Source organism: Arthrobacter sp. NQ7 (assembly GCF_029581595.2).
Classification (GTDB): Bacteria; Actinomycetota; Actinomycetes; order Actinomycetales; family Micrococcaceae; genus Arthrobacter; species Arthrobacter phenanthrenivorans_B.
In genome coordinates this window covers 1-56013 of record NZ_JARFXU020000017.1, presented here as the reverse complement: position 1 = coordinate 56013, position 56013 = coordinate 1, and the positions used below count along the sequence as shown (strand labels likewise).

53 protein-coding genes, 1 tRNA gene, 1 pseudogene and 2 riboswitches (1 of these 57 only partly in view) are annotated in these 56013 nt (G+C 67.5%); of the genes and pseudogenes, 27 read left to right on the top strand and 28 right to left on the bottom strand.

Translation table 11 applies throughout. The features are described from left to right. On the top strand, positions 1-954 hold the 3' end of the coding sequence (locus tag PUN71_RS16535; RefSeq protein ID WP_277799297.1) for a bifunctional proline dehydrogenase/L-glutamate gamma-semialdehyde dehydrogenase. 2553 nt of this gene lie to the left of the window's left edge; 954 of the gene's 3507 nt are visible here — the last part of the coding sequence; the start codon falls outside the window, past its left edge; the stop codon is at positions 952-954. A 90-nt stretch (positions 955-1044) separates the two neighbouring features. On the opposite strand, the gene PUN71_RS16530 is transcribed toward PUN71_RS16535, so the two are convergent. Both PUN71_RS16530 and PUN71_RS16525 read right to left on the bottom strand, forming a co-directional pair. Continuing rightward, positions 1045-1359, bottom strand: a complete 315-nt coding sequence (locus tag PUN71_RS16530) for a hypothetical protein (RefSeq protein WP_043453738.1) — start codon at positions 1357-1359, stop codon at positions 1045-1047. 166 nt (positions 1360-1525) lie between these two features. Next, on the bottom strand, positions 1526-2380 hold the full coding sequence (locus tag PUN71_RS16525; protein ID WP_110545360.1) for a LysR substrate-binding domain-containing protein: 855 nt from the start codon (positions 2378-2380) through the stop codon (positions 1526-1528). A gap of 155 nt (positions 2381-2535) precedes the next feature. Between PUN71_RS16525 and PUN71_RS16520 the strand changes: the two genes are divergently transcribed. Then, entirely contained in the window at positions 2536-3915 is a 1380-nt protein-coding gene (locus PUN71_RS16520; RefSeq protein ID WP_277799296.1) for an MFS transporter, read from the top strand. 12 nt (positions 3916-3927) lie between these two features. On the opposite strand, the gene PUN71_RS16515 is transcribed toward PUN71_RS16520, so the two are convergent. The 3 genes from PUN71_RS16515 to PUN71_RS16505 form a co-directional block, all read right to left on the bottom strand. Next, a complete protein-coding gene (locus tag PUN71_RS16515) occupies positions 3928-5097 on the bottom strand; it encodes a N(5)-(carboxyethyl)ornithine synthase (RefSeq protein ID WP_277799295.1) in 1170 nt (389 codons plus the stop codon). Continuing rightward, positions 5094-5234, bottom strand: coding sequence for a hypothetical protein (locus tag PUN71_RS16510; RefSeq protein WP_167562169.1), 141 nt, complete (start codon positions 5232-5234; stop codon positions 5094-5096). Before PUN71_RS16510 ends, PUN71_RS16515 begins: the two co-directional genes overlap by 4 nt. A 103-nt stretch (positions 5235-5337) precedes the next feature. Then, positions 5338-5411: transfer RNA gene (locus PUN71_RS16505), tRNA-Gly, on the bottom strand. Between the two features lie 237 nt (positions 5412-5648). On the opposite strand from PUN71_RS16505, the gene PUN71_RS16500 reads away from it, so the two are divergent. Then, positions 5649-6110 carry an SRPBCC family protein gene (locus PUN71_RS16500; RefSeq protein ID WP_277799294.1) on the top strand — a complete coding sequence of 154 codons (462 nt, stop codon included), beginning with the start codon at positions 5649-5651 and terminating at the stop codon, positions 6108-6110. Here the strand turns inward: PUN71_RS16500 and PUN71_RS16495 are convergent, their stop codons facing one another. Then, on the bottom strand, positions 6111-7919 hold the full coding sequence (locus tag PUN71_RS16495) for a CAP domain-containing protein (protein WP_277799329.1): 1809 nt from the start codon (positions 7917-7919) through the stop codon (positions 6111-6113). 78 nt (positions 7920-7997) lie between these two features. Here PUN71_RS16495 and dcd point away from each other — a divergent pair, with 78 nt between their 5' ends. Then, the gene (gene dcd / locus PUN71_RS16490) at positions 7998-8573 is read left to right on the top strand and encodes a dCTP deaminase (protein ID WP_043453726.1); all 576 of its coding nucleotides are present in this window, start codon (positions 7998-8000) and stop codon (positions 8571-8573) included. A gap of 79 nt (positions 8574-8652) precedes the next feature. On the opposite strand, the gene PUN71_RS16485 is transcribed toward dcd, so the two are convergent. From PUN71_RS16485 to PUN71_RS16475, 3 genes are all read right to left on the bottom strand, one after another. Continuing rightward, the gene (locus tag PUN71_RS16485) at positions 8653-9834 is read right to left on the bottom strand and encodes a cation:proton antiporter (protein ID WP_043453724.1); all 1182 of its coding nucleotides are present in this window, start codon (positions 9832-9834) and stop codon (positions 8653-8655) included. A 5-nt stretch (positions 9835-9839) separates the two neighbouring features. Then, positions 9840-10322 carry a cation:proton antiporter regulatory subunit gene (locus PUN71_RS16480; protein ID WP_277799293.1) on the bottom strand — a complete coding sequence of 161 codons (483 nt, stop codon included), beginning with the start codon at positions 10320-10322 and terminating at the stop codon, positions 9840-9842. Between the two features lie 65 nt (positions 10323-10387). Next, positions 10388-11791 carry an MFS transporter gene (locus PUN71_RS16475; protein WP_277799292.1) on the bottom strand — a complete coding sequence of 468 codons (1404 nt, stop codon included), beginning with the start codon at positions 11789-11791 and terminating at the stop codon, positions 10388-10390. 195 nt (positions 11792-11986) lie between these two features. Here PUN71_RS16475 and PUN71_RS16470 point away from each other — a divergent pair, with 195 nt between their 5' ends. Genes PUN71_RS16470 through mnhG form a run of 6 tightly spaced genes read left to right on the top strand, consistent with a single transcriptional unit; the run spans position 11987 to position 18478 of the window. Beyond that, the gene (locus PUN71_RS16470) at positions 11987-15064 is read left to right on the top strand and encodes a Na+/H+ antiporter subunit A (protein ID WP_277799291.1); all 3078 of its coding nucleotides are present in this window, start codon (positions 11987-11989) and stop codon (positions 15062-15064) included. Next, positions 15061-15666: a Na(+)/H(+) antiporter subunit C gene (locus tag PUN71_RS16465; RefSeq protein WP_277799290.1), complete on the top strand. Its 606-nt coding sequence runs from the start codon at positions 15061-15063 to the stop codon at positions 15664-15666. The genes PUN71_RS16470 and PUN71_RS16465 overlap by 4 nt, the downstream gene beginning before the upstream one ends. Beyond that, positions 15663-17267: a Na+/H+ antiporter subunit D gene (locus PUN71_RS16460; RefSeq protein WP_277799289.1), complete on the top strand. Its 1605-nt coding sequence runs from the start codon at positions 15663-15665 to the stop codon at positions 17265-17267. Before PUN71_RS16465 ends, PUN71_RS16460 begins: the two co-directional genes overlap by 4 nt. Continuing rightward, positions 17264-17809, top strand: coding sequence for a Na+/H+ antiporter subunit E (locus tag PUN71_RS16455; RefSeq protein WP_277799288.1), 546 nt, complete (start codon positions 17264-17266; stop codon positions 17807-17809). The genes PUN71_RS16460 and PUN71_RS16455 overlap by 4 nt, the downstream gene beginning before the upstream one ends. Next, positions 17809-18084, top strand: coding sequence for an MrpF/PhaF family protein (locus tag PUN71_RS16450; protein ID WP_430929413.1), 276 nt, complete (start codon positions 17809-17811; stop codon positions 18082-18084). Before PUN71_RS16455 ends, PUN71_RS16450 begins: the two co-directional genes overlap by 1 nt. Further along, positions 18074-18478 carry a monovalent cation/H(+) antiporter subunit G gene (gene mnhG / locus PUN71_RS16445; RefSeq protein WP_277799287.1) on the top strand — a complete coding sequence of 135 codons (405 nt, stop codon included), beginning with the start codon at positions 18074-18076 and terminating at the stop codon, positions 18476-18478. Before PUN71_RS16450 ends, mnhG begins: the two co-directional genes overlap by 11 nt. Before the next feature lie 24 nt (positions 18479-18502). Here mnhG and PUN71_RS16440 read toward each other — a convergent pair whose 3' ends face one another. From PUN71_RS16440 to PUN71_RS16430, 3 genes are all read right to left on the bottom strand, one after another. Next, positions 18503-18766: a DUF4235 domain-containing protein gene (locus PUN71_RS16440; RefSeq protein WP_043453702.1), complete on the bottom strand. Its 264-nt coding sequence runs from the start codon at positions 18764-18766 to the stop codon at positions 18503-18505. Between the two features lie 103 nt (positions 18767-18869). Then, on the bottom strand, positions 18870-19115 hold the full coding sequence (locus PUN71_RS16435; RefSeq protein WP_277799286.1) for a CDGSH iron-sulfur domain-containing protein: 246 nt from the start codon (positions 19113-19115) through the stop codon (positions 18870-18872). 13 nt (positions 19116-19128) lie between these two features. Beyond that, complete coding sequence (locus tag PUN71_RS16430) at positions 19129-20181, bottom strand: iron-containing redox enzyme family protein (RefSeq protein WP_277799285.1); 1053 nt, start codon at positions 20179-20181, stop codon at positions 19129-19131. A 249-nt stretch (positions 20182-20430) separates the two neighbouring features. After that, positions 20431-20569: riboswitch (TPP riboswitch) on the top strand. 67 nt (positions 20570-20636) lie between these two features. On the opposite strand from PUN71_RS16430, the gene PUN71_RS16425 reads away from it, so the two are divergent. From PUN71_RS16425 to PUN71_RS16405, 5 genes are all read left to right on the top strand, one after another. Continuing rightward, positions 20637-21260: an ECF transporter S component gene (locus tag PUN71_RS16425; protein ID WP_043453695.1), complete on the top strand. Its 624-nt coding sequence runs from the start codon at positions 20637-20639 to the stop codon at positions 21258-21260. Continuing rightward, a complete protein-coding gene (locus PUN71_RS16420; protein ID WP_277799284.1) occupies positions 21260-22804 on the top strand; it encodes an ABC transporter ATP-binding protein in 1545 nt (514 codons plus the stop codon). Before PUN71_RS16425 ends, PUN71_RS16420 begins: the two co-directional genes overlap by 1 nt. After that, the gene (locus PUN71_RS16415) at positions 22801-23601 is read left to right on the top strand and encodes an energy-coupling factor transporter transmembrane component T family protein (RefSeq protein WP_043453691.1); all 801 of its coding nucleotides are present in this window, start codon (positions 22801-22803) and stop codon (positions 23599-23601) included. Before PUN71_RS16420 ends, PUN71_RS16415 begins: the two co-directional genes overlap by 4 nt. A 109-nt stretch (positions 23602-23710) precedes the next feature. Next, complete coding sequence (locus PUN71_RS16410; protein ID WP_277799283.1) at positions 23711-25234, top strand: UDP-N-acetylglucosamine 1-carboxyvinyltransferase; 1524 nt, start codon at positions 23711-23713, stop codon at positions 25232-25234. Positions 25235-25302: 68 nt separating this feature from the next. Continuing rightward, positions 25303-26529: a glutamate--cysteine ligase 2 gene (locus tag PUN71_RS16405; protein WP_277799282.1), complete on the top strand. Its 1227-nt coding sequence runs from the start codon at positions 25303-25305 to the stop codon at positions 26527-26529. Between the two features lie 159 nt (positions 26530-26688). Here PUN71_RS16405 and PUN71_RS16400 read toward each other — a convergent pair whose 3' ends face one another. The 3 genes from PUN71_RS16400 to PUN71_RS16390 are packed head-to-tail and all read right to left on the bottom strand — an operon-like array spanning position 26689 to position 28580. Next, positions 26689-27897 (bottom strand): O-succinylhomoserine sulfhydrylase, encoded by a 1209-nt coding sequence (locus tag PUN71_RS16400; protein ID WP_277799281.1) that lies wholly within the window; start codon positions 27895-27897, stop codon positions 26689-26691. Then, positions 27898-28308, bottom strand: a complete 411-nt coding sequence (locus tag PUN71_RS16395) for a rhodanese-like domain-containing protein (protein ID WP_043453684.1) — start codon at positions 28306-28308, stop codon at positions 27898-27900. Next, the gene (locus PUN71_RS16390) at positions 28305-28580 is read right to left on the bottom strand and encodes a DUF1737 domain-containing protein (RefSeq protein WP_043453681.1); all 276 of its coding nucleotides are present in this window, start codon (positions 28578-28580) and stop codon (positions 28305-28307) included. The genes PUN71_RS16395 and PUN71_RS16390 overlap by 4 nt, the downstream gene beginning before the upstream one ends. A gap of 13 nt (positions 28581-28593) precedes the next feature. Beyond that, a riboswitch (SAM riboswitch) is annotated at positions 28594-28709 on the bottom strand. A gap of 147 nt (positions 28710-28856) precedes the next feature. On the opposite strand from PUN71_RS16390, the gene opgC reads away from it, so the two are divergent. After that, a complete protein-coding gene (gene opgC / locus PUN71_RS16385) occupies positions 28857-31352 on the top strand; it encodes an OpgC domain-containing protein (RefSeq protein WP_277799280.1) in 2496 nt (831 codons plus the stop codon). Positions 31353-31473: 121 nt separating this feature from the next. Here the strand turns inward: opgC and PUN71_RS16380 are convergent, their stop codons facing one another. Next, positions 31474-31728, bottom strand: coding sequence for a hypothetical protein (locus PUN71_RS16380; RefSeq protein WP_043453676.1), 255 nt, complete (start codon positions 31726-31728; stop codon positions 31474-31476). 226 nt (positions 31729-31954) lie between these two features. Between PUN71_RS16380 and PUN71_RS16375 the strand changes: the two genes are divergently transcribed. Then, the gene (locus PUN71_RS16375) at positions 31955-32653 is read left to right on the top strand and encodes a TetR/AcrR family transcriptional regulator C-terminal domain-containing protein (protein ID WP_277799279.1); all 699 of its coding nucleotides are present in this window, start codon (positions 31955-31957) and stop codon (positions 32651-32653) included. Between the two features lie 38 nt (positions 32654-32691). Here PUN71_RS16375 and PUN71_RS16370 read toward each other — a convergent pair whose 3' ends face one another. Both PUN71_RS16370 and PUN71_RS16365 read right to left on the bottom strand, forming a co-directional pair. Further along, complete coding sequence (locus tag PUN71_RS16370) at positions 32692-33156, bottom strand: pyridoxamine 5'-phosphate oxidase family protein (protein WP_277799278.1); 465 nt, start codon at positions 33154-33156, stop codon at positions 32692-32694. Between the two features lie 60 nt (positions 33157-33216). Further along, positions 33217-34146, bottom strand: a complete 930-nt coding sequence (locus PUN71_RS16365; RefSeq protein WP_277799277.1) for an aminodeoxychorismate lyase — start codon at positions 34144-34146, stop codon at positions 33217-33219. Positions 34147-34240: 94 nt separating this feature from the next. Between PUN71_RS16365 and cls the strand changes: the two genes are divergently transcribed. Then, complete coding sequence (cls, locus tag PUN71_RS16360; protein ID WP_430929412.1) at positions 34241-35716, top strand: cardiolipin synthase; 1476 nt, start codon at positions 34241-34243, stop codon at positions 35714-35716. Between the two features lie 82 nt (positions 35717-35798). On the opposite strand, the gene PUN71_RS16355 is transcribed toward cls, so the two are convergent. From PUN71_RS16355 to PUN71_RS16325, 7 genes are all read right to left on the bottom strand, one after another. After that, complete coding sequence (locus PUN71_RS16355) at positions 35799-37073, bottom strand: multidrug effflux MFS transporter (protein WP_277799276.1); 1275 nt, start codon at positions 37071-37073, stop codon at positions 35799-35801. A 102-nt stretch (positions 37074-37175) separates the two neighbouring features. Next, complete coding sequence (pabB, locus tag PUN71_RS16350) at positions 37176-39263, bottom strand: aminodeoxychorismate synthase component I (protein WP_277799275.1); 2088 nt, start codon at positions 39261-39263, stop codon at positions 37176-37178. Positions 39264-39296: 33 nt separating this feature from the next. Beyond that, on the bottom strand, positions 39297-39848 hold the full coding sequence (locus tag PUN71_RS16345) for a DUF2231 domain-containing protein (protein ID WP_277799274.1): 552 nt from the start codon (positions 39846-39848) through the stop codon (positions 39297-39299). 57 nt (positions 39849-39905) lie between these two features. Continuing rightward, on the bottom strand, positions 39906-40439 hold the full coding sequence (locus PUN71_RS16340; RefSeq protein ID WP_043453762.1) for a low molecular weight protein-tyrosine-phosphatase: 534 nt from the start codon (positions 40437-40439) through the stop codon (positions 39906-39908). A gap of 117 nt (positions 40440-40556) precedes the next feature. Then, positions 40557-41180, bottom strand: a complete 624-nt coding sequence (locus PUN71_RS16335; RefSeq protein WP_277799273.1) for a LysE family transporter — start codon at positions 41178-41180, stop codon at positions 40557-40559. Positions 41181-41298: 118 nt separating this feature from the next. Next, positions 41299-42117: a methyltransferase domain-containing protein gene (locus PUN71_RS16330; RefSeq protein ID WP_277799272.1), complete on the bottom strand. Its 819-nt coding sequence runs from the start codon at positions 42115-42117 to the stop codon at positions 41299-41301. A 29-nt stretch (positions 42118-42146) separates the two neighbouring features. Continuing rightward, entirely contained in the window at positions 42147-42647 is a 501-nt protein-coding gene (locus tag PUN71_RS16325) for a MarR family winged helix-turn-helix transcriptional regulator (RefSeq protein WP_277799271.1), read from the bottom strand. A 202-nt stretch (positions 42648-42849) separates the two neighbouring features. Here PUN71_RS16325 and PUN71_RS16320 point away from each other — a divergent pair, with 202 nt between their 5' ends. Continuing rightward, on the top strand, positions 42850-45051 hold the full coding sequence (locus PUN71_RS16320; RefSeq protein ID WP_277799270.1) for an MMPL family transporter: 2202 nt from the start codon (positions 42850-42852) through the stop codon (positions 45049-45051). A 13-nt stretch (positions 45052-45064) separates the two neighbouring features. On the opposite strand, the gene PUN71_RS16315 is transcribed toward PUN71_RS16320, so the two are convergent. Continuing rightward, positions 45065-45985 carry an NAD-dependent epimerase/dehydratase family protein gene (locus PUN71_RS16315; protein ID WP_502860905.1) on the bottom strand — a complete coding sequence of 307 codons (921 nt, stop codon included), beginning with the start codon at positions 45983-45985 and terminating at the stop codon, positions 45065-45067. Between the two features lie 133 nt (positions 45986-46118). Between PUN71_RS16315 and PUN71_RS16310 the strand changes: the two genes are divergently transcribed. Further along, positions 46119-46865, top strand: a complete 747-nt coding sequence (locus PUN71_RS16310; protein WP_277799268.1) for a TetR/AcrR family transcriptional regulator — start codon at positions 46119-46121, stop codon at positions 46863-46865. 93 nt (positions 46866-46958) lie between these two features. Further along, complete coding sequence (locus tag PUN71_RS23115) at positions 46959-47255, top strand: hypothetical protein (protein ID WP_349361819.1); 297 nt, start codon at positions 46959-46961, stop codon at positions 47253-47255. Between the two features lie 464 nt (positions 47256-47719). On the opposite strand, the pseudogene PUN71_RS23110 reads toward PUN71_RS23115, so the two are convergent. Continuing rightward, a pseudogene (locus tag PUN71_RS23110) lies at positions 47720-48520 on the bottom strand (MFS transporter); the annotation flags it as partial. Between the two features lie 97 nt (positions 48521-48617). On the opposite strand from PUN71_RS23110, the gene PUN71_RS16300 reads away from it, so the two are divergent. The 6 genes from PUN71_RS16300 (at position 48618) to PUN71_RS16275 (ending at position 54051) form a co-directional block, all read left to right on the top strand. Continuing rightward, the gene (locus PUN71_RS16300; protein WP_043453649.1) at positions 48618-48941 is read left to right on the top strand and encodes an ArsR/SmtB family transcription factor; all 324 of its coding nucleotides are present in this window, start codon (positions 48618-48620) and stop codon (positions 48939-48941) included. Positions 48942-49115: 174 nt separating this feature from the next. Continuing rightward, a complete protein-coding gene (gene dnaK / locus PUN71_RS16295; RefSeq protein WP_277799266.1) occupies positions 49116-50984 on the top strand; it encodes a molecular chaperone DnaK in 1869 nt (622 codons plus the stop codon). A 3-nt stretch (positions 50985-50987) separates the two neighbouring features. Next, positions 50988-51683: a nucleotide exchange factor GrpE gene (locus PUN71_RS16290; protein ID WP_277799265.1), complete on the top strand. Its 696-nt coding sequence runs from the start codon at positions 50988-50990 to the stop codon at positions 51681-51683. A gap of 367 nt (positions 51684-52050) precedes the next feature. Beyond that, on the top strand, positions 52051-53022 hold the full coding sequence (locus PUN71_RS16285) for a DnaJ C-terminal domain-containing protein (protein WP_277799264.1): 972 nt from the start codon (positions 52051-52053) through the stop codon (positions 53020-53022). A 14-nt stretch (positions 53023-53036) separates the two neighbouring features. Continuing rightward, on the top strand, positions 53037-53462 hold the full coding sequence (locus tag PUN71_RS16280) for a heat shock protein transcriptional repressor HspR (protein WP_043453643.1): 426 nt from the start codon (positions 53037-53039) through the stop codon (positions 53460-53462). A 202-nt stretch (positions 53463-53664) separates the two neighbouring features. Further along, a complete protein-coding gene (locus PUN71_RS16275) occupies positions 53665-54051 on the top strand; it encodes a hypothetical protein (RefSeq protein WP_277799328.1) in 387 nt (128 codons plus the stop codon). A 60-nt stretch (positions 54052-54111) separates the two neighbouring features. Here PUN71_RS16275 and PUN71_RS16270 read toward each other — a convergent pair whose 3' ends face one another. Next, positions 54112-55521: an aldehyde dehydrogenase family protein gene (locus tag PUN71_RS16270; protein WP_277799263.1), complete on the bottom strand. Its 1410-nt coding sequence runs from the start codon at positions 55519-55521 to the stop codon at positions 54112-54114. Positions 55522-56013 lie beyond the last annotated feature (492 nt).

Below are 56013 nucleotides of genomic sequence, written 5' to 3'. Positions count from 1 at the left end.
GGCGTCAGGCGCGGCTCCTACTTCCACCTGACCGAGTTCTTCGGCCCCGTCCTGGGCGTCATGACCGCGGAAACCCTGGAAGAGGCCATCGCCATCCAGAACCAGATCGAGTACGGCCTCACCGCCGGACTGCACTCGCTCAACTCCGAGGAGCTCGGCATCTGGCTGGAGGGCATCCAGGCCGGAAACCTGTACGTGAACCGCGGCATCACCGGGGCCATCGTGCAGCGCCAGCCGTTCGGCGGCTGGAAGAAGTCCGCTGTTGGTGCCGGCACCAAGGCCGGCGGACCCAACTACCTCGCCGGCCTGGGGGACTGGACCCCTGCCCGCAGCACCGCCACCGCCGCCGTCAGCCACCCGGCTGTCCGGCGCATCCTCAACGCGGCCGGCTCCGCACTGCAGCCCGTCGAACTCGAGTCCGTCCAGCGGGCCCTGGCATCCGACGCCGAGGCATGGGCTGAGGAGTTCGGCACCGCCAAGGACGTCTCCGGGCTGAGCGCCGAGCGCAACATCTTCCGCTACCGCAATCTGCCCGTCACCATCCGCCTCTCCGAAGGGGCGCCGCTGGCGGACCTGATCCGGACCGTGGCGGCAGGCGTGCTGGCGGGTTCGGCACTCACCGTGTCCACCGCCGTCGAACTCCCCGCCCAGCTGCGCTCCGTGCTCACCGCGCAGGACATCGACGTGACGGTGGAGTCCGACGCCGGCTGGCTGGCTGCCGCGGGACGCCTCGCCGACGCAGGCAAGCTGTCGGGAGGCAGGATCCGGCTCATCGGCGGTGACGCTGCCGCCCTTGCCGATGCCACAGGAGGCCGGCCCGACCTGGCCATCTACGCCCACCCGGTCACCGAGGCCGGGCGCGTGGAACTGCTGCCGTTCCTGCACGAGCAGGCCGTCAGTATCACCGCGCACCGGTTCGGCACCCCGAACCACCTGTCCGATGCGCTGATCTGATCCAACGGCACGGCATAAAAGAGACCGGTGGCTGGGCTTGCAGCAAGCCCAGCCACCGGTCTCTTTGTCGTTCTTTGGACAGCCCGGCTGCTAGCCCAGGTACCAACCCGGCGGCGTCCAGGTGACCGGGACGCTGTGGGCCGAGAAATCTTCGCAGCGGGTGCAGGTGTAGGCCACTTCGCCCAGTGTGGCCACCGTTCCGTCACGCCGGTAGGTGGGCGGAATGTACGACTCGAGGTAGACGAACTCGTCCGTACGGCACTTGTCGCAGGTGGGTTTCCCCACGTAGCCGGAGTCTACTGAGGCGTGTCCGGTTCCGAGGGTGTTCTGACGGGTGGACGGCCGTGCTGTGGAGTACGGGCGTGCGTGCGCAGAACCGGGGTGGATGTTCCTGGCTGTCGTCATTGGCTGCCTGTCCCAAGCGGTTTTCCGGCAGGCGGATATGCGCTTGTTTGGGTGAACTGGCCTGCTGCTTGACCTTGGAAACCCAGCATAGGGGATGCCGATTCCCCTATCAATGGACACGGGTCCCCTAACTTACCTAAATGCTGGAAATTGCCTGCTTGGAGAGTTAAGTTTGGCGGTTAATGGTCCGGCCCACGATGGATTGGGTGAGGGCGTCGATGACCTCGGCGTTGGCCAGCGGGTTGCGGATCAGGGTGAAGTCCACGTCCCCGACGGGCGGAAGATCGAACCGGCGCGTGATGATCTTGAGGTCTTCGGGAACCAGCGACGTCGGCATGACCGCCACCCCGATGCCTGCCCGGACCGCAGCCAGGACACCGCTGATCTGCCGCGTGGTGCAGGTGATACGCCAGGTCCTGCCGTGGGCCTCCAGCGCATCGATGGCCAGTTTCCGGCTGAGGCTGGGTGCCGGGTAGGCGATCAGCGGAACAGGCATCCCCTGCTCCAGCACGGTCTGTTCCAGGCCCACCCAGGAGAACGAATCGTGCTGGACCACCGTGCCGTCCTTCGCGCCGGCCACCCATTTCACGAAGACAAGGTCCAGTTGGCCGGCGTTGAGCTTGCGGTACAGCTGGTCGCTTTGCCCCACGGTCAGTTCCAGGTTGATCTGGGGGTAGATCTGCCGGAACTCCCGGAGGATCCTGGGCAGCCCGGTGATGGCGAGGTCGTCCGCGGTGCCGAACCTGAGGCGCCCGCGCATCGCCGAACCGGAGAAGTAACGGGCCGCGGCGTCATGTGCTGACAGGATGGTCCGGGCGAACCCTGCCATGGCATCACCGTTGTCGGTGAGCCGGACGTCGCGGGTGTCACGGGTAATGAGGCTGCGCTTTGCGGCCGCTTCGAGCTTGCGGATGTGCTGGCTGATGGTGGGCTGGGCCAAGCCCAGGCGTTCAGCGGCTTTGGTGAAGCTGAGCGTATCCGCCACCGCAAGGAAGGAGCGCAACTGCGCTGGTTCGAACATCAGGGACTCCACTGTCTTTTCGGCCCGGCCCCTTTACGCGGCCGCCCTATTGCGTTTTGCAATACGAGTTATAGGGACCATACAGCTCCATAATCGGCTCCGCCAGCCTACCGTTAAGGACATCCCAGCCCGCACGCAATTTTGAGGACACTCCTGTGGCACCCCCACCGCCTTCGTCGGCTTCCGTCTCCCAACCAGTCATCGACGCGGCGGGATCACCGCCGCCCGGCAACCAGACCCAGCCCCTTCCCGTCGTCGCCGAACGGCTCCCCTGGAAGCACACTTTCATCTCACTCAGAGTGCCCAACTTCCGGATCTTTGCCGCGGGCCACTTCATCGCCGTCATCGCCATCTGGATGCAGCGGATTGCCCAGGACTGGCTGGTGCTGCAGCTCTCGGGCTCCGTGACGGCCGTGGGGATTACCGTGGCGCTGCAGTTCCTGCCGTCCCTGCTGCTCGGCCCCTGGGGCGGCATGATCGCCGACCGGTTCGCCAAGCGGAAGGTCCTCATCCTCTGCCAGAGCATTGCCGCAATCCTGGCCGCCACCCTCGCTGTCCTGGCCCTGACCGGCGTCATCATGGTGTGGCATGTCTACGCCATTGCCCTGGTCCTGGGCCTGGTGACCGTGCTTGACCAGCCTGCGCGCCAGGTGTTCGTCAACGAGCTGGTCGGCCCGACGTATCTGCGGAATGCCATCAGCGTCAACTCCACCACCTTCCAGCTCGGCGGCCTGATCGGCCCCGCCCTCGCCGGCCTGCTCCTGACGGCGGTGGGGGCCGGCTGGGCTTTCGCAGCCAACGCGGTGGCCTGCTGTTCCACGGTGGCGATGCTCCTGGTGCTGCGCAAGGACCAGCTGTTCGTCAGCGCCCCCACGCCCAAGAGCAAGGGCATGCTCCGGGAGGGGCTGCGTTACGCCTTAAGCAAGCCCACCATTTATTGGCCGTGGCTGATGGCCGGCTTCATCTCCGTCTTCGCCATGAGCCTGCCGGTGCTGCTGGCCGCCTTCGCGGACCACGTCTTCAAGGTCGGCGCCGGCGGGTACGGGCTCCTCAATGCCCTGGTGGCACTGGGCGCGCTGTCCGGAGCCGTGGCGTCGACCCGCCGTCGGCAGCTGCGCCTAAGGTCCGTGGTGTTCTGCGCCGGGATGTACGGCCTGATGCTGTGCCTTGCGGTCCTGGCCCCGTCCCTGGTGTGGTTTGGGGCCGTGATGGTGCTGTCCGGCTTCTGGTGCCTCATGTTCCTGACCGGCTCCAACCAGCTGGTGCAGGTCAGCTCCAACATGGGAATCCGGGGCCGGGTGATGAGCCTGTACATCATGGTGCTGATCGGCGGCCAGGCGCTGGGCGGACCCATGCTGGGCTGGATCGCGGAGCACGCTGATCCGCATGCCGCCCTGCTGGTGTCCGGCGGCGTCCCCGCCCTGGCGGCCCTCACGGTCGCTGCCATCCTGGCCCGCAAGGGCGGGTTGCAGCTTCGGATGGACCTCAAGGGCCGCCGCCCGCTGAGGATCGTCAGCCGGCACGCGGGGGCCTGAGGGTCCGCCGCTTTAAACGGTTGCCGGGTGCAGGGCCGGGTGCGGATACTCCCGGCCCCGCTCCTGGAACCGCAGCACCGCCTCGTTGCGGACCACTCCGTCGCGTATTTCGATGGCACGCGCAATCGTGTCGTTGCCTTCCCACGCGGCCGGTCCGCCCATCACGATTTCAAGGAACGGCTGCAGGGCCTGGCTGATTTCCCAGCTGGAGGAATTCCAGAGGTACGACGGGCTGTGGTCCACCGCGTAGTAGTTGATGTGGTCACCCACGGTGAACATCGGTTCGGCAAACGTGGTGGACCGCGCCCAGCTGAAGCCCATGCCGTCATCGCAGGAGACATCAACAATGAGGCTGCCGGGGCTGAAGGCCGCGAGGTCCCCGCTCCGCAGGTAGGTCAGCGGATTGTTAGGGTCCTGCAGGGTGCAGTTGACCACGATGTCGCTTTCGGCGAGGAACGGCGCCAGCGGAACCCGGCCCCGTTCGGTGATGACCTGGCTCAGGAAGGGGGCTTCGGCGTCGTGGTCAAACTGCACGATGTTCACCGAATGGATGGGTGCCCCCACCGCGGCGACGCCCCGGTTGGTAAGCACCTGGACGTCGTGGATGCCGTGCGCGTTCAGTGCAGTGACGGCCCCGCGGGCGGTGGCTCCGAAACCGATCACGACGGCGCTCAGGCGCCGCCCGTAGTCCCCCGTGGAACCGGTCAGTGCAAGGGCATGCAGGACCGAGCAGTAGCCGGCAAGCTCGTTGTTCTTGTGGAACACGTGAAGCCCGAAGCCGCCGTCGCTTGCCCAGTGGTTCATGGCCTCGAAGGCGATAAGGGTCAGTTTCTTGTCAATGGCCAGCTGGGTAATGGCGCGGTCCTGGACACAGTGCGGCCAGCCCCAGAGGATCTGGCCGTCACGCATGTCGGCGAGGTCCTCCGGCTGCGGTTTGGGCAGGAGGACGACGTCGGCCGCCGCCAGCAGCTCGTCCCTGCCCGCCATGCGTCCCACCAGCGTGGAGAGGTGGCTGTCCGCGACACCGAAACGTTCGCCGTAGCCCCGCTCCAGGATGATGCGTTCCCGGAGCGCGGGGGCGATCCGTTCGAAGTGCAGGGGATGGATCGGTACGCGGCGCTCGTCCGGTTTGCGCGTGGAGGCCAGGACGCCCAGGCTCAGCCGGGTCTGTTGGCCACTCACTTCTTCTTGGCGGCCTTGGTTGACGTGATGTCCAGGGAGCTGGCCGGCGCCGCGGCGGCCTTCTTCTCAGCGCGCTTTTCCTTGATGGACTTGCCGGACTTTTTTGATGCCGTTTGACGCGGGGACTTGTCAGCCATGGTTGCTCCTGTAGCGGAACCGAAGAGGTTCCTGACTACTGACAGTACACCCGTGCACCTAATCATCGCCGGGGTGGTGGGCCGCCTGGGCCGGGGGAGAACGTGGAGCGGCTGACGGGAATCGAACCCGCGTATCAAGCTTGGGAAGCTAGCGCTCTACCATTGAGCTACAGCCGCAGCGCCGCCGCTCGCGCGGGGCAGAACTTAGCTTAGCGCAGATCCGTGCGCTCCCCGCCAACCTGGCAGGCGGAGGCTGCGTGTCCTGCCAGGGGGACGTCATCCAGTAACTCTTCAATAACGTCGGCGCTGCCGGCTAGGTCCCCGTGTTGGGCGCTGGCTAACCTAATCCGGGTAGCGGCCGCGTTGGGGGAGGCAGCTATTGCGGCAGCCCACGTCAACCACAGGAACTACTTCATGGCAATCGCAGAGCACGAGGTCCTCATAGAGCGGGACGCCATGGCCGTGTACCAGTACCTCCTTGACCCCACCAATCTTCCGGCCTGGCGCAACGATGTCCGGAGCGTGAATCTTGTACGGGGTCCTGCCGGGTCCAAGGGCGCGGTCTACCGGAAAATGGTGGCCGGCCGCTCAGGGCTGAGCATCCCGGCGGAGCTGGAGATCACCAACGTACGGCCCGGCGCCGAGATCGAATTCCACATCGTTTCCGGGCCGGCCACCCGCTGGGGCGGTTACTACCTCAGCAGCGAAGAAACCGGCACCAGGGTCCGTTTCGCCATGGAAGCGGAACGCCAGGGACGCTTCAGCTTCCTCAGCCGGCTCGGTTTGCTGGACGGAATGCTGCAGCGCCGGGTCAGCTCCGACGTTGCCCAGCTGGAGCGGCTCAAGGACGTGCTGGAACTCCAGCCCGCGGTGTGATCACTGGGCCAGCCGCTGCCCCGTCCAAGGCCCGGCAAGGTTCGACGGCGATGCGAGGCTTCCTGCGCTCAGGTCCCAGTACTGCACCACGTCGTTGGCCCGGCGGAGTGCCACCCCGGTGGAGTTGAGGGCGGTGGCGTTGCGCAGGGCCCGGATTCCCGTTACGTCTGTCCATCCGGTGGCGACGGTGGGGCGGGCCTCAGCGCGGAGCGCGGTGGTGCCCCATCCGCGGTACAGCTGGACGCTGCCGTCGGACTTGAGGGCCAGGACGTCCTGGAAGCCATCGGCGTCGTAGTCCACCATGGCGAGCCGGGTGGCGTAGACCCCCGTGGCGACGGTGACGCGCTCTGCGATGTCGCCGGTGCCCTTATTGCCGTAGAGGTAGAGGTTCCCTGCTGTGTCCAGGGCCAGGATCTGGGGCATCCGGTTGTTGGCGCACCAGCCGCCAACCGCCAGGGTCAGGGTGTTCCATCCGCCGGTTCCGAGGGTGATGGGGGCCTGGAATCCTCCGCCGGCGATGCCGCGGTGCAGGGTCAGGTTGCCGCCGGTCCACTGGGTGAGGAGGTCGTACGTGCCGTCGCGGTCCCAGTCGGTGACGAAGATTTCCTTGGCGCCACTGAATCCCGAACTGATGATTTTGGCAGGGGCGTAGGTACGGGGACCTGTGGACGCCCTGTCCAGCAGCTGGCCGGCAGAGTCGACGGACACGAGGTCGGCGGGGCCCGTGATTGCGGCGGCTGCAAGGTTCAGGGTGGGCGGCATGTGCTTGACGGGTGCATCACAAATGCTAGGCGCCGGTGCGGGGAAGGCACCGCCGCCCGAGCTGGCGCCGCCCGGGGACTCGACAGTACCTGCCGGCAGCGTGGTGTAACCGAAGAAGTCCACCACTCCCCAGATCTGGTACGTGGAGTTGGTGTAGGAGATGCCGATGCCCATCACGTTGAACCGTGGATCGAGGAGCATGGCATTGTGCCCGGGCGAGCCCTTCCACCACTCCACGAGCTGCGCGGCGTCGCGGTCGGTCCGGATGGCGATGACCTCACCGGCGCCGTTGTTGGGGCTCAGGGCGCGGGGGTCGGTCCAGAAACTTGCCCGGTGCTCGATCACCTCGCGGGTGGCGATGTTGTCGGACCAGTCCTGGGCCAATCCGGCAACCGTGGGGTGGTACTTCACCTTGTTCAGGCCGTTGGCCACCCGATACTCGTTGATCTTGGTGAAGACGGTGAGGATGGCGGCAGCGTTGCTGTCCGGGATCAGGGCCTCGGTGGCAGGAAGTGTTGCGGCCGGTTCGGAAGCGGCAGGCTGGCTGGCTGAAGGGGATGCGAGTTCCTGGTCCGGTGCCCACAGGGGCGGAATGGACGCAGTCTGCGGCACCGGCCCGGTGATGGCAGTGGTGGGCGTCGTCAGCGTTTCGGCGGAATAAGCGGCGTCGCCGGTGGAAGCCGTGGCCGGAGCAGAGGCGGTTGCGGTCGGCGTGGGCGCGGCGGCCGTGGCGGGGGATGGGGCCGCCGTTGCAGTGGGCCCGGACAGGGGTGACGCCACGCGGATGTCCGGATCGATGGCGGGAGTGAGGCTCCCGGGGATACCGTCTCCCGCGTAATGTGCGGCGCCGCCGCGGACGATGGGGGCCTCCAGCGTGATGCCGGCTGCCGCCGCATGGCGGGACTGCAGCGGCGCGGGAGGTGCGGCGGCGTTCGACGAGACCAGCGCCAACGCACACAGCACGCCAATAAAAGACGGTGCCACCAATTTATTCACAACATCCCCAGCTCTGTTACGCCATCCGGGAGACCATTCCGGCGGCTTCATTCGCAACATTAGCCCCACCAGGCCACAGCAACAACGGGAAAATGCAGCTGTGGATAACCGATACGGTAATTTGGGACGGTGCTGATCTCTGACCGCGACATTCGTGCCGAAATTGATTCCGAGCGGATCGTGCTGCAACCGTACGATCCGGCGATGGTCCAGCCATCGTCCGTGGATGTCCGGATCGACAAATTCTTCCGGTTGTTCGACAACCACAAGTACGCGCACATTGATCCGGCACAGGAGCAGCCCGAGCTGACCCGCCTGGTGGAAGTGGAGCAGGACGAAGCCTTCATCCTGCACCCCGGGGAGTTCGTCCTGGGCTCCACCTACGAAACGGTGACGTTGCCTGACGATATTGCAGCCCGCCTGGAAGGCAAGTCCTCGTTGGGCCGGCTGGGCCTGCTGACGCACTCCACGGCAGGCTTCATCGACCCCGGGTTTTCCGGCCACGTCACCCTTGAGCTCTCCAACATGGCCACCCTGCCCATCAAGCTCTGGCCCGGCATGAAGATCGGACAGCTCTGCTTCTTCCGCCTCAGTTCAGCGGCGGAATTCCCGTACGGCCAAGGCGACTATGGCAACCGCTACCAGGGCCAGCGCGGTCCCACGGCCAGCCGCAGCCACCTGAATTTCCACCGCACCAGCATCTAGCGCCACCCCACGGCCCTCCCGGTGCAGCCGCGGCCTCCGGCTGCAGCCGCGCTCCCGGCAGGAGCAGATCCAGGAAGGCCTAGAGCTGCGGGGCCGGGGCCGGCCTCCGGATGAACGGCGCGGCCAACGGTTCCACGTATCGCGCGGCCAGCGGGCCCATCACCGCCATGAGCAGCACATACGCCGTGGCAAGGGCGGCAAGCTCACGGGGAACGACGCCCGAGGCAACGGCCAGCCCTGCAATGACGATGGAGAATTCGCCCCGGGCAACCAGTGCGGCGCCGGCGCGGAACCGGCCGGGCCGGGCAATTCCCGCCCGTTTCGCAGCCCAGATCCCGGTGAGCATTTTGGTTGCTGCCGTGGCCACGGCAAGGACCAGCGCCCAGCCCAGGACCGGCGGAATGGATGACGGGTCCGTGTTGAGCCCGAACGCCACGAAAAAGATGGCGGCAAACAGGTCGCGCAGCGGTTCAAGGATCCGGGTGGCGTTGTGCGCCGTGGAGCCTGAGATCGCGATGCCAAGCATGAAAGCGCCCACTGCCGCCGAGACCTGCATGGCAGATGCGGCTCCGGCCACCAGCAGGGCGGCCCCGAGGACGTTCAGCAGGAACACCTCGGAGTTTTCGCTGTGCACGGCCTTGGAAACGTGGTGGCCATGCCGCAGCGCCACCATGAGGACCATCGTGACCACCGCCAGCGCGATGCCCACCGCGGTGAGTCCGCCCAGGAAACTCACCCCCGCCAAGGTGGCAGTGAGGATGGGCAGGTAGACGGCCATGGCCAGGTCCTCGAACACCAGGATCGAGAGCACCACCGGCGTTTCGCGGTTTCCAAGCCGGCCCAAGTCAGTGATGACCTTCGCGGCAATGCCGGACGAGGAGATGTAGGTGACCCCGCCCATGACCATGGCGCCCACGCCGCCCCAGCCCAAAAGCAGGGCCAGCCCGGCGCCGGGCAGGAAGTTCAGGACGAGGTCCAGGACGCCGGCCTGCCACGAGCGGCGCAGGCCGGTGAAGAGCTCTGCCGCCGTATATTCCAAACCGAGCATCAGAAGGAGCAGGATGACGCCGATCTCGCCGGAAAGGTGCGCGAACTCGTGCATGCCCTCGAGTTTGATGATGCCGCCTGCCCCGAATGCCAGCCCGCCCAGGAGGTAGAGCGGGATGGGTGACATTCCGATCCGTCCGGCCAGCCTGGCCAACAGGCCGAGGCAGAACACAACGGCCCCCAGTTCAATGAGGGTCAGGGCCAGCGGGTCCATGGGGGTTACCCGTGGCGCAGGATCTCGGCCGCTGAGTCGAGGCCTTCCTGGGTGCCAACTGCCACCAGCAGGTCGCCGGCATGGAGGACAGCGTCGGGTCCCGGCGACGGCAGCACTTCGCCCTCGCGCATGATGGCCACGATCGATACCCCGCACCGGGTGCGGATGCACGCCTTGCCCATGGGCTGGTTCTGGAACGGGGAGTCGGCCGCGATGGAGAACTGCCGGGTGACGATGCCCGGAACATCCTTGTGCTCTTCCGCGAGCTTCATGGCCAGGTGCGTGCCGCCCAGGAGGTTGCCCAGCGTGGCGGCTTCGTCGCTGGTCAGCGGAATCGAGGCCTCGCAGGTATCGGGATCATCCCAGGTGGAAACGATGAGTTCCGTCTGGCCCTCCCGCCGCTCCACTACGCCGATGCGGCGTCCGGAAGCGGTCATGAAATCCTTCCGGCGGCCCAGGCCGGGAAGGTTCGTTTCGTCAACGTTCATGGGTCCAGCCTAGTCTGCCTGGCAACTCCCGGGTGGGCCTGGAACAGGACGCCGGGGGAGCCGTTTCACGCTGCGGGAACCACCGCAATGGGTGCCCTCGCCGGCGGCTTTACCGGCAGCAGCACCAGGAGCCCTGCCAGCAGGACCACCATGATGCCCAGGATTCCCCACCGCTGTGCCTCTCCGGCCGGGACCAGCGGAGTGGCCACGGTAATGCAGAGCGTAAACAGCGCCGGTGCCAGGAAGCTGACAGCCCGGCCGGTGGTGGCGTAGAGGCCAAACAGCTCGCCGGACTCGCCGTGCGGCGCGAGCCGTGCCAGGTAGGCGCGGGAGGAGGACTGGGCCGGCCCGACGAACAGGCACAGGAACAGCCCGAACACCCAGAACGTGGTGCTGCCGGCCCATTGCATGCCGAAGAAGGAATAGTTCCCGTTACCGAGGACCAGGATCGCGGTCCCGGCTGCCAGAAGCCCCAGCAGGGAGCCCGTAATGACGGCTTTGGGGCCTGCCTTGTCGTCCAGGAACCCGCCGATGACCGCGCCGGTGGCGGCAACCACGTTCCCGAAGATGGCGAAGAAGATGACCTGCGGCAGGGCAAACCCAAATGTGCCGGCCGCGATGATGCCGCCGAACGTGAAGACCGCGGCGAGCCCGTCGCGGAACACCGCGCTGGCCAGCAGGAAGTAGATGGTGTGCGGGCTGGTGGCGTAGATCGCCTTGATCCGCCGGAAGAGCAGTCCGTAGCTGGCAATGAATCCCAGCCGGGCGGCCTGCGCCGAGCGGGGTACTTCGGGAACGGCGAACAGCACAGGGAGGGCGAAGACAAAGAACCAGAGTGCTGAGAAGACGGCCACCAGCCTGATGTTCAGGCTGTCCGCCGTTGACGAGCCGAACCAGTCGAAGGCCGGCTGGACGAACAGCTGCAGGACGATCAGAAGCGCCACGATCCCGCCGAGATAGCCGGCACCCCAGCCGAAGCCGCTGACCTTGCCGATGTTCTGCGGCGTGGAGACCTGGGCAAGCATGGCGTTGTAGTTGACGCCGGCGAATTCGAAGAACACATTCCCCAGGGCGATCAGCGAGGCGCCGAGCAGCAGGAACTCCGGGCGCGGGAACACGAAGAAGCACAGCGCCGTGAGGATGGCGACGGCGGCCGAGTTCACTCCCAGCCACAGCTTCCGCCTGCCGCCCGCGTCGGAGCGCTGGCCCGTCACGGGTGCCAGCAGTGCGATGGCAAAGCCGCCGACGGCCAGCGCCGCACCCAGGACTGCCGAGGCTTTGTCCTCACCGCCGAAAGCACTGGACGTCAGGTAGACGGTGAAGACGAACGTGGTCATCACCGCGTTGAAGGCCGCCGAGCCCCAGTCCCAGGATGCCCAGGCCAGCACGCGGCCCCTGCTGGAGGACTGGGTTCCGGCTTCGAGTTCAGAGGCAGGCTGCATTGCCCCCTGAGCGCTGGCGCTGTTCATACGATGCATCGTATCCGCCCGTGGCGAACACCCTGCGGACCACGGGCCCGCGAGGCCGGGGATTCCGCGTAGTTGCACCGCCCCGGCCGGGGCTGCACCCGGATGCGCCTTGGTAAACTGGCCCCTCCCGGACCTTACTTTTTGCCGCCTGCTCCAACTTTTGACAATCGAATCCCTGACGTTGCGGAGAATACAGTGATCACAGTCCTTGCCGTGCACTTTTCGGTGGCTGTCCTCGCGCCCTTCCTCTTCAGGCTCTGGGGCCGCAACGCCTTCTACGCGCTGGCGGCCGTTCCGGCGCTTTCGTTTGCGTGGCTGATGTTCCAGCACAATCCCATTTACTCGGGGCCCGGCGCCGTGGCCGAGGTTGTCGAATGGATTCCCAGCCTCCACCTGGAACTGGCGTTCCGGATGGACGCCCTGGCCTGGGTAATGTCCCTGCTGGTGCTCGGGGTGGGGGCGCTGGTGCTGGTTTACTGCGCGCGGTACTTCAAACGGAAGGGCCAGGACCTTGGCGGGTTCGGCGCCCAGTTGCTGGCGTTCGCCGGTGCCATGTTCGGCCTGGTCACCGCCGATGACCTGCTGCTGCTGTTCATCTTCTGGGAACTGACCACCATCCTGTCCTACCTGCTGATCGGTTTTGCCCGGACCAGGCTGGCCGCCCGGCGTTCCGCACTCCAGGCGCTGATGGTCACCACCGCCGGCGGCCTGGCGATGCTGGTGGGCCTGATCATGCTCGGCTACGCAGCCGGCACCTACCGCATCTCCGGCATCCTTGACCAAGCCGCCGCCCTGGCGACGGGAACGTCGGGCGCCATGGTGAGCGCCGCCGTCGTACTCATCCTGGTGGGTGCCATCACCAAGTCCGCGCTGGTCCCGTTCCACTTCTGGCTCCCCGGCGCCATGGCCGCACCCACCCCCGTGAGCGCCTACCTGCACGCCGCCGCGATGGTCAAGGCAGGCATCTACCTGGTGGCGCGGCTCGCGCCGGGGTTCGCCGAAACGGCCTACTGGCAGCCCGTGGTGCTGGGACTTGGCCTGGCCACCATGCTGGTGGGCGGTTACCGGGCGCTGCGGCAGACCGACATCAAGCTGATCCTTGCCTACGGCACCGTCAGCCAGCTGGGCTTCCTCACCATGGTGGTGGGGCTGGGAACACCCGACGCCGCACTGGCGGGCCTGGCCATGCTGCTGGCCCACGGCCTGTTCAAGGCGACGCTGTTCCTGGTGGTGGGCATCATCGACCACCAGTCCGGAACCCGCGACGTGCGCAAGCTTTCCGGCGTCTTCCGTTCCTCCCGTGCGCTGGGGATCGTGGCTGCCATCGGCGCCGCGTCCATGGCGGGCGTACCGCTGCTGGGCGGCTTCGTGGCCAAGGAGTCAGTGCTGGAAGCGTTCGTGCACCACGCCGGGGACCTGAGGTCCGGCCCGTGGGGCATGGTGGTGCTGGCCGGTGTGGTGGTGGGGTCGATCCTGACGTTCGCCTACAGCGCCCGTTTCATGTGGGGCGCCTTTGCCGAAAAACGCGGCGTGGATCCCACCCCGTTCAAAGCCATCCGGCCCTCCTTCCTGGCCGCTCCCGCAGTCCTGACACTGCTCACCATCGCCTACGGGCTCTGGCCGGCGCCGGTGGATGCGTGGATCCAGCCGTACGCCGCGCTGTTCGCGTCCACAGCGCCCGACGCCGGCACCCCGGCAGAGCAAGCAGGCCACCTTGCGCTGTGGCATGGGATCACTCCTGCGCTAGGCCTGACGGCCCTCACTTTCGCCCTGGGCCTGGCAATGTATTTTGGCCGCAACGCCGTGGCCCGTGCCCAGTCCCTGGTGCCCGGCTGGGTGGACGGGGACCGCGCGTACCAGTTGACCATTGGCGCCCTGGACGACATTGCCGTCTGGCTTACCGGACGCACCCAGCGTGGTTCCCTGTATTACTACCTCGCCGTGATCCTCAGTGTGGCGTTCGTCCTGCCGCTCGCTGCGATCCTGCTGGGCGGCAATGCCCTGCCGGAGGACATCTACCTGGTGGACCCGAATTCCCCGCTGCAGCTTGTGGCAGGGGTGGGCATCGTCATCGGCGCCCTGGCCGCAGTGAGGGCGAACAAACGCTTCCTTGCCGTGCTCATGGTGTCGGTGACCGGCTACGGCATCGCGCTGGTCTTCGCCCTGCAGGGCGCGCCGGACCTGGCGCTGACCCAAATGCTCGTGGAGACCATCATCCTGGTGGCGTTCGTGCTGGCCATGCGGAGCCTGCCGCCAGAACTGCGGGACCGTACCGGCGGCAGATACCGGGTGCTGCGCGTGATCATCGGGCTGGGGTTCGGTGTGACCATGGTGTTTGCCGCGATTTTCGCGATGGGTGCCCGCACCGCCATCCCCGTCTCCCTCCAGTTTCCGCAGCTCGCCTACGAAGGGGGCGGCGGGCTCAACGTGGTCAACGTGACCCTGGTGGACATCCGGGCCTGGGACACCTTCGGCGAGATCAGTGTCCTGGCCCTCGCTGCCACCGGTGTTGCCAGCCTCATTTTCGTGCGCGGCCGGGGCGACCGCCTGCAGCGGTCCGCGGCGGTGGCCGAGGGCACCGTGGGCCGCCACCACGGCGTGGATCCCGGATCCCGGGACGGCGCGGCTCTGGCCGTCAGCCGGAAATTCGCGGCCTCCGCCCGCGACGCCTGGATCGTGGCCGGCCGCACGCTGGCCCCGGAGCGCCGCTCCATCATCTTCGAGGTGGTCACCCGGCTGATCTTCCACTCGATGATCATCTTCTCGCTCTACCTCCTGCTGGCCGGCCACAACCTGCCCGGCGGCGGCTTCGCCGGCGGCCTCACCGCCGGCCTGGCCCTGACCATCCGCTACCTGGCCGGCGGCCGCTTCGAACTGCGCGAGGCCGCGCCGCTCAGTGCCGGCGCACTGCTGGGCACGGGCCTGGCGCTGGGCGCCGCCTCCGGCGTGATGCCCCTGCTGCTGGGCGGCCAGGTGTTCCAGTCAGCCATCATCCAGCTCTGGCTGCCGGTATTCGGCGACATCAAATTCGTCACCTCCACCATCTTCGACATTGGCGTCTACACAGTGGTGGTGGGCCTGGTGCTGGACGTGCTGCGCAGCCTGGGGGCGGAGATCGACGAGCACATGGAGGAACGGTCCGCCTCCGCCCACCACGACGAGCCGGACGAGGACCGCCGCCAGCCACCGGAACCGGAGGCCGAACGCGATGTGGAACCGGCGCTGGAGCCGGACGACGTCCCCGCCGAAACCACCGCGAAGGGCACCGCATGAGCGTGAACCTGACCCTGCCGATCGTCATGGGCGCCCTGTACGCGTGCGGCATCTACCTGATCCTGGAACGCAGCCTCACCCGGGTGCTGCTGGGGCTGATGCTCCTGGCCAACGCCACCAACCTGCTGATCCTGGCCACCGGCGGTTACGCAGGCCTCGCCCCGCTCTTCACCAAGGACACGCCCGCGCAGGACTACAACGATCCCCTGCCGCAGGCACTGATCCTGACGTCGATCGTTATCTCCTTCGCGGTCACGGCGTTCATGCTCGGCATCATCTACCGGACCTGGGTCCTGGCACGCCAGGACGAGATCCAGGACGACGTGGAAGACCGCAGGGTGGCAGCAACCCCAAGCTTCGATGCCGAGGACGACGCCGAGGTCCCCGCGGAAACCTCCGAATTTCCGCTCACCATGCTGGGCACGGATGGCCGGGACGTCTCCAACCATGCAGGTTCCGGAACCGGGGCGGACCGGGAAACCGAACGGCCCGTGGCCACGGTGGTGGCGGGCGGCCGGGAGATGCCTGCCGAACACGCCGCCGCGGAAGAACAACCCGGCTCCCTCAACGTCGACCCCAACCCGGAAGGAGGCGGACAGTGAACATCGCCAGCCTGGCCCCGCTCGCCGTCGTACTTCCCATCCTGGGTGCCGCCCTCACCTTCCTGCTGATCCGGCACTCCCGGGCCCAGCGCGCGGTGAGCATCGCCCTGCTGTCGCTGACCCTGGCGCTCGAATGCCTTTTGCTCGCCTCGGCGTGGAACAGCGGGACCGCCGCCGTGACCATCGGCGGCTGGCTCCCGCCGTGGGGCATTGTCATGGTGGTGGACCAGTTCTCCTCGCTGATGCTGGTGGTGTCCTCCGCGGTGAGCCTGGCCGTGCTGGTGTACGCCACCGGGCAGGGCATGGCAGACGGTGACCACGACGCCCCGGTCTCGATCTTCCACCCCACGTACCTGATCCTGGTGGCAGGGGTGTCCAACGCCTTCCTTTCCGGGGACCTCTTCAACCTCTACGTCGGATTCGAGATCCTGCTCACCGCAAGCTATGTGCTGATGACCCTGGGCGGGACGGGTCCCCGCATCCGGGCCGGCGTCACATATGTGGTGGTGTCCGTGGTGTCCTCGGTCCTGTTCCTGATCGCAATCGCCATGGTCTACGGGGCCACCGGAACCGTCAACATGGCCGACCTGGCCATCAAACTCGGCGAGCTGGACCAGGGCACCAGGACCCTGCTGCACGTCATGCTGCTGGTGGCGTTTGGCATCAAGGCCGCCGTGTTCCCGCTGTCCTTCTGGCTCCCGGACTCGTACCCCACCGCACCGGCTCCCGTCACCGCGGTGTTCGCCGGCCTGCTGACGAAGGTGGGTGTCTATGCCATGGTCCGGACCGAGACGCTCCTGTTCCCCGGCGACACCCTCAACACGCCGCTGATGGTGGTGGCACTGCTGACGATGGTGGTGGGCATCCTCGGTGCCCTGGCCCAAAGCGACATCAAGCGGCTCCTGTCCTTCACCCTGGTCAGCCACATCGGCTACATGGTCTTCGGGCTGGCGATGTCCTCTGCGGTAGGCCTCGCGGCGGCGGTCTTCTATGTGGCCCACCACATCACCATCCAGACCAGCCTCTTCCTGGTCACCGGCCTTATCGAACGCCGCGGCGGCAGCTCCTCCGTGGACCGGCTGGGCGGACTGGCCAAGTTGTCGCCCATGCTGGCGCTGCTGTTCTTCATCCCCGGGATGAACCTCGCGGGCATTCCGCCGTTCTCCGGCTTCTTGGGCAAGGTGGGGCTGATCCAGGCGGGCATTGAACTCGGCACACCGCTGGCCTACGCGCTGGTGGTCGGCGGGGTGGTGACCAGCCTGCTGACGCTGCTGGCCGTCGCCAGGGTCTGGAACCGCGCCTTCTGGCGCAGGCCCACCGACGCCGAACACCCCGACCCCGTTCTCCTCGCGCCGGCATCGGCGCGGATTTCCGGGCCCGGGGCCAAGCTCAACACGGTGACCCTCCTGCCGCGGACCATGGTGGGTTCCACCGCGGGACTGGTGGTGCTCGGCGTGGCCCTGACGGTCTTCGCCGGGCCGCTGTTCGGGCTTTCCGACCGGGCCGCGCGGGACATGCTGGACCGTGCCCCGTACATCCAGTCGGTCCTGGGCAGTGACGTCCAGGTTCCGGCGCCTGTCGGCGGGGGAGGCACGCGATGAGCCGGAAACGCATTTCGCTGCGCCAGGAACTGCCGCTCCTGGTCTGGCTGGTGATCGTCTGGGGCGCGCTTTGGCAGGATTTCAGCGCCGGGAACCTCCTGTTTGGAGCCCTCCTGGCGGTGGGCGTGGCAAGGCTTTTCTACCTTCCGCCCGTGGAGCTCGGCGGCCGGTTCAACATCCTGTACGCCGTGCCCTTTGCCCTGGCCTTCCTGGGCAAAGTGGTGGTGGCCAGCGCCCAGGTCCTCTACCTGGCCACCGTCCGCGGCCCCAAGGTGACCAACGCCGTCGTGGCGGTCACGCTCCGCAGCCACCAGGACCTGATCGTCACCGCCACCGGGCATGTCATCTCGCTTATCCCCGGCTCCCTGGTGGTGGAGGTGGACCGCTCGACATCCACCCTGTACCTGCACGCGCTCAACATCACGTCCAAGGAAGATGTGGAGGGCCTCCGGAACGAGGTCCGGTCCATTGAGGCGGGCCTGATCCGCATCATGGGCACGCCGGAAGAACTTGAAGCCGTCCGATTGGAGGCCGCCGCGTGATGCAGGTTGTCCTGGCTGTTACAGCCGTGATCTTCTCGCTGGCAGCGGCCGGCGCCATCATCAGGATTGCCAGGGGCCCGTCGCTGCTCGACCGGGTGCTGGCAGCGGATGTGCTGCTGGCCATCCTTGCCGGGGCCCTGTGCATTGACATGGCCGTGAACCGCCACCTCCACAACCTCATGCTGGTGGTGGCCATTTCCATCATCGGATTCATCGGATCCGTGACCGTGGCCAGGTTCGTGGCCGACCGGAGGGTGAAGCCTGATGAATCCTGACTTCTCCGGACCCGATGCCTGGATTGACGCCGTCTCCGCGGTGTTCATGGTGGTCGGGGCACTCATGTCCCTCGGCGCAGCCGTTGGCCTGCTGCGCTTCCCGGACCTGCTCAGCCGGATGCATGCCGCCACGAAGCCCCAGGTGCTGGGACTGTTCCTGCTGCTGGCCGCCATCGGGCTGCAGATGCGCACCTGGTGGGTGTGGCCGGTCCTGGTGGTGGCGTGGATCTTCCAGCTGCTCACGGTGCCCGTGTCCGCGCACATGGTGGGCCGGGCCGGCTACCGCACCAAGCACCTGCACCGGGAACTGCTCACCTCGGACGAACTGGAGGCCGTGGTGCAAAAAGCCGCCGCCGAGACTGCCCTGAAGGACGGCCCCGGCGACGGCGGGTAACACGCTGTTGGACGGTGTCCCGGGTTAGACGATGTCCTGGGTCTTGGCGAAGCGGGCGATGGCGCGCTGGGTGCCCCGGTTGGCCAGTACCTGGATGGTGGCACTGACCGCGGCAGAGATCAGCGCGAAGGTCAGCGCGGAACGCAGGCTGGTGGGGACATCCTCGTTCTTGCCGGTGGGCGCCTTCTGGCCGGTGGTTTTTTCCCAGATGGTGTTGACCAGCTTGGTGCCGGCCAGGCCTGCGCCCAGGCTCACCCCGGTCCCGAGCAGCTTGATGAAAAGGTTCATTCCTGTAACTCCTTGCGGCGGCGGAAAACGGACTGCCTCCACCCTAGCCGGACAGCCGTGCCGGTCATGGCAAGGACGTGGCGGGCGGCAGGCACTTGGCGGACTATGGGGTGGGTGGTTCGGTGCGGAATTTGATCATTTTGTGCGTGCCGTCGCAGTAGGGTTTGATCGCCGAGGCCCCGCACCGGCACAACGCCACGGTCTTTCGGTCGCGGGGCACGGCGTCCCCCGAAGGGGTGACGATCTCGAACCCGCCCCTGACGATCAAGGGTCCGTCCGGGCACACCACTATTGAGCCCGCCGCAGATTCCTGGTCCACGTTGCCTCCTGTTCCTTGTTCCTGGGTCATGCTGTTCCCGGGGTCATGCTGCCGCCGGCACGGCCGTCCGGAGCGACGATGTGCCGGCTTCCCAGGAGGACAACAGGTGGTTCGACAGGCGGCTGTCCATGGCCATGACGGCCGTTGCCCCGAACAGGACATCGGCGAGGAGCTCCGGCTCTGCTTCCACCAGGCCGCCGGCCAGGTCCCGCCCCGCGATCTGCTCGTGGACTGCATCCGCTTCCACGTGCTCGTCGAAGTAGTGGGTGATGTCCTGGCCGAAACCGTGCCGGCGGAATCCGTTGCCGTAGAACCGGTTGGGCTGGGAAGACGTCATTTCGTAGATGGCCAAGTGGCCGGTGATGGCCCCCCTCAGCCGTCTATTCAGGCCGCACAGCGACATCAGGTTCACCGAGGCCAGGGAAATGGCGGGAACGGCATCGACGTAGGCGCCGTAGCTGCCGTCCAGCCCCAGGCCCCGCATGGTCCGGGCGAACAGCGCGCTGTGCATCCGCTCAGGCCGCCCGCCGCCGTATTCGTCTGCCTGGATTTCCACCAGCGCCGCCTTGGGACGTCCGCTGAGGCGGGGAATCGCCCAGGTGTGGGGATCGGCTTCCTTCAGCTGGTACACGGATTTGTGGACCAGGAACTCCTTGAGCTGGTCCAGGCTTGCCTTCCTGGCAACGAAACGGGAGACGCTGGGGCCGGTGTCAGCGGCCGCAAGGCCGAAGAGGACATCGGCCACCTGGTCGCTGCCCAAGGTGCCGGTCGGGAGTTCAAGGCTTCCGGCGGCCTGGTGCGCGGCCGTGCGGAGGGCGGCCTCAAACGGTTCCTCGATCAGCCGCCGCACCCTGATCAGGCCGGGCTCCCACTCCCAGGCGTCGGAGACGCCGTCCAGGCCCGAGTAGTGCAGCTCGTAAAGGCAGAAAAGGGCCAGCTGGATGTCCTCGTCGCCAATGATGTCGGTGGTTTCCGCCAATTGCCCCGCCACCAGCCGGTACAGCCCGTCCAGTTCCGCGCCAGCGGAATCCGGAGCCTTGGCCAAGGCCGTGAGAAGGGCGCTGCTGATGGGCCCTCGGGTTTCCGGGATTCTCATGATGCTCCTCGTTCCGGCGCGCTGTTTCCGTGACCGGGGACGGAGCTCCCACGCCCTGTCCCCGTCCATCCCGGGAACCAATATAGTAAGCATGATTACTAATAAAAGCTAAAGCCATCGCTTCGATAGGCCGGCGGGCCGGTCACATCCGGCAGGATGGGCCGTTGGAGCCCTCCACGCAGGGCCCTCCGGTGTAAACTTGAGCACGTCCGGAAGGGCAAAAAGCCTTACCCACATTTAACGCAACACTAAAAACGACAGGGGAGCGCCGCCGTCGGCCCTCGGCACCAGCCGGGAACTGAAGGTGGGCGCTGAGAGTGCGGACCGCCGCAGACCCTCGAACCTGATCCGGTTAGTACCGGCGCAAGGGAGTCGAGTTCTCAAAGTGTCGCGGCTGCACGGCAACAGGCCGCCGGCCGGGAATACTTTCCCCTCCTGTTTCCCAGGAGGATCCAATGAGTACTGCAGCAATCAAGAAGACCACCAGCAAGTCCTGGCGCGTCGTGGACATCGTGGTGGCCGCGCTGGTGGCCATCGCCGGAGGCGTTATTTTCTGGGCCTGGGACCAGGCTGCGGCCGCGGTCTCCGTGCCGATGAACGCCGCCTACCCGCCCCTGACCGGCCTGATCGCCGGTGGCTGGATGATCCCCGGCGTCCTGGGGATGCTGATTATCCGCAAGCCCGGGGCCGCCCTGTTCTGCGAGACCGTGGCCGCCACGGGCGAACTCCTCATGGGCTCCCAGTACGGCGCATCCGTCCTGTTCTCCGGCTTCGTCCAGGGCCTGGGCGCGGAAATCATCTTCGCCATCTTCGTTTACCGCAGGTTCAACCTGCCGGTGTCCCTGCTGGCCGGTGCGGCCGCGGGCCTGTTCTGCGGCTTGAACGACTCGTTCGCGCCGTGGGGCTGGAACATCGCCTACTCCGGTGGTGACAAGCTGGCCTACATCCTGTTCTGCATGCTGTCAGGCGCAGTTATCGCCGGCGCCCTGTCCTGGCTCGCCACCCGCGGCCTGGCGCGCACCGGCGTGCTCAGCTCCTTCGCGTCCCGCAAGGCCGCCACGGAGCCAGTCTTCTCCTGATGGCTCCCCAGGACGCCGCCGGCACGGTCCGCCCCGCCGCCGTGGCCGCCCGCGGCTGGGGCTGGCGGCATGCCGGACGGGCCAAGCCTGCCGTCCATGCCCTCGACCTGGACATCAGCCCCGGCGAGCGGGTGCTGCTGCTCGGTCCCTCGGGGGCCGGGAAGTCCACGCTGCTGCATGCGCTTGCGGGGGTGCTGGGCGACATCAACGACGACGGCGAGGCAGGCGACGCCGACGAGTCAGGTTCGCTGCTCATTGACGGCGCCGTGCCCCGCGCCCGGCGCGGGCACGCCGGGCTGATGCAGCAGGACCCGGAAACCCAGGTGGTCCTGTCCCGGGTGGGCGACGACGTCGCCTTCGGCGCCGAAAACCTTGCGGTGCCCCGGGAAGCCATCTGGGCGCGCGTGCACGAGGCGCTTGCCGACGTCGGCCTGTCCCACCTCCCGCTGGACCACCCGACGTCGGCGCTGTCCGGCGGCCAGAAGCAGCGTTTGGCGCTGGCGGGCATCCTGGCGATGCGCCCGGGGCTGATCCTGCTGGACGAACCCACGGCCAACCTGGACCCGGACGGCGTGCTGGAGGTCCGGGGCGCCGTCGCCCGTTGCCTGGACAAGACCGGGGCCACCCTGGTGGTGGTGGAGCACCGGGTTTCCGTGTGGAAGGACCTGGTGGACCGGATCGTGGTGCTCCAGCCGGGCTCCGCATCCGATCCCGCCGTACTCCTGGACGGGCCGCCGGACCTGGTGCTTCGCGAGGCGCGCGCCAAGCTCACCGCCGCCGGGGTGTGGGTGCCGGGCTACGTGCCGGCCACCCGTGGCCGTGCCGGGGTTCCCGCCCCCGGAACCGGGAATCTCCTGCTGGCCGCCGAACGGCTTGCTGTCTCCCGCGAACGTCCACGCCGCAAGGGCCTTCGCAGGATTCCGCCCGTCCCGGTCCAGGAAGGGCTCGCGGCCCAGGTCCGTGCAGGCCAGGCCCTCGCCATCACCGGTCCGAACGGCGCCGGAAAATCGACCTTTGCGCTGACCCTTGCCGGGCTGCTGGAACCCGTCTCCGGGAAGGTTTCCGCCACGCTGGACCTCAGCCGCGGCGCGGGGATCGACCCCTACACCTGGAAGGCCGAGCAACTGATTTCGCGCGTGGGGACGGTGTTCCAGGAGCCGGAGCACCAGTTCGTCACCGGCAAGGTGCTCGATGAGCTGCTGTTCGGTCCCCGGCACCTTGGCCACGGTGAGGACCGGGTTGACGAACTGCTGGAGCGGCTGCGTCTTACCCAGCTGGTGGACGCCAACCCCTACACGCTCTCCGGCGGCGAAAAACGGCGGCTTTCCGTTGCCACCGTCCTCGCCGCCAGCCCCCAGGTGCTGGTCCTGGACGAGCCCACCTTCGGCCAGGATGCCAACACATGGGCGGAGCTGGCCTCGTTCCTCTCCGAGCTGCTGGACGCAGGCACCGCCGTGGTGTCCGTGACCCACGACGCCGAATTCACTGGGGCATTGGGCGGGGCGGAGCTTCGGATGGCCGCGTCGGAACCGGTGGCGCCATGAGGCAGGAACTCACCCTGGCCGGCAACCGCGCCCTCCTGGCCCGCGCCAACCCCCTGAGCAAGTTTGCCGCCGTCGTGCTCATTACCGCGGTCCTGGCGCTGTCCATCGACTGGGTGTCGGCCTCCGTGGCCCTGGTCTTCGAACTGCTGCTGTTTCCCCTGGCCGGGCTCACCTTGGCCCTGCTGTGGCAGCGCGGGTGGCCGCTGATCCTCGCCGCCGCCGTGGGCGGGTGGAGCACCTCCATCCTGGCGCCGGACAGCGGACGGATCCTGCTCGACGTCGGCATCTGGACCATGAGTGAAGGCTCGCTGCAGCTGGGGATCGGCTTCCTCCTGCGCGGCTTTGCCATTGCACTGCCGGCGGTCCTGCTGATGAGCTGCACCGACCCGACCGACCTCGCGGATGCGCTGGCGCAGAAGGCGCGGCTGCCGCACCGGTTCGTCCTGGGAACCCTGGCCGCCATGCGCCTGGTGGGGCTCATGGCTGAGGAATGGCAGACCATCGGGATGGCCCGGCGGGCACGCGGCGTCGGCTCGCGCGGCAGCCTGCCCCAGCGGGTGAAAGCGACGCTGGGGCAGAGCTTCGGGCTCCTGGTGCAGGCGATCCGCCGCGCGTCCCGGCTTGCCGTGACCATGGAAGCGCGCGGATTCGGCGGCGGCAGCAGGACCTGGGCGCGTGAATCCACCTTCAGTGGCCTGGACCTGGGCGTGCTGGCGGGTGGCGTGCTGATGGCCGGGCTTGCCCTGGCAGCGGCGCTTGCGGCGGGCACCTGGAACATGGTGTGGCTGGGCAGCTGATCCGACACGTCGACGCGCCGTATCGCACATAGCGGGTAAAGCCTTTCGGCGACCGCGCGCCCTGACCGGCTATCCGGACAAATAACTCATTTATGATATATTCGGGGGTATGACGCAGGAAACCGCTGAACACGTTGCCGCCATGCTGAAGGACGCCCGGACCGAAAAGGGCTGGACCCAGGGCCAGCTGGCCGCCGAACTCGGCACCAGCCAGTCAGCCGTCGCACGGATGGAACAGGGCAAGCAGAACCTGAGCCTGAAGATGATCCAGCGCCTGGAAAACATCTTTGACCGGAGCATCGTCAACGTGGGCAAGCCGCAGATGACGCACCTCCGGGTGGAGGGCGGACGCACCCTTTCCGGTGCTGTGGACGTCAACAGCAGCAAAAATGCCGGCGTCGCCCTGCTGTGCGCCAGCCTGATCAACCGCGGCACCACCGTGCTCCGCCGGCTGGCCCGGATCGAGGAAGTCAACCGCATCGTCGAGGTGCTGACCAGCATCGGCGTGGAGTGCACCTGGCTCAACGACACCGACCTGCGCCTCCGCCGCCCCGCGGTCCTGGACCTGGACGCCATGGACGTGGACGCTGCACGGCGCACCCGCAGCGTCATCATGCTGCTGGGCCCCCTGCTGGACGAGTCGCGGGAGTACCGGCTGCCCTACGCCGGCGGCTGCGACCTTGGCACCCGCACCGTGGAACCGCACATGCAGGCGCTGCGTGAGTTCGGCCTTTCGGTGGAGGCCACTGCCGGTTTCTACACCGTGCAGGCACCGCCGGCCGACACCCGCGACCGCTCCTTCGTCCTCACCGAGCGCGGGGACACCGTCACCGAGAACGCCATCATGGCGGCAGCCCACCGGGCCGGGACCACCGTGATCCGGAACGCCAGCCCCAACTACATGGTGCAGGACCTCTGCTTCTACCTGCAGATGCTCGGCGTCACCATCGAGGGCGTGGGCACCACCACCCTGAAAATTACCGGCAAGCCGGAAATCGATGCCGAGATCGAGTACTTCCCGTCCGAGGACCCCATTGAGGCGATGAGCCTCATCACGGCCGGCATCGTCACCAACTCAGAGGTCACGGTGCGGCGCGTGCCCATCGAGTTCATGGAGATCGAACTGGCCACCCTGGGCCAGATGGGGCAGCAGCTCGAGGTTTCGGGCGAGTACATGGCCCGCAACGGCCGCACCCGTTTGGTGGACGTCACCACCAAGCCCTCCGACCTCCGCGCCCCCGAGGACAAGATCCATCCCATGCCGTTCCCCGGGCTGAACATCGACAACCTGCCGTTTTTCGCCGTCATTGCTGCCAACGCCCACGGCCAGACCATGATCCACGACTGGGTCTACGAGAACCGGGCGATCTACCTGACCGAGCTGAACCGGCTCGGCGCCCAGGTGCAGCTGCTGGATCCGCACCGGATCTACGTCAACGGGCCCACCAAGTGGCGCGCCGCCGAGGTGGGCTGCCCGCCGGCACTCCGGCCTGCCGCGTGCCTGCTGCTGGCCATGCTCGCGGCCCGCGGCGTTTCCGAACTGCGCAATATCTACGTGATCGAGCGCGGTTACGAGGACCTGGCGGAGCGGCTGAACACCATCGGCGCCAAGGTGGAGTACTTCCAGGACTGAGCATTCACGCTTCGTCATGAACGGCGGGCCACAGTTCCAATGACCCGCTGCTGCAGCAGAATGTTCGTATGCGTACATTCGGCGTAGAGGAAGAGCTGCTGATCGTTGATCCGGAGTCCGGAGAGCCGCTCGCCCTGGCGGATGCCCTCCTGGCCGGACACCACGTGGCGGCGGATGACCTCCCCCCGGATTCAACCGTCCACCACGCGGGAAACCAGGCGGATTACGACGACGAGATGGGCCTGAGTGCCGAGCTGAAGCTTGAGCAGATCGAGACCCAGACCCGGCCCTGCCGCGAGTACGGCAGCCTGCTGGAACAGATCCGCGCGGGCCGGGCGCTGGCGGACCAGGCTGCCAGGAAGCACGGGGCCCGGGTCGCGGCGCTCGCAACCTCGCCGGTGGCATCACCGAGCCACACCACCCCGGACCCGCGCTACGCCAGGATGCTGGAACGCTTCGGCCTTACCGCCCAGGAGCAGCTGACCTGCGGGTTCCACGTCCACACCTACATCGAGTCGCCGGAGGAAGGCGTGGCGGTCCTGGACCGGATCCGCGACAAGCTGGCAGTGCTGACGGCCTTGAGCGCCAACTCGCCGTTCTGGAACGGCGTGCCCACCGGATTCGAAAGCTACCGCACCCAGGCCTGGAACCGCTGGCCGACGGCCGGACCGGCGGGCATCTACGGAACCTATCCTGCCTATCGGCGGGTGGTCACCCGGCTGCTGGACACCGGCGTGATGCTCGATGAAGGCATGCTGTACTTCGACGCCCGGCTGTCCCGCAACCACCCCACGGTCGAGGTGCGGGTGGCGGACGTCTGCCTTCGTGCCGAGGACGCAGCCCTGATTGCGGTGCTGGTCCGGGCGCTGGTGGAATCCGCCAGCCGGGAGTGGCGCGAGGACGTTGATCCGGCACCCGTGCCCACGGTCCTGCTGCGGATGGCGTCGTGGCAGGCCAGCAGCGAAGGGCTCAGCGGCGAGCTGCTGGACTTCGGAAACTTCCGGCCCACGCCCGCTGCGGACGTGGTCCGGTCGCTGGTGGATTACCTGGCGCCGGTGCTGGAGGAACAAGGCGAGCTGGCCCTGGCCCGGCAGGGTGTGGAGGACATCATCGCCCGCGGGACAGGGTCAGCTGAACAGCGGCGTGCACGCGACAAGGCCCTCGCCGGGCCGCCGCCGGAGGACATGGGGTTCGGCGCCGTGGTCCGCCAGGCCGTCCACGTGACCATGCGCGGTTCGCTGGACCTGTCAGAGGTGGAGACAACACCCGAGCTGCTGAGGGTGCGCCAGGCCTGAGACGGCGGCCGCGCAACTGCGTTTCCCGCTGCGCAGATTCATCCCCGACGCGCCAATTCCTCTCCGCGGCCCCTATCCGGGCAGCGAAGAGGAATTCCCGCGTCGGATAGAAGGCTGCGCGTCGGGGAACGCCGGGCCATGAGCCCGCGAACCATGCGGCTAGATCTGCTTCAGTGCCTGTTCCAGATCGCGGATAAGGTCTTCCGGATCCTCCAGCCCCACGGACAGCCTGACCACGCCGTCGCTAAGCCCGATGGCCGCCCGCCCTTCAGGCCCCATGGCGCGGTGCGTCGTGGTGGCGGGGTGGGTGATCAGTGACTTGGCGTCGCCCAGGTTGTTGGAGATGTCGATGATGCGCAGCCCGTCCAGCAGCGCGAAAGCCGCTTCCTTCGCCGAGCGCCCCGCGGAAGGAGCCAGCTCCAGCGTGAGCACCGTGCCGCCGGCGCTCATCTGCTTCGCCGCCAGGGCATACTGCGGGTGCGACTTCAGCAGCGGGTACTTCACCCAGCTCACGGCGGGCTGTTCCTCCAGCCACTCCGCCAGCCGCAGGGCAGTGGCCGAGGAGTGGTTGACCCGCAGGCCCATGGTTTCCAGGCCCTTGGTCAGGACCCAGGCGTTGAACGCCGAAAGTGCGGGGCCGGTGTGGCGCATCAGCTGCTTGACGGGGCCGTCGATGAACTCCTTGGTGCCCAGGATGGCGCCGCCCATCACCCTGCCCTGCCCGTCGATGTGCTTGGTGCCGGAGTAGACGATGACGTCGGCACCGAGGTCGCCGCAGCGCTGGAGCAGGGGAGTGGCAAAGACGTTGTCCGCCACCACCGTTGCACCGGCCGCGTGCGCCAGTTCGCTGACGGCGGCGATGTCTACGATCTCCTGCATGGGGTTGGACGGGGATTCGAAGAAGACGGCGGTGGTGGGCGTGGAGAGCGCCTCCCGCCACTGGTCCAGGTCGGGTCCGTCCACGAAGACGGTCTCCACGCCCCACCGCGGCAGAATCTCGTTCAGGATCACGAAGCAGGAGCCGAACAGTGAGCGGGCGGCCACCACGCGGTCGCCGGCAGCCAGCAGGGCACCCAGGGCGGTGAACACCGCGGACATGCCCGACGCCGTCGCGAAGCATGCTTCGGTGCCTTCCAACAGCCTGAGCCGCTCCTGGAACGTGGCCACCGACGGGTTGCCGTAGCGCGAGTAGACAAAGCGCTCGTCCTCGCCGGTGAAGGCGCGTTCGGCTGCAGCGGCGGACTCGTAGACGAAGCCTGAATTCAGGAAGATGGCCTCGGACGTTTCCTGGAAGTTTGTGCGGTCAAGGCCGCCGCGGACGGCCTGCGTGTCGGGGTTCCAGCCGGGGGCGTCTTGGTTGAAGCTCACTTAGTTCTTTCCGAGGTTGGTGGGCAGGCCGCGGTTCTTCCAGCCATTGACGGTGCGTTCGCCGTAACGGTCCGGTTCGCCTTCGAAGCCTTCCAGCACGTTGTAGGACGTGAAGCCGGCCTGGGTGGCGGCGGTGGCGGCGGCAATGGAGCGCTGGCCGGAGCGGCACAGGAATACCAGCTCCGCGGCCGGGTCTTCCGGCGCCTGTTCCTTGAGGTCCTGGACGAAGCGCGGGTTGGGAATGCCGCCGGGGAAGGTCCACGGGATGAACAGGGGATCGTTGTCCGTGGCCTTGGTGTCCGGGATGCCGATGTGGGCCCATTCGCCCTCCGTGCGCACGTCCACCAGGATGGCGCCCTGCTCCAGCTTGGCCCAGGCTTCCTCGGGGGTCAGGTCTCCTGCGTAGCTCATGCGTGGCCCTCGCCGTCGAATTCGAGGTCCCCGCCGGCGTCGAGCTGGTCCACGGCGGTAGCCACGGCGGCGTCCGCGGAAGCGATGGCTGCCGGAAGGACGATCGCCTGCGCCACGATCACGCTGGTGCCGTTGAAGGTTGCCGCCGGGCTGCCGTGCAGCACGTAGCCTTCGGCCAGGGCGTTGGAGATCCGCTCACAGAATTCACGGTTGTCCGGGCCGCTGATGAGGCGGTAGGACAGTCTCTCGTCGGGGGCAGGTGCGTCAGACATGACGGATCTCCTTCTTTCACGCTTGCAGCTCGAGTCGGTCGATATGCCGAGTATTCACCTGAGGCACCCCGCCGCGAAAGGGAGGGTTGCCGACCGGCCAGTCAGGGCTTCACACCGGTACTCATTACTCCCCAAAAACGTAACACCTGCCGCGAAAACGCGCATCGCCGCCGTCGTCATGTTCCGTAATTCAGCAGCCACCCGAGGCGATAGGGTTCTTACCGTGGGGCGCCGCCCCGACGTCAGAGCAATGAGTGCCGGGGGGTTCTTGTCAGCATGCGGGGAAACACGTCGCACCACCACGCGGTCCGCCGCAGCCGTCCACGTTCCGTCGCCGCCGTGGTGGCCGGGCTCCTGATCAGCCTGCTGGCCCTGGTCGGCCCGGCCAGTGCCGCCCAGGCCAGTGCAGCCCAAGCAGGTGCCGCCCAGTCCGCAGCAGCCGCCCCGGACCCGGGAAAACCGTGGCTGGGCGCGGTGCTCGAATGGGGCGAGGACACCGCTGCCGGTTTCAGTGACCGGCTCGGTGCCGACCCCGCGGTTTTCGGCCACGACATCACCATGCCGTACCGCGAGGCGGAACGGAGCGATCTCGACGGATTCCTGCAGCAGGCGGCGGGCAGGGGCGCCCATGCGCTGCTCACCGTGAGGCCGTCGGTGCCGCTGGACCAGCTCGGTGCCCAGGAGGCCGAGGCCTTCGCGCAGCAGGTACGCGACCTGGCCTCCGGCTTCAAGGGGCAGCTGATGATCCGCTTTGCCCCCGACATGAACGCAAGCTGGGTGGCCTGGGGGCAGCAGCCGGCCACCTACCGCAAGGCCTTCCAGGCCGTGACGGCAGCTTTCAGGAAGTACGACGGCGGCCGGGTCACCATGGTGTGGGCCCCTTACCTGGGCAAGGACTACCCCTTTGACAGGAACCGGAGTGCCCCGCAGCCGGGAAGTGAAGGGTTTTCGCTCCTGGACACCAACGGTGATGGAACCTGGGATGGGCGCGACAGCGCCTACGCCCCCTACTATCCCGGGGATGACGCCGTGGACTGGGTGGGCCTGGCCGCCTACCATGACGACACCGCCGGCGGGACGGCCGTCAACACGGCTCCCCGAACCGATGAACTGAAGGACATGCTCACCGCGTCCGGCGGCGAGAACTTCTACGGCACCTACTCACAGCGGCACGGCAAGCCCTTCCTCCTCCAGACATCCGCCTTTTACAGCCCTGCAGCCGGAGGCGCGGCCGAGTCGGACATCAAGGCCGGCTGGTGGGACCAGGTGGTGGGGACTGCAACCTCCCCTGACTTCGCCACGACAGCGGCCGTCGTATGGGACGAACGGACCAGCACACGGGACACCGGGGTGGCAAGCATCAGCTGGCTGCTCACGGGGCGCCCGGAGATCGCCAAAGCAGCACTGGACAGGCTGAAGTCTTCCCCCATCGTCACCGGCCCGGTCACCGATGTGGCGTCCGGAAGCACCTACGTCCGTGCCAGCACCCTGTCCGGCGCGGCGGCCTGGAGTGTTGCTGCCGCCATGGCCATCCTCCTAATGGCTCTTTGGCAGATACCGCGACGGATCAGCGCGGCGACCGCCTGGAGCTACCAGGACCCCTCCAGCAGGGACTCGCGGGTTGACCTGCTGCGCGGCATGGCCATCGTCTTCGTGGTGGTCAACCACCTTGGCATGGCTTCGCTGTTCCAGCTGCTTACGCAGGAGGCCGTGGGTTTCGTCTCCGGTGCTGAGCTTTTTGTCCTGTTCTCCGGACTGGTGGTGGGCATGGTGTACGGGCCCAAAGCCAAGGAGGACTTCGGCCAGGTGGTGGACCTCACCTCGCGCCGCGCCGGAAAGCTCTACGTCACGGCACTGGCCGTCCTGGTCGGCGTCTTCCTGCTGTCCCTGCTTCCGTTCTTCAACACCGAAGCCCTGACCACCTTCGTGGACCAGGGAACCGGGGGCGCCGGGCACACAGGGGCGGGGCGCACGTACGACCTGTATGCCGGCATGTCCTCGCTGTTCCAGTTCCCCGTGCCCCCGCAGGTGCTGCCGGCCATCGTGCTGCTGCAGTTCGGGCCCTGGCAGTTCAACGTCATGGGCCTTTACGTGGTCCTGCTGCTTGTCAGTCCGCTGATCCTTGCCGCCTTGAACCGCGGCAAAGCCGCCTGGGTGCTGCTGGTGACACTTGCCGTGTACGCCGTGGGCAACGTGACCAGGTTCAGGATCCTGCCCTCGCAGTTCGAGGACTCATTCCCGTTGCTGGTGTGGCAGGTGCTGTTCGTTGTCGGGATGGTGGCCGGTTACCACCGGCGCAGCATCGTGGCCTGGCTGACCAGGCACATCTGGGTGGTGGTTGCCTGCACCGTGGCAGCCTTCGCGCTGGCCTTCCTGTCCTGGGGCAACCCGTACCTCTCCAACAACTACGACGTTCGCCTGGCGCTGATCCCGGATGCTGCGTACCGGGCCATGTATGACGCACTCTTCGGCCGGACCTACCTGGCCCCGGGCCGCCTGCTCAACGTCCTGGTCCTGGTGGTGGCCGCCTATGCCTTCCTCAGCGCGTACTGGAAGCCGGTGCAGCGGGCCCTGGGCTGGTTCCTGATCCCGCTGGGCCGGGCCACGCTCTACGTGTTCATCATGCACGTGGTGCTCATCGCCGTCGTGGCCAATATTCCGGCCCTGCAGCAGCAAAGCATCGCCCTGAACACGGCTGCCTATGCCGTGGTCCTGGGACTGCTCTGGGTGATGGTGCGCACCAGGTTCCTCTTCCGCATCATCCCCACCTGAGGCCGGTCTGCAGGACGTGGGTCCATGCCGTCAGGGCACAAAAAATGCTGTGGCACGCCTGTGCCACAGCATTTAATCGTGGTCCGGCTCCGCCGGAGTCCCTACGGATTTGGCCGGAGTATCAGGCCAGCCGCGGGTAGCTGCTCAGGATGTAATCGGCCGCCGCGGGACCCTTCATCCGGAGACCGTTGCGGCGCGGTGAAACCTTGTGCTTCATGGCTGCCCAGAAACTCGATTCCGTGCCGGGTGCCTGCTGGTTGATAAAGCACCAGCTGGTGTAGAGCCCGTAGAGCCGGTCGCGGTCCAGGCTGGAGCCTGAGACCTGGTCAAAGTGGGTGGCTTCCTGCAGGAAGATGTCGAACTGCGAATGTGCCATTGCGGCTTCCCTTCGCTCAGTGCTCGGTGCCACCGTTCGGCTACAGCAGCGTAATCCCGCCGACCTGCACGCGGACGGCGGTTCATAAACACCCTGCCGTCCACATGGACGGAACAGGGACGCTCTCACCGCGTGTCTACGCTGTAGACTTTACCTGTAGACTACAGATACGGCAAGCGACTGGAGTAACTGGTTGCGTGACCCGCCGGCATTCAGGATGGACACCATGGCTTCCCCAAAAATCGACACACCAGCCAGCCGCAAGGCGAGGCTGAGCCGGGACGTGGTGCTGGCAAAAGCCCTGGAAATCGTGGACGCCGAAGGACTGGATGCGCTGACCATGCGCCGCCTGGGCACGGAACTCGGCCGGGATCCCATGAGCCTCTACCGCTATGCCGAAAACCGCGCTGCCCTGCTGGACGGCGTGTCCGAGCTGGTGCTGAACCAGCTCACCATCCACCCGGAGGATCCGGACTGGAAGGCGCAGCTGCGGAACATCGCCCACAACCTCCGCCAGCTGGCGCTGAAGCACCCCAATGTGGTGCCGCTGCTGGTCACCCGTCCGCTTTCCACGCCCTTGGGTTTGCGCCCGCTGGGCACGCTGCGGCCCCTGGAGCAGATTCTGACCCTGCTCGCGGCGGCGGGATTCGAACCGTCAGATGCGCTTCACGTGTACCGGGCCTATTACGGCTTCCTGTACGGGCACATCCTGAACGAACTCCAGGAGTACGTGGTGGACCCGGAGGAGAACGAGGTGCTGCTGCGCCTGGGGCTGCACCGACTCCCCGCCAAGGAGTTCCCCAGGCTCCGCACGCTGGCACCGGCGCTCGCGGAGTACGACGGCGCCCTGGAGCTCGACCAGGGCCTGACCATCCTGCTGTCCGGCCTGGAAGCACAGCTGACCCGGCAGGCCTCCCGGGCCTGACGGCAGCGGACGGTCCACGTCCGGGCCGGCGCCACGATCTACTCGAACGACGCCCGCCGCCGGTCCTGGGCCCGGGTGTTCCAGACGTCCGGCCGGTTGACCTTGAACCGGCGGCCGGTCAGCGCCTTGGCGTTGAGCCGCACGTAATGTGCCTTTTCGCCGGGCTGCCAGGGCTCCAGGCCGAGGTTGTCCACCGCGTCCTTTTCCGCCTGGTCCTCGATGATCTCCGTGTCGCCCCGTGCCACCACGCTCCACGCCACTTCGGTGGCGGGATCGTAGCCGTCGATCTCCAACGCCGCGGCCCGTTCCATTGCGGCACCCCAAAGCTTGGAGCCCGGCGCCGTGCGGAACGCGATGCTGCGCCGATGGACCACGTAGTTGACGGGAAAGATCTCGGGATGGCCGTCCACGACGACGGCGAGCCTGCCCACGATATCGTCGGCGAGGAGTTCCCAGCAGTCGTCAAAGGACAGTTTTTCGATCGGCACGTTTTGCGAGTCCATGGTCCACACCTTACGGGTGATGCCGCAGCGGGAAAAGGGACATCGTGCCCTGTCCCACGCCTAGTGGATGCCAGCGAAAAGTGCGCCCAACTCGGCTGTCAGTTCCTTCTGCAGCGAGGGCGTGCCGATCTGCTTGCCGTCGATCGTGTTGACGGGCGCCAGCAGGCGGACGCTGGAGATCAGCCAGACGGCGTCGGCGTCCAGGAGGTCCTGCGGCTCCAGGGGGCCGTAGCCCAGTTCCCAGCCTGCTGCCTTCGCTGCGGTGAAGAGCGCGCCCTGGGACGTCCCCGGAAGGATGCCGCTGTCCAGCTGCGGCGTGATCAGGCGCTTGACCCGCGGGCCGCCGTCGGACTCTTCCACGTGGGCCAGCAGCACGGTGGACGTGGGGCCTTCCAGGACCCGGCCATCCGAGGACAGGAAGATCACGTCGTCCGCACCCTGCTTGTGCGCGTAGCGGAGGGCCGCCATGTTCACGGCGTAGGACAGGGTCTTGGCACCCAGGAGCAGCCAGGGCGCCCGCTCGGCAACGTCGCTGTCATAGCCGCGGTCCAGGAAGATCACGTCGATGCCCGTCTCCCGCTGCCGCCGGCCGGCCGCACCCGCCGGAGAAGCCTGGACCCACGCGGTGGGGGCTGGAGCGCCCTCGGCGCCGCGGGTCACCACCAGCTTCACCACCAGCTCGTCCGTGGCCGGGTCCGCCGGCGGGTTCTCCGAGCGGTGCCGGACGACAGCGGCAGCAATGGCCCGCCGCCAGGCGTCCTGGCCCGGGATGTCCAGGTCAAGGGCTTCGGCGGAGGCTCCGAGCCGGTCCAGGTGGGCCTGCATCTTCCGGACCTCGCCACCCACGGCCAGCATGGTTTCGAACACGCCGTCGCCCCGGGTGACCCCCAGGTCCGTGACCAGCAGCTGGGGTTTGGCGGCATCCTCCACGCGGCCGTCAGGGAAAGCAGGGTCGAGGAAAACGAGAACCACGGGGGCTGGAGAGGTCATGGCACCAGCTTAGTGCGGCACCGCGGATAAGCTGGGCGGAGTGCCCCGGCCGGAAACCGTCCTCCGGAGCCAAACCTCCCCGGGAGTTATTGACGTGTTGTGGCCTTTTTCGCTTGCCGGCACCGCGCCGACGTGGGTTGTGGTGCTCCTGGGTTTCGCCGACCTTGTCATCAGGGTCCTGGCGCTCGGAATCATCCCCGGCAACCGGCGTCCCACCACTGCCATGGCCTGGCTGCTCGGCATCTTCTTCATCCCGTTCGTGGGCATCGTCCTGTTCCTGCTGTTCGGCAACTTCCAGCTTTCAAGCCGGCGGCGGGCGCAGCAGGAGCAGGTCAACGACCGGGTGCGGTCGGGAATCAGCGCCCTCTCCGAAGCCGAAAGCGACTACCCGGGCCCCGAATGGGTGAAGTCCGCCGCCGAGCTCAACCGCACGCTGGGGTCGCTGCCCATGGTGGACGGCAACTCCGTGGACCTCATTCCCGGATACCCGGACTCCATCCTGGCCATGACCAACGCGGTCCGGAAGGCGAAGAAATTCGTCAACGCCGAGTTCTACATCATGAGCTCGGACCACGTCACGAATGACCTGCTCACGGCCATGGAGGAAGCCGCGGAACGCGGCGTGGACGTGCGCCTGCTGTTCGACCACATCGGCACGCTGCGCATCAAGGGCTACCGGAAGCTGCTCCGGCGGCTCCGGGCGGGCAAGATCCAGTGGAAGCGGATGCTGCCCCTGCTGCCCATCCACGGCCAGTGGCGCCGGCCGGACCTGCGCAACCACCGCAAGATCATGGTGGTCGACGGCGAAATCGCCTTCACGGGCTCGCAGAACCTGATCGAGCCCTCCTACAACAACCCCCGGCACCGGAAGGCGGGCCGCGAGTGGGTGGAGCTGATGGCATGCCTGCGCGGTCCCATCGTGACCACCCTGAACGTCGTCTTCGCCACCGACTGGCTCAGCGAAACCGATGAGTCCCTGGAACACCAGCTGCAGCTGCCGGCGAACCCGGAACCGGGCGACGTCACCGCCCAGGTGGTGCCCAGCGGTCCCGGGTTCATCACGGAGAACAACCTGCGTCTCTTCAACACGCTGATCTACTCCGCGCAGCACCGGATCTCCATCTGCAGCCCCTACTTCGTTCCGGATGACTCCCTGCTCTACGCCATCACCACGGCCGCCCAGCGGGGCGTTGACGTGGAGCTGTTCGTCTCCGAAAAGGGTGACCAGTTCCTGGTGCACCATGCGCAGCGGTCCTATTACGAGGCACTCCTGGAAGCCGGCGTGCGGATCTACCTCTACAAGGCCCCGTTCGTCCTGCACGCCAAGCACTTCACCATCGACGACGAGGTGGCCGTCCTGGGGTCCAGCAACATGGACATGCGCTCGTTCTCGCTGAACCTGGAGGTCTCCGTGATGCTCCTGGGCGAGGACATCGTCAACAAGATGCGGGCGGTGGAGGACACCTACCGGGACATCTCGCATGAGCTCAAGCTCGCGGACTGGCTCAACCGGCCGCTCGCCGCCCGGTACGTGGACAACGTGGCCCGGCTGACGGCCACCGTCCAATAGCTGTCCAATAGCTGCCCAATAATCAGCGCGGCAACCGCTTGCGACAGCCCGCCCAACACCCGGAACCCAACGCCGGCGCCGGCTACTCTTCGGCGCCCACCCGCTGGCCGCCGTCGTGCCCTGCATGCTCGGGCCAGCCGCCGTTCCGGTAGGCAGGCGTCCCCAGCGCGAGCACCGTCACCGCCAGGGCGCAGCTGCCGATCATGACGCTGGCCATGGACAGTGAGTTGCCGCCCAGGATTCCCACCAGGGGGCTCACCAGTCCCGCGACGCCGGACTGCAGGGCGCCAATGACCGCCGCCGCCGTCCCCGCCATATGGCCGTAGTTGTGCAGGGCCAGCACGGAGGCGTTGGCTGGGATCATGCCCTGGGCCGACAGGACCAGCCACAGGGCGGCCACCAGGCCGAATGCGCCGCCGGCGCCCGTGGCCACCACCGCGAGCAGCAGCAGGGCAAGGCCCAGCTGGACCAGGAGGGCGGTGCGCAGGAGGCGGACCGGCGGGAATTTCCTGACCAGGGCGGCATTGAGCTGGGCCGAGAGGACCAGGGCGGCGCCGTTGAGGGCGAAAACGAGGGCGAACTGCTGGGCGGTGAGGCCGTATTCGTTCTGGAAGACGAAGGGCGAGCCCACCACGTAGCTCATGATCAGCGCTAGACCCAGTCCAGGGATGACGGCCAGCGCCATGAAATGCTGGTCCCTGAGCAGGGACCAGTAGGCCCCGGCCACATGCCTGGGGTGGCCCCGGCTGCGCCTGTCCTCCGGCAGGGTCTCGGGCATGAACCGCAGGACGATGGCCACCAGGACCACCCCGATGAGCGCCAGGGCGTAGAAGACGGCGCGCCAGTTCCAGGCGCCCGCGATGGCCTGGCCCACGGTGGGGGCCAGGAGGGGTGCCACACCGATCACCAGCATCAGCCGGGACAGCAGCTGAGCCGCGGCGGACCCGACGAAGCGGTCGCGGATCACGGCGAGTGCCACCACTGCCGCGGATGCGTTGAAGAAGCCCTGCAGCACCCGCAGGCCCGTGAGCGTTTCGATGTTCGGCGTCATGGAGCAGAGCAGGGAGATGGCCACGTGCAGCGAGATGCCGATGACCAGCGGAAGGCGCCGTCCGAACCGGTCCGAGAACGGGCCAATGACCAATTGGCCCACCCCGGCGCCGACGAGGGTTCCGGACAACGTCAGCTGGGCGGCGGTCTGGGTGGTGTTGAGGCCGGCCTCCACCGCGGGCAGCGACGGCAGGTACATGTCCGTGGTGAGGGCAGGAAGCGCGGCCAGGGCGCCGAGCATCAGGACGTACTTGATGCTGCGCGGTGCCTTGTTGCCGGGGTTGTGGGAATGGGAAGGATCCGTCACGCGGCAAACCTCACTCGTGGCGCTGGGGATTCCCGCCGCGTGGCTTGAGCGGTTCAGCTGATGCTCTGGAGCCTACCCCCGGGGCCGTGCGCCTAAACGGCGTCAGTCTTCCGGGAACGCGGCGCCCAGGGTGGAGAGCACACCGTAGGCCTTGGTCCGGATTTCCTCGTATTCATCGTCCGGATCGGAGTCGGATGTGATGGCACCGCCGACGCCGAGCGACACTTCCGCCGTTCCGTCGCCTGCCGTGTCGATCACCAGGGTCCGGATGGCGACGGCAAGATCAGCCGCAGCGTTCAGCGAAAAGTAGCCGATGGCACCCGAGTAGGGCCCGCGGGGTCCGGCCTCCAACCGGTCAAGGATGGCCATGGTGCTGATCTTGGGGGCCCCGGTCATGGATCCGGCGGGGAAGCAGGCCGCCACGGCCTCGGCCCGCGGCGCCCCGGGGGCCAGGCGGGCGTCGATGGTGCTGACCATCTGGTGGACCGTGGCGTAGCTTTCGATGGCGCAGAGCCGGCTGACCGTGACCGAACCGGGTTCGGCAAAATGGCTGAGGTCGTTGCGCAGCAGGTCCACGATCATGATGTTCTCGGCCCGGTCCTTCAGCGACGTGGCCAGGTCCGTGCGCAGCCGGTGGTCCTCCGCCGGATCAGCAGCCCGGCGCCTGGTGCCCTTGATCGGCTCTGCGCGCATGCCGCCGTCGGACGCGATCCTGAGGAACCGCTCCGGTGACGTGCTGGCCACGGCCAGGCTGCCCAGCCGCAGGTAGCTGGCGAACGGGGCCGGGTTCCTGCGGCGCAGCGCCAGGTAGGTGGTCCAGGGATCCAGCGAACCTGCCCCGAGCCGGGCTTCAAGGGTGGTGGTCAGGCAGACCTCGTAGCTGTTGCCCTGGGTGATCTCGTACTGGGCGGCGGTAATCTTCTCCCGGTACTGGGCGCCCGAATCCCTGCTGCGGAAGGCGGGTGCTGCGGGAAGTAGGACGCCGCTGCTGCCGCCGGCTTCCGCTGCCGGCTCCGGCTTAGGGGCGGCGGCGTCCGCCGCGGTGTGGACCGCTGCCCGCGCCTCAGCCAGCCAATCGTCCGCGTCAGGTGCCTCCAGCGCCAGGAGCCAGGCGGTGCCGTCGGCGTGGTCCAGGACCACGGCCCTTCCGGCGAAGATCAACGCGGCATCGGGGGTGGGTGCGGCCAGGTCGCTGCCGCCGGTTTCGCGTTTCAATTCGTAGCCCAGGAAACCCAGCCAGCCCAGGGTGAACCCGCCGGGATAGCCATCCGGGGTGCGGACGGCCGGCCGGCCCCAGACAGTGTCCAGCCAGCGGAAGAAGGGGCCCGCAACCTTGGCCGTCGATGAGCCTGCGCTGACCCGGCTGACGCCGCCGCGGTGCGCGACGAACTGCCCGAACGTACCGCCGTCGTCCGCCATGATGCTGAACCGGCTGCGTTCCGCTGCCGTCCGTGCGGCCGGGTCTGTACCGTCTTTTGCGCTGCCCGCATTGGAGGAGTCCAGCCAGACGGCGTTGGCCGAGTGTCCGTACAGCTGGTGGAACAGTCCGGGCGCATCCGGTACGGCCGTGAGGCGCTCGGCACGGAGGCGGAGCGCCTGGCGCGCGGATGATTCCGGGGCGAGTACCGGGGCCAGGGCGGGCAGGAAGGGGAGGAGCCGCAGGACGTCCGCCGGGGCCGAGCCGTCGGCCAGGTTCTGCACGCGCAGGTCCGCATGGCCGGGCACGTCATCGCGGCCCAGCCACTCTTCCTCCTGGGCGGCCCACTGGTCCCAGTAGGGCTCATAGGTGGCGCCGTCCCGGTCGAGGGCGCGGGTCCGCCGGACATCGTCCGGGGATTCTGCCCAGATCACCGCGTCCAGCAGGGGACGTGCCGCTTCCGCAGCAGCCCCTACTCCCTCCACGATGACGATCTCGGCGGGCAGCGTTACCCGGGTGTCGCCGTCGTAATGGTTGTCCCAGTCCCAGCTGGTCCAGGTGGCTGCCTCGCCGCGGCCCAGGGGCGCCAGGACGGTGGAAACGTAGCGCTCGATGCCCGCCGCGAGGCCGTCCCAGCCGGGGTAGATGTCCTCGAGGTGGAACAGGGAGACCTTGTGGTGGGCGCGCAGCGCGGCCGCAAGCTCGACGGCGAGGGTGGTCTTCCCTGCGCCGGAGCGCCCGTCGACGGCGATGATGACGGGGGCTGGACTCATGGACTAGAGCGTACCGTTTTCCTCCGTACGCTTTCACCCACGGGGTACGCCCTGCCCGGAGGCGTGACGTCCGCTGCTCAGGTGGCCGCCCAGGAACCCGCTCACCAGCAGCAGCACCGCTCCCGCCCGCGACAGCCGCACGCCCAGCCGCTCCCGCCCGCATGACCGGGCCGCCCAGGAGGCACCGTAGACAATGGTTGCCGCGGCGTTGGCGGCAGCATGCACGATGCCTACGCGCTTAATGGCACGGTCCTTGCCGGACCAGGTGGCCCATCCGGACAGGGCCGTGGGCACCGCAGCCAGCACGCCGAGGCCCACCAGCCTCCGGGCCGCACGCCGGGAACCCTCGTCCTCAAAAAGGTCCAGGAACACCGCAGACCACCAGGCGCCGAAAGGTGCATCGGTGAGGATGACGTGCAGCGGGATGCCCGTGGTGTCGCCGCGGATGATGGACGGGATTCTGCGTCCCCGCATCAGCCGCGACGCCAGCGGCTCTGCCGCCGTGACGGCAGCGTCCAAAGGGTGTGCTTCCTCGAGCTTCGCAAGGAACCGGGTGTACCTGCCGGGGCGGGATGCGGCGTGCATGCAAAGCAAATTACTCCTGCTGCCGGGCAATTGCACTGCAATTCCGGTCGGCCGGCCCTAATGCGGCTGGAGCTGCGTATTCTGCCGGACTGCCGTCCGGATGTGTTCCACCAAGCCGGGAAGGGCGGAGTGGATCTGGTGCCAGACGGCGTCGAAGTCGGCGTGGCCGCCGTACCAGGGGTCCTCGATGCCTTGGTCCAGCCGGTCCCTGCCTGCCATGGCGGGATCAAAACTGCGCAGCATCCGGATCTTGTCCAGGGACTCCTGGTCCGGTGCCGCTTCGCTGAGCCAGGCGTAATGGTCGATGTCCAAAGCCAGGATCAGGTCGCGCTCGCGGAACCAGCCATCCTCCCATTCGCGGGCCACGTGGTGGTCGGACGGCAGCTGGGTGGCGGCGAGCCGGCGGGCGGCGCGTGGATCAATCGGCCGGCCGGCCTCGTAGCCCGTGGTGCCGGCGGAGTCCACTTCCACCAGCCCGTCGAGGCCCTCGCGTTCAAGCGCCGCCTTGAGCATGAGTTCGGCCATGGGGGACCGGCAGATGTTGCCCGTGCAGACGGTGATGACGCGGTATGCGCTCGACGTTGAGTCCATGCCTCCAAGCATGCGCGCATCCGATCACTCTTGGCTAGCCGTGGGTTCACATTGTTTTACAGCCTTGTAAAGATGCATGACTGCGCCTGATATGGGTACGTCCCACGTTGGTGCCGCTCAATGGATCAGGGCCAGCAGGATGCCGACCGCCACGAACAGGACGCCGAACACCCGGCTGAGGACCAGTTGCCCCCGGTCGGTGGTGGTGAAGCGCTGGAAAGACTTCGCCGCGGCGGCAAAGAAGAACCACATGACCAGGATGTCGATGGCCACGATCGTCGCCGTCAGCACGGCATACTGCGTGGCCAGTGGCTGGTCGGGGCGGATGAACTGGGGCGTGAAGGCAAGGAAGAATACGATCGCCTTGGGGTTGAGGAGGTTCACCCAGAAGCCACGGCGGAAGATGGACCAGGCAGGCTCGTTGCTGAGCGCGGCGGCCTGCTCCTGTGCGGCGGCGGGCTTGCTGAGGAACTGGCGGATGCCCAGGTAGACCAGGTAGGCCGCCCCGGCGTAGCGGATCACGTTGAAGGCGACGGGCGAGCTGGCCACGAGTACGCCGACGCCCAGGGCCACGATCAGGACGTGGACAATAAGGGCTGCCTGCTGGCCAAGGATCCCCCAGATGGAGCGCCGGAACCCGGCGTTCAGGGAGTTGCTCATGGTGTTGATGGCCCCGGCGCCGGGGGTGAAGCTGATGAGGGCGCCGGCACCCGCAAGGGCCAGCCACAGGGAAAATTGCACCAATCAATCCTACGGGGGCATGAAGGAACCCGCCGTCAACTGCATCACCGATGCTTCGAGTGCCCAGCGGCGAATGCCCAGTGGTCCAGGCACACGGCAGGAGCGGGCGGCGGCGGTCCTACGCCCTGGCGATCACCTCGCCGTTGGGAATCAGGAACCAGCCGTCATCCGTGGAGCCCCAGCGGTGCCAGCCGGCCGAGATCCGGGCCAGGTCGGCGGCGTCGGCGAACCCGTATTCCAGGGCCTGTTCAGCGAAGGCCGAGTGCAGCACTCGCTCACCCCAAACGCGCGCCTGCCACCGGCGCTGCTGCGCCGTGGCGTACAGCCAGTTGCTGCTGGAGGGTGCCACATCGGTGAAACCGGCGGACTGCGACCAGCTGACCAGCCGCCGCCCGGCGTCGGGCTCTGCCCCGTTGCGGCGGGCGATCCGCTGGTACAGCTCCATCCACTCGTCCAGTTCCGGGATGGCGGGGTACCAGCTCATGCCGTGGAAGTCGGCGTCGCGCACCGCGACGATGCCGCCAGGCTTGGCGACGCGGCGCATTTCGCGGAGGGCCTCCACGGGGTCGGTCAGGTGTTGAAGCACCTGATGGGCGTGGACGACGTCGAACGTTCCGTCCGCAAAGTCGAGGTCGTAGATGTTGCCTGCGACGAATTCCACGTTCGGCACTTCGCGCTCGACAGCCAGGGCCTTGGCCTGGGCGATGATGTCCGGTGAGCGGTCCAGGCCGGTGACCGTTCCCGGGCTGACCAGGGCGGCGAAGTCGCAGGTGATGGTGCCGGGCCCGCAGCCGACGTCGAGCAGCGAGGCCCCGGGCGTGAGGTAGGGGAGGACGAACGCCGCCGAGTTCTCGGCGGTCCTGGCGGCATGGGCGCGGACCACCGATTCATGGTGGCCGTGCGTGTAGACGTCTTCTTCAGGCTGCTGCGCACTCATAACCAAACGCTACCCCTGTCCGGGGGAGGCTATGCGGATTCCGTCCTTGCCGCCACGGTGGCTTCGATCATCGCCGTCATGAAACGGGTGACGGTGTCCAGCTCTTCCTCGGAGAAGCCGGCCATGGCGCTGCCCATGTGCTGGGCGAGGGGGGCGAAGATGGCCCCGCCTTCCCGGAAGGCCTTGGGCGTCATCTTCAACTGGACCTGGCGCCGGTCCGTGCTGTGCCGCTCCCGGACCACGTGGCCTGAGCTGTCCAGCCTGTCAATCAGGGCTGTGGTGGCCGGCGAGCTCAGGTTCAGCTCCTTCCGCAGCAGTCCAGGCGTCACCACATTGCCCCGGGCCGTATGCCGCATGATCACTGCCAGCGCATTCATATCCGTACGGTGCATGTCCTTGCGGTCCCCGGCAGCATCCACATACCGGTTCGCCTCAATGGTGAACTCCTGCAGGATCCTGAGCAGCGGATGGCCAAACTCCTGCCCCGCCTGCCCGACGGGGGATGGCTGGGAAGGCTCCTTGCCTGCCATTTCCACCTCCCTGTCGTTGGTGTCCGATCGTTTTCTGCTCCGGCGTCCTGACGGATATTACTCCAGGGTCCGCGCCTCCCGGGCTCCGCGGCAGGCAATCGGAGACTTAGGCCAAAAAAGCTTGACTGGCACTTATCTCTGTCATGGAGATAATCTATGCTGGAACAAATACTACTCCACCTGCTCACCCATGGAAGGCATCATGAATCGCACAAAAGTTGCCAGGGAACGCGTTCCGTTCTGGCTTCGCTGGCTGGTCCCCGTGGTCCTGGTGCTGACCTGGCTGGGGCTCGCCGGCGTGGGCGGGCCCACGTTTGGCCGCCTGGAGGAGGTCTCGTCCAACGACCAGGCGTCCTTCCTGCCCGCCAGCGCAGAGGCCACCGAGGCCCAGGACTGGCAGGCCAAGTTCCGCGACTCGGACGAGGTGCCGGGCATCATCGTCATCGAGAAGAGCGAGGCATTCACGCCCCAGCAGCTGGGCGGGCTGGCATCGCTGAAGACCAGCCTCGAAGACCTCAAGCTCGGCAGCACGGTCATCGGCCCGATCCCGTCCAAAGATGCGAAAGCCGTCCAGTTCGTGGTCCCCATCGGCTCCTCGGCTGAAGTCAAGGACGCCGTCAAGGAACTGCGGGACACGGTCAAGGAGGCGGCCCCGGAGGGCACCCAGACCTTCGTCACCGGCCCCGCCGGACTTGCGGCCGACCTCACCTCCGCCTTCGGTGGCATTGACGGGATCCTCCTTCTGGTGGCCCTGTCCGCCGTGTTCGTGATCCTCCTGGTGGTCTACCGTTCCCTGCTGCTGCCCATCATGGTGCTCCTGACCTCGGTGTTTGCCCTCTGTGCGGCCATCCTGCTGGTGTTCGGCATGGCCAAGGCGGGCTGGATCCAGCTCAACGGCCAGAGCCAGGGCATCCTCTCCATCCTGGTGATCGGCGCAGCCACGGACTACGCCCTCCTCTTCGTGGCACGGTTCCGCGAAGCGCTCACGCACACCACCAACCGGACGGCGGCCGTCCTGACCGCGTGGAAGGCATCCTTCGAACCCATCCTTGCCTCGGGTGCCACCGTGATCATCGCGCTGCTGTGCCTGCTCTTCTCCGACCTCAACTCCAACAAGGCCCTGGGGCCCGTTGCTGCGGCAGGCATCCTGTGCGCCCTGTTCGCAGCGCTCACCCTGCTGCCCGCCCTGATGGCGCTGCTGGGCCGGGCCGCCTTCTGGCCCTTCCGGCCCAAGCTCCTGCCCGCGGATGAGCGCGAACCGGAGCTGGTCACCGGCCTCGAAGGCCAGAAGGGCCTGTGGCGTGCCACCGGCTCACTGGTCTCCCGGCGGCCCAGGACCGTGTGGGTGGCGTCGGTCCTCCTGCTGCTCGTCGCCGCGGGCGGTCTCTTCCAGCTCAAGGCCAACGGCGTACCCCAGACGGACGTCATCCTCACCGCCTCGAACGCAGTGGACGGCCAGGACGCGCTGGCCCGCCACTTCGACGCCGGCAGCGGCAGCCCCGCCGTCGTGGTCGCCGACCAGGCCAAGGCGGCGGAAGTGCTGGACAAGGTGAAAGCGGACGACGGCGTGGGCGAGGCTTACCTGCTGGGCCGCGGCAGCGTGCCGGTCACCGGAGCCCCGGGCGCCCCCACCGCACCCGACGTCCGGGACGGGAAGGTCCTCATCAATGCCACGTTGAAGAATGCCGCCGACTCGCTTGAAGCAGAGGAGACCATTAAGGCCCTGCGCACCGAGGTGAAGGCCGTTGATTCCAGCGCCCTGGTGGGCGGCGTGACGGCCACGGCACTGGACACCAACACCACCGCCCAGCGCGACCTGCTGGTCATCATCCCGGTGGTCCTGGTGGTCATCCTCTTCATCCTGATGCTGCTGCTGCGCTCCATCGTGGCCCCGGTCCTGCTGGTGCTCTCGGTGGTGCTGTCCTACGCGGCCGCACTGGGCGTCGCGGCTTTCGTGTTCAACAACCTCTTCGGGTTCCCGGGAGCCGACGCCACCGTTCCGCTGTTCGGCTTCGTCTTCCTGGTGGCCCTGGGCGTGGACTACAACATCTTCCTGATGAGCCGCGTCCGGGAGGAATCGCTCAAGCACGGCACCAGGCCCGGCATCCTGCGGGGCCTGGTGGTGACCGGCGGCGTGATCACCTCCGCCGGTGTGGTCCTTGCCGCCACCTTCGCAGCCCTGGGGGTCATCCCCATCATGTTCCTGGTGCAGCTGGCCTTCATCGTGGCCTTCGGCGTCCTGCTCGATACCGTGCTGGTGCGCTCGCTGCTGGTGCCGGCGCTGGCCTACGACATCGGGCCGAAGATCTGGTGGCCCAGCAAACTGGGCCGCACGGACAGCGGGAATGCGGTGCAGCCGCGGGAGCCCGGCGTCGAACCCTTGGAAGAGGTTCCCAGCCGCTGAGCCTGTTTAGGCCCTAACCCTGTTGCCGCCACCAGTCCACGGTGGCGGCAACAGCCGCTTCCAGGGGAGTGTGCGTGACCCCAAGGGCGGCTTCGGATGCTGCGGAATCCATGACGAAGGGCCGCTCGAACTGGTACAGCATCTCCGCCAGCTCCCTGGCATCACGGGAGAATGCCGCCGCCGCCCGGAGTACCCAGCCGGGCAGTGCTCGTACCCTTGGGGCGGGCTGCCCTGCCGCCGCCGCGAAGGCGTGCGCAAGCTCCTGCTGTGACAGCGCCGGGCCCGTGGGCGCATGCCAGACGGCATTCCACGCCGACGGCCGGTCCGCCGTCGCAACCATGGCGCGGGCCAGGTCCGGGACGTAGGTGAAGGAGTGGGGCTGCCTGGCGCTGCCGACCACGCTGACGTTCCTGCCCGCGAGGATGGGACGCACCATCCGCTCTCCGGCGTGCGCCATCCGGACGCGCGGCCCAAAGAAGTCGCCGGCCACCACGCTTACTGTGGGCGTGGCCGAGGCCTCGCGCGCCTGCAGCAGGTCCGTCCGCACACCGCGCTTGCCCCCGGTGGCCCGGCGCGGGCCGGCCTCCGTGATCAGGCGGTCCGGCTCGCTGTAGGAATAGAGGCTTTCAGGGAAGACGACGACGGCGCCCACCTCCTGCGCGGCGCTGAGGACTGCCTGCTCGGCGGCAGGCAGCTCTGCCCGCCACGCGGCCGCGGTGTATGCCGAGCCGTGGATGCAGTGGAAGACGGCTTTGGCGCCGGCAAGGGCAGTGCGCAGAACCGCCGGGTCCTTCGCGTCCCCGCTGATGCGCTCGATGAGCGGGTGGTCCGGTCCGCTGCCCGACCGGGTCAGGATGCGCACCTGTTGTCCCCGGTCTGCCAATTGTTCCGCTACCGTCCACCCCACGGGGCCTGCTCCGGTCACCACATATATGTCAGGCACTTTGTCTCCCTTTCAGTAATTGAGAGCAGTGCTCTCGAAAACAAGGATGCGCGTACAGGGTGGCAGAGTCAAGAGCAGTGCTCTCTTTAGCTGCCCGCGCTCTCGTTTATGGCATGCTGGGGTCATGGATGACGCCCGCGGATCAACCGCTGACCAGCCCCGGCCCCTGACGCCCCGGCAACGGGCCAGGTCGCAGACGGTGGCGGACATTGTCCGGCTGGGCCGGCAGCATCTGGCCACCGACGGTGCGGCCGCCCTCTCCCTGAGGGCCGTGGCAAGGGATCTGGGAGTGGTGTCCTCCGCCGTCTACCGCTATGTGGAGAGCCGGGACGAGCTGCTCACCTTGTTGCTGATCGATGCCTTCGGTGAACTGGGGGACGAGGTGGACGCGGCCGTTGCGGCGGCCCCGGAGGGTGACCATCGTGGCCGGTTCATGGCGCTGGGCCGGGCAGTCCGCATCTGGGCCATCCGCGAGCCCGCCAGCTACGCCCTCCTGTTCGGCAGCCCGGTTCCCGGCTACAACGCCCCGGCCGAACGCACCGCGGGTCCCGGCACGCGCGTCATCGTCAGCCTCATCGGCATCCTGGACGCCGCCTCCCGGGCGGGGCAATTGGCGGTTGTGGGACCATCCCCGCAGCTTCCGCCCACGCTGGCCGCCGACTTGGAGGCCATCCGCCGGGAATTCGGGCTGGCCATCCCGGACGAGCTGGTGGCGCGGGGCGTATTGGTGTGGAGCTCCCTTTTTGGCGCCGTCAGCTTCGAAGTGTTCAGCCAGTACGGGCCGGACACCTTCCGGGCGCCGCATGAACTCTTCGACCATCATCTCGCCGTCCTGGCGGGGACCGCGGGCCTGCCGGTGCAGCCCTCCTGACGGGGCCGGTTTGAGGCCTGTTGGTGCGGGGGCCCCGTCGATAGACTGCCAGTGCGCCCGGACGGACGCGGAGCCTCAAAGGAGAGATGCACCATGACTGAAAACCCTGAAGTTGCAGCCGAGGAACCCCGCAAGGGCAGCAGCGCCCCCGGACTGGAAGGGGAAGGCGGGCAGTACGTGGACGGCGACTACGGTGACGCCGGCACCATCAACGAACCCGACCGGGATGCCGCGGACGGCGAATACGAGGAAGGCGACTACGGCGACGCCGGAACCGCGGGCGGTGCCCCGACGGAGCGGGCCATTCGCGAAGGCCTCACCGACGGCCAGGTCCAGGCGACCGATGAGGAGCGCGGACCGCTCCATGGGCGCCCCGACTCCGGCCGGTAGGCACCCGCGGGGGTCCCCTTACCCGACGGCTCCGCCGCCACCAGCCTGTCCTCCTTGGCGGGTTGGGCGTCCTTGCTGCGGGCGCGGCTGATGGCTGCCACCGCAGCCAGGACCGTCACCAGGCCGCCATAGGCGTAGGTGGTGACCGGGAGGGACAGGATGGGGGCCAGCAGGCCTGCCAGTACCGCCGGAACGCCGAAGGCCGTGTAGGCCACGACGAAGAGCGAAGCAAAAGTCCCGGCGCGTTCATCATCCTCCACCAGGGGGCTGATGGACCGGATGACGCCCATGAAGGCAGTGCCGAAACCGGCGCCTGCCACCACCACAGCGGCCAGGAACAGGCCAAACGAATCCAGGCCGAGGGCCAGCAGCGACAGTGCGGTCCCCACGGCCAGCGCCGTGGTGCCGAAAATGGTGATGGTGCGGGCTCCAAAGCGGTGCAGGCAGGCCGCCGACACGGCTCCTGTCCCGGCCAGGATGGTGATCACCATGCCCTGCCACAGATGCTCCCGAATGCCGAAAGTGGTGTGCACGATCGCGGCGCCAAGGGAGAGGTACAGCCCGCCCGTGGCCCAGCCGGCAAAAACGGCCGGGGCGCCGGTGAGGAATGCGCGGCGTGCGGCCGGCGGCAGGGTCAGGTGCGGCTTGAGTGAAGCAGCCGCCCCGGCCGTGCGGGGTGAGGTTTCCGGGCAGGCCCACACCAGTGCGGCGAACGCCACGTACAGGACCGAGAGCGAGACGAACACCAGCACGCGGGGCTCAGCAAGGAGGTCCAGCAGCAGGCCCGATGCCAGCGCGCCCAGGGCCAGGCCGCCCAGGGGTGCCACCGTGTTCCAGGCGGCGCTGGAGCCCGGGTCATCCTCCGGTTCCAGATCGGCGATGGCCGCGGAGAGCGTGGTGAGGAGGATGCCGCTGGCCACCCCCTGGAGGACGCGGGCCGCCAGCAGCATCGCCAGCGAATCGGCTGCCAGGAAGGTCACGACGCTGCCGGCCAGCAGGAGGAATGCCGCGCTGATGACCGGCCGGCGGCCGAGGTGGTCGGAGATGGAGCCGAAGACCAGCAGGGCCGCCAGGAGGGCCACGGCGTAGACAGCGAAGATCCCGGTGGTGGCCACCGGCAGCAGGTGCAGCTGCTCCTGCAGGGTGGGGTAGAACGGGGACGGCGCGCTGGCTCCGGCCATCATGGCTGCCGTGGCGGCGGCAATGAGGACGAAACCCAGCCGCCGGTGCGACTCTCTGGGCCGGACTGCGGGTGGGTGTGTCACAACATGCCGCCTTCTGCATTGGGGGTGTGGTTGGTTCGAAAATAATCGAAACCTCAGACTACTGGCACATCCGCGATGGTTCAACTAAAGTCGAACCGTGGCTACACCGGCGAACCTCACCCATCCCGAACGCGCGGACCTCCACTTGCCCAGTGTGCTCTTCGCCCTGAGCGATCCCGACCGGCTGGAAATCGCACGCCAGCTCCGTGCCGGCCCCCTCGATATGGCCGAATGCACCCTCGGCAATCCGGAGATGCCCAAGTCCACCAAGTCCCACCTGATGAAGGTGCTCCGCGAGGCAGGCATCATCCGGAACGAGGCCAACGGGCGCGGCCGCAGGCTGACCCTGCGCGCCGAGGACCTTGATGCCCGGTTCCCCGGATTGCTCGCCGCGGTCCTGGACGCGCCCGGCGCGGACTGACGCCTCCTCCCCGCCGGCGCGTGCCGCCGTCGTGCGCTGCTGTACGCCCTGAGCAAAGTTGAGCGTAGTTCACTCAACTTGTGTTGACATCCTTTGGCGGCTGAGTAGAGTTGAGTGCAGAACGCTCAATGCTTAGGGCGCCAACCAGTTTCCAAGGAAAGAAGGAAGCAACACATGTCACGTGCAGTAGGTATCGACCTCGGAACCACCAACTCCGTCGTCTCCGTTCTCGAAGGTGGCGAGCCCACCGTTATTGCCAACGCAGAGGGTGGCCGCACCACGCCGTCGGTCGTTGCATTCTCCAAGTCCGGCGAGGTCCTGGTTGGCGAGATCGCCAAGCGCCAGGCCGTCAACAACATCGAGCGCACCATCGCTTCGGTCAAGCGCCACATGGGCACTGACTGGAAGGTGGACATCGACAACAAGAAGTACACCCCGCAGGAAATTTCCGCGCGTATCCTCATGAAGCTGAAGAACGACGCCGAGTCCTACCTGGGTGAAAAGGTCACCGACGCCGTCATCACCGTCCCGGCCTACTTCAACGACGCCGAGCGCCAGGCCACCAAGGAAGCCGGCGAAATCGCGGGCCTGAACGTCCTGCGCATCGTCAACGAGCCCACCGCCGCAGCCCTCGCCTACGGCCTGGACAAGGGCAAGGAAGACGAACTCATCCTGGTCTTCGACCTCGGTGGCGGTACCTTCGACGTCTCCCTGCTGGAAGTCGGCAAGGACGAAGACAACTTCTCCACCATCCAGGTCCGCGCCACGGCCGGCGACAACCGCCTCGGCGGCGACGACTGGGACCAGCGCGTCGTTGACTACCTGCTGAACCAGCTCAAGGTCAAGGGCATCGACCTGTCCAAGGACAAGATCGCCCTGCAGCGCCTCCGCGAAGCAGCCGAGCAGGCCAAGAAGGAGCTCTCCTCCTCCACCAGCACCAACGTCTCGCTGCAGTACCTGTCCGTCACCCCCGACGGCCCGGTGCACCTGGACGAGCAGCTCACCCGCGCCAAGTTCCAGGACCTGACCAAGGACCTGCTGGAGCGCACCAAGAAGCCGTTCCACGACGTCATCAAGGAAGCCGGCATCAAGCTCTCCGACATCAACCACATCGTGCTGGTGGGTGGCTCAACCCGTATGCCCGCCGTCTCCGAGCTCGTCAAGGAACTGGCCGGCGGCAAGGAACCGAACAAGGGCGTCAACCCGGACGAGGTCGTGGCAGTCGGCGCAGCCCTGCAGGCAGGTGTGCTAAAGGGTGAGCGCAAGGACGTGCTGCTGATCGACGTCACCCCGCTGTCCCTCGGCATCGAAACCAAGGGTGGCGTGATGACGCACCTGATCGAACGCAACACCGCCATCCCCACCAAGCGGTCCGAGACCTTCACTACCGCTGACGACAACCAGCCGTCCGTGGCCATCCAGGTCTTCCAGGGCGAACGCGAATTCACCCGCGACAACAAACCGCTGGGCACGTTCGAACTCACCGGCATCGCCCCGGCGCCGCGCGGAATTCCGCAGATCGAGGTCACCTTCGACATCGACGCCAACGGCATCGTGCACGTCTCCGCGAAGGACAAGGGCACCGGCAAGGAACAGTCCATGACCATCACCGGTGGCTCCAGCCTCTCCAAGGAAGACATCGACCGGATGGTCCGCGACGCCGAGGAGCACGCAGCCGAGGACAAGGCCCGCCGCGAGGCAACCGACACCCGCAACACGGCCGAGCAGCTTGCCTACTCCGTGGACAAGCTGATCGCCGACAATGCGGACAAGCTGCCCGAAGAGGTCAAGACCGAAGTCCAGGGCGACGTTGACGCGCTGAAGAAGGCCCTTGAAGGCACCGACGACGCCGCCGTGAAGTCCGCGTTCGAGAAACTGCAGGCTTCCCAGACCAAGCTCGGCGAAGCCATCTACGCCCAGCCCGGTTCGCCGGACGGCGCAGGTGCCGCAGGTGCCGAGGGTGCCGCAGGCGCTTCGGCGGGTTCCTCCGACGAGGACATCGTCGATGCCGAGATCATCGACGAAGACGAAGCGAAGAAGTAACCCATGCCGCACCACGGTAACGAGGAAGAGCACAACACATCCGCGGGCCAGCAGAACACGCAGGGCAACGGCCAGGAGCCGGTCATCCGGGACAACCGCAAGGTTGACCCGGTGACCGGGCAGGCCCGGCACCCCGAGGGCGGCCAGCCCTCGGGGGCCGGCTCCCAGGCCGGAGCAGCGGATTCCGACGGCGACGCGCTGGCCCAGGCCGAGGAGATTCTCAACGGCGTGGACGTGCCGGCCGAGGAATCCGTGGCCCAGGGCGTCAAGGCCGGTTCCGGCAACGCCGAGGCCGCCGAGCTGCGCAACGACCTGCTCCGCCTGCAGGCCGAGTACGTCAACTACCGCAAGCGCGTTGAACGCGACCGCGCCGTGGCAGGGGAGATGGCCGTCATCGGCGTCCTGAACTCCCTGCTCCCGGTGCTGGACGACGTCGACGCCGCCCGGCAGCACGGTGACCTGGCCGACGGCCCCTTCGCCGCGATCGCCACCAAGCTGGAGAACGCACTGAAGACCTACGGCCTGGTCCGCATCGACGAGACCGGCGTGGAGTTCGACCCCACGATCCACGAGGCCCTGATCCAGCAGCCCGGCGAGGACATCGAGGTTGACACCGTCAGCCAGGTCCTCCGCTCCGGCTACAAATCAGGAGACCGCGTGCTCCGCGCCGCCCAGGTCATCGTGGCCGTCCCGGCTTAGTCGGTCACCAGGCGCTATGCCGGATATGGGGCGGTGCTCAAGTCGCGCCGAACGGATAAGGGGGCCCCGCCCCTACGCTGGGTGGCTAACGATCTGCGATCGTCAGCCACCCAGCTCCGGCAGCGGATCTGGCCTCCCAACACTCGCAAGCTCGTGTCGGGGCCCTCGGTCAGCTCCTTAGATGCCACTCCCGGGCCCCCTTATCCGTCCGTCGCTCAGCGCTCGTCTCGCCTAAGGTGGGAGCAAGCGAAGCGCAGCTGGATAGGGGGCCGCGGCGTGGCGGGCACCGCGGAGCGGGCACGGCCCCCTATCCAGCGGAGCGTTGCCCAGCCGGGGCACGAAGGTTTGAACAAGAAAGGAAACGCCATTGGCTAGCCAGGATTGGGTGGACAAGGACTTTTACAAGATCCTTGGTGTTGCCAAGGACGCTTCCGACGCCGACATCAAGAAGGCCTACCGGAAGCTTGCGCGGCAGCACCACCCTGACACCAACGCCGGTAACACTGCTTCCGAGAAGAAGTTCAAGGACATCTCGGAGGCCTATTCGGTGCTCTCGGATCCGGAGGAGCGCCAGCAGTATGACGCCATCCGGGCCATGGGCAGCGGGGCGCGTTTTGCCCCCGGCGGCGCCGCCGGCGGCAACGGCGGGTTCGAGGACATGTTCGGCGGCCTGTTCACCGGAAACACGGGACGCCACGCCGGCGGCTTCAACCCGTCCTCCGGCGGTATTCCGCCCGAATTCGCGGATCTGTTCGGCGGCTTCGGCGGGGCGCCCGGATTCCAGCGCACGCCGCAAAAGGGTGCCGACCGTACCGCGTCCACCAGTATTTCGTTCGCCGGGTCCATCCGCGGCACCACCATTGGCCTGCGCGAGCCCAGCGGTGAAGTGATCGACGTGCGGGTTCCGGCCGGCATCAAGGACGGCCAAAAGGTCCGGGTGCGCGGCAAGGGCCAGCCGGGTGCCGCGGGCAACGGCGACCTGGTGGTGTCCGTCTCGGTGCAGCCCCATGCCTTCTACACGCGCGACGGCGACAACCTGCGCATCCACGTCCCGGTCACCTTCCCCGAGGCGGCCCTGGGAGCGGACATCGAAGTGCCCACCATCGACGGCGACAGGGTCAAGGTCCGGGTTCCGGCGGGCACGCCGTCCGGCCGTACCCTGCGGGTCAAGGGCAAGGGCGTGAAGACGTCCAAGGGCACCGGCGACCTGCTGGTGACCATCGACGTCGCAGTTCCCAAGAATCTCAACAAGGACGCCGAAGCTGCGGTCAAGGCGTTCGCCGAGGCAACGTCGTCGGCGGACGTCCGCGAGGGCCTGGCAGCCAAGGCCCGGCTCTAGGGCGGAGGTGAGCCGTGGACATCAACGCCGACCAGCCGATCTTCGTGATCTCCGTGGCGGCCGAACTCGCGGACATGCACCCGCAGACCCTGCGGCAGTACGACCGGCTGGGCATCGTCAAGCCCAGCCGGGCCCCGGGGAAGTCCCGGCGGTACTCCCAGCGCGACGTCAACATGCTGCGCGAGGTGCAGCGGCTGTCGCAGGAAGGGGTCTCGCTGGAGGGCATCAAGCGGATCCTGGAACTCGAAAACCAGGTGGCTGCCTTGCAAAGCCGGATTGCAGAGTTGACCGAGGAACTCGGGCGAAGGCCGCGGGCCGTGGATTCACGGATCTTCGCCGCCGGCACGGCAGGCGACGTGGTGAGCCTGGCCCGAGGACAGCGGCCCCGGCCACGGTCCCAGGCTGTCATGCTGTGGCGGCCCCGCGCCATTGGGAAGTAGCGCCATGAGGGAGTAATGGGACCCGGCAGCAGGTAGTGCTGCCGGCGCCCCCGGGCAAATATGAGTACCCGCTACTCGTGACCGAGAAAGCCCCTGGAACTTGAATGGAGCCATCGCCGGATCAGCGGCGGTGGTTCCACAAGTTCTGGGGGTTTTCCGTGTTTAAGGTTCTCAGCAGCAAGGCCCGGTCATGAGCCCGGGAATGGAGTCCGTGGCTGCCTTCAGCAGCTCCCTGCCCGGCCAGGTCCTGCTGGCCATCGGGCAGACCATCGTGGTGGTGTGCGTGTGTTTCGACATGGTGCGGGAACTGTCCGTGCCCAGGTCGCACCGCCGGTACGTGGCGAGCACCGTCTTCCGGACCCTCGCCATCCCGTCCATCATGGCCAACGCGATGACGGTCTTCATCGCCCTGGTGGTGTCGTCCTGGGTGGACGTGGTGATGGGCATGTTCGTGCTCGTTGCCATCGTCTTCCGCTTCCACCACAACCAGGACGAGGACAACTGGTGGAAGGGCAAAGGCAAGAAGCTCGCGCGCTGGGCCCGCCGGCAGTTCTCCGGCCGGACGTCCACCGCCCCGGCCCTGGGGTAGCCCTGCAAAGCCCCGGGAGCCCGGCGCTGGGGACCTGCGCGCCGGGCTCCCGCATCAAGTTCAGCCGTTGATGACCTGCGGTACGCCGAGGGCCTTAAGTCCTTCGACGCCGAACTCCACGCCGTAGCCGGACTGCTTGGCCCCGCCGAAGGGGATGCGCGGGTCGACGGCGCCGTGCCGGTTGATCCACACCGTGCCGGCCTGGATGCGGGCAGCGACCTCACGGGCAGCCTTCAGGTCCGCCGACCAGACGGAGGCGCCCAGGCCGACGTCAAGGCCGTTGGCCTTTTCCACCGCTTCATCGATGGTGCTGTAGCGGATGATGGGCAGGGCCGGACCGAACTGTTCCTCCGCGACCAGCGGGTTGTCGTTGTCGATGTCCGCCACCAGGGTGGTGGGGTAGAAGAAGCCGGGCTGGCTGGCGTCCGGGTTCCCGCCCAGCAGGACGCGTGCTCCGGAAGCCTTCGCTGCCTCCACGAGGTTCGCCACGACGTCGTACTGTGCCTTGTTCTGCAGCGGTCCCAAGACATTGTTTTCGTCCAGGCCGTTGCCCATCGGCATGGCCTTGGCGACGGCGGTGAGTTCTTCGCAGACGGCGTCGTAGATGCTGTCGTGGACGTAGAGGCGCTTGAGGGCAGCGCAGGTCTGGCCGGTGTTGAGGAACGCACCCCAGAAAACGTCCTGGGCGATGGCCTTGGGGTCGGCGTCCGGCAGGACGATGCCGGCGTCATTGCCGCCCAGTTCCAGGGTGAGCCGCTTGACGGTGTCCGCGGAGGACTTGATGATCGCGCGGCCGCCGGCGGTCGAGCCGGTGAACATGATCTTGCCGATCGCCGGGTGGTCGGTGAGGCGGGCGCCGACCTCGCGGCCGCAGGACACCACCGACAGGATGCCCTCCGGAAGTTCCTCGTTGAGGACCTTGACCAGGGCCAGGACGGACAGCGGGGTGTTGCCGGAGGGCTTGACCACCCCGGCGTTGCCCATGCGCAGCGCCGGGGCCAACTGCCAGACGGCGATCATCATGGGCCAGTTCCACGGACCGATCGCGCCGACCACGCCGATGGGCCGGTAGTGCAGTTCGGCGCGGGTCTCGCCGTCGTCCACGATGGTTTCCGGCTCCAGCGGCAGGCCGGCCGTGGCACGCAGCCATGCCACGCAGGCGCCCACCTCAAACCGGGCGTTGGGGCCGTTGAGGGGTTTGCCCTGCTCGCGGGAGAGCAGCTGGGCGAGTTCCTCGGCGGAGCGTTCGACGGCGTCGGCTGCCTTCAGGAGCGCGGCGGAACGGGCGTCGTGGCCCAGGGCAGCCCAGGCCGGCTGCGCGGCAACGGCCGCCGCCACGGCTCGCTCCAGGTAATCGAGATCGTGGACCGGGGCCTCGCCCACGGCCCCGCCGGTGGCCGGGTCAAAGATGGTCCGTCCGGTGCCGGGGGCGGGGGCAATGGACGCGAGGAGCGCATCGTAGGTTTCCAAGGGGTACTCCACTTCGAGTAGGCAAGGACGCCAGCCGGTCGGCGTAGCGGGTTGCTTCCCAGTCTGGGCGGGAGCGCGGTCCCCACTCTTGTCTTTGGGTGCAGGACCGTTGACGTTGAGGGAACGGCGTAAAAATTTCGCTCCTTATTGTGAACTGGTCAGAATAAGCCCTAGAATCGGTTCAGGCCGGCGAAGCCCTCGAGAACCGCCGGGTAACTCCTCCCCGGAACCAGGCATACGACCCCGCCAAACCCCAGCAGCGGACAGCACCGCTCCTGTTGCGCCACGGTGCACAGGTGCTGGGTCTTGTGCGCCGTCGATGCCCCCGACCAGCAGGAGACATTATGACCTTGGAGTTCGAGCTCACCGAAGCGCCCGCAACAGCCGCCACCCACCACTCCCGAGGGGGCACCTACGTCACCCTGCCCCCCGGTTCGGAAGTGCCGCCGCAGCCGGAGGGCAGTTACGTCACGCTGCCGGCCGGCCCGGAGG

Coding starts and splice junctions, on each gene's coding strand:
- PUN71_RS16530 (WP_043453738.1), bottom strand. CDS start 1,359: ATGACGACAGCCAGGAACATCCACCCCGGTTCTGCGCACGCACGCCCG.
- PUN71_RS16525 (WP_110545360.1), bottom strand. CDS start 2,380: ATGTTCGAACCAGCGCAGTTGCGCTCCTTCCTTGCGGTGGCGGATACG.
- PUN71_RS16510 (WP_167562169.1), bottom strand. CDS start 5,234: ATGGCTGACAAGTCCCCGCGTCAAACGGCATCAAAAAAGTCCGGCAAG.
- PUN71_RS16500 (WP_277799294.1), top strand. CDS start 5,649: ATGGCAATCGCAGAGCACGAGGTCCTCATAGAGCGGGACGCCATGGCC.
- PUN71_RS16495 (WP_277799329.1), bottom strand. CDS start 7,919: ATGAAGCCGCCGGAATGGTCTCCCGGATGGCGTAACAGAGCTGGGGAT.
- PUN71_RS16485 (WP_043453724.1), bottom strand. CDS start 9,834: ATGGACCCGCTGGCCCTGACCCTCATTGAACTGGGGGCCGTTGTGTTC.
- PUN71_RS16480 (WP_277799293.1), bottom strand. CDS start 10,322: ATGAACGTTGACGAAACGAACCTTCCCGGCCTGGGCCGCCGGAAGGAT.
- PUN71_RS16475 (WP_277799292.1), bottom strand. CDS start 11,791: ATGAACAGCGCCAGCGCTCAGGGGGCAATGCAGCCTGCCTCTGAACTC.
- PUN71_RS16465 (WP_277799290.1), top strand. CDS start 15,061: ATGAGCGTGAACCTGACCCTGCCGATCGTCATGGGCGCCCTGTACGCG.
- PUN71_RS16455 (WP_277799288.1), top strand. CDS start 17,264: ATGAGCCGGAAACGCATTTCGCTGCGCCAGGAACTGCCGCTCCTGGTC.
- PUN71_RS16450 (WP_430929413.1), top strand. CDS start 17,809: ATGCAGGTTGTCCTGGCTGTTACAGCCGTGATCTTCTCGCTGGCAGCG.
- mnhG (WP_277799287.1), top strand. CDS start 18,074: ATGAATCCTGACTTCTCCGGACCCGATGCCTGGATTGACGCCGTCTCC.
- PUN71_RS16440 (WP_043453702.1), bottom strand. CDS start 18,766: ATGAACCTTTTCATCAAGCTGCTCGGGACCGGGGTGAGCCTGGGCGCA.
- PUN71_RS16435 (WP_277799286.1), bottom strand. CDS start 19,115: ATGACCCAGGAACAAGGAACAGGAGGCAACGTGGACCAGGAATCTGCG.
- PUN71_RS16430 (WP_277799285.1), bottom strand. CDS start 20,181: ATGAGAATCCCGGAAACCCGAGGGCCCATCAGCAGCGCCCTTCTCACG.
- PUN71_RS16425 (WP_043453695.1), top strand. CDS start 20,637: ATGAGTACTGCAGCAATCAAGAAGACCACCAGCAAGTCCTGGCGCGTC.
- PUN71_RS16420 (WP_277799284.1), top strand. CDS start 21,260: ATGGCTCCCCAGGACGCCGCCGGCACGGTCCGCCCCGCCGCCGTGGCC.
- PUN71_RS16415 (WP_043453691.1), top strand. CDS start 22,801: ATGAGGCAGGAACTCACCCTGGCCGGCAACCGCGCCCTCCTGGCCCGC.
- PUN71_RS16410 (WP_277799283.1), top strand. CDS start 23,711: ATGACGCAGGAAACCGCTGAACACGTTGCCGCCATGCTGAAGGACGCC.
- PUN71_RS16405 (WP_277799282.1), top strand. CDS start 25,303: ATGCGTACATTCGGCGTAGAGGAAGAGCTGCTGATCGTTGATCCGGAG.
- PUN71_RS16395 (WP_043453684.1), bottom strand. CDS start 28,308: ATGAGCTACGCAGGAGACCTGACCCCCGAGGAAGCCTGGGCCAAGCTG.
- PUN71_RS16390 (WP_043453681.1), bottom strand. CDS start 28,580: ATGTCTGACGCACCTGCCCCCGACGAGAGACTGTCCTACCGCCTCATC.
- opgC (WP_277799280.1), top strand. CDS start 28,857: ATGCGGGGAAACACGTCGCACCACCACGCGGTCCGCCGCAGCCGTCCA.
- PUN71_RS16380 (WP_043453676.1), bottom strand. CDS start 31,728: ATGGCACATTCGCAGTTCGACATCTTCCTGCAGGAAGCCACCCACTTT.
- PUN71_RS16375 (WP_277799279.1), top strand. CDS start 31,955: ATGGCTTCCCCAAAAATCGACACACCAGCCAGCCGCAAGGCGAGGCTG.
- PUN71_RS16370 (WP_277799278.1), bottom strand. CDS start 33,156: ATGGACTCGCAAAACGTGCCGATCGAAAAACTGTCCTTTGACGACTGC.
- PUN71_RS16365 (WP_277799277.1), bottom strand. CDS start 34,146: ATGACCTCTCCAGCCCCCGTGGTTCTCGTTTTCCTCGACCCTGCTTTC.
- pabB (WP_277799275.1), bottom strand. CDS start 39,263: ATGAGTCCAGCCCCCGTCATCATCGCCGTCGACGGGCGCTCCGGCGCA.
- PUN71_RS16345 (WP_277799274.1), bottom strand. CDS start 39,848: ATGCACGCCGCATCCCGCCCCGGCAGGTACACCCGGTTCCTTGCGAAG.
- PUN71_RS16340 (WP_043453762.1), bottom strand. CDS start 40,439: ATGGACTCAACGTCGAGCGCATACCGCGTCATCACCGTCTGCACGGGC.
- PUN71_RS16330 (WP_277799272.1), bottom strand. CDS start 42,117: ATGAGTGCGCAGCAGCCTGAAGAAGACGTCTACACGCACGGCCACCAT.
- PUN71_RS16325 (WP_277799271.1), bottom strand. CDS start 42,647: ATGGCAGGCAAGGAGCCTTCCCAGCCATCCCCCGTCGGGCAGGCGGGG.
- PUN71_RS16320 (WP_277799270.1), top strand. CDS start 42,850: ATGAATCGCACAAAAGTTGCCAGGGAACGCGTTCCGTTCTGGCTTCGC.
- PUN71_RS16310 (WP_277799268.1), top strand. CDS start 46,119: ATGGATGACGCCCGCGGATCAACCGCTGACCAGCCCCGGCCCCTGACG.
- PUN71_RS23115 (WP_349361819.1), top strand. CDS start 46,959: ATGACTGAAAACCCTGAAGTTGCAGCCGAGGAACCCCGCAAGGGCAGC.
- dnaK (WP_277799266.1), top strand. CDS start 49,116: ATGTCACGTGCAGTAGGTATCGACCTCGGAACCACCAACTCCGTCGTC.
- PUN71_RS16290 (WP_277799265.1), top strand. CDS start 50,988: ATGCCGCACCACGGTAACGAGGAAGAGCACAACACATCCGCGGGCCAG.
- PUN71_RS16275 (WP_277799328.1), top strand. CDS start 53,665: ATGGAGTCCGTGGCTGCCTTCAGCAGCTCCCTGCCCGGCCAGGTCCTG.